Origin of the sequence: Brevundimonas sp. SGAir0440, from assembly GCF_005484585.1 — a bacterium.
Taxonomy (GTDB): domain Bacteria; phylum Pseudomonadota; class Alphaproteobacteria; order Caulobacterales; family Caulobacteraceae; genus Brevundimonas.
In genome coordinates, this window is the sequence record NZ_CP039435.1 from 1,065,663 (window position 1) to 1,121,709 (window position 56,047).

Genomic DNA, 56,047 nt, shown 5'->3' on the forward strand with positions numbered 1-56,047 from the left:
AACCTGCGCGAGACCACGACCCGCGTGCTGGCGTCCCTGACGCCGCGCGAGGAACGCGTCCTGCGCATGCGCTTCGGCATCGGCATGAACACCGACCACACGCTGGAAGAAGTCGGCCAGCAGTTCTCGGTGACCCGCGAACGCATCCGTCAGATCGAGGCTAAGGCGCTGCGCAAGCTGAAGCACCCGTCGCGGTCGCGCAAACTGCGGTCCTTCCTGGATAGCTGATACGATCAAGGGCGGCTCCGACGGGCCGCCCTTTTTCTTGGCAGGGGACATGGCCCGAAAACACGTCAATCTCGGCACGGCGCCGGCCAAGTCCGACCTGCCGCAAAAGCCCTGCGCCGCCTGCGGCCTGCCGTTCGCCTGGCGCAAGAAGTGGGCGCGGGACTGGGATCAGGTGCGGTTCTGCTCGGATCGGTGCCGGGCCAAGGGCGCGTCCGAAGAGCGCCGATAGGCGGCTCTCCGCCTCGTGACCACGGCGGCGGCGGGAATCAGCTAAGCGTCGCGACCATGCCTTCCGTGTCGCGCGTTTCTCACATTCTCATCGGCCTTGGCGTCCTGCTGATCCTCAGCGGCTGCGTGCGGCGTCCCCCTGAGCCGCTGCGGCCGACATCGCCCTATCCGTCACGCACCGAGGCGCCGCTGGTCGGGGGGCTGGTGGATCGGATGATCGACGGCGGGACCCAGGCCCTGGTCGTGCGCGAAGGCGGCGATCTGGGCCGGTGCCTTGCCGAGTTGAATGCTGCGCGCGTGCGGTTCAGTCCCGTGCCGGATCGCCAGAACACCGCGACCTGCGGCCTGCATCAAGGCGGGGTGCTGGGCGCTGACCTGGGCACCGTGGCGCGCATGGCGCCGGGCGATGTGGAGATGACCTGCCAGACCGCGCTGGCGCTGAGCATCTGGCGTCGCCAGTCGCTGGAGCCGGCGGCGCGCGAGATCCTAGGCTCCGATGTCATGCAGATCGATCACATGGGGGCCTACGCCTGTCGCAACGTGAACAACGGCGTGGGCTCCAACCGCATCAGCGCCCATTCCCAAGCGGCGGCGCTGGACTTCGCCGGGGTGCGGCTGAGGGACGGGCGGCGCATCACCGTGACCAGGGACTGGAACGGCGACACGCCCGAGGCGCGCTTTTTGAAGCGCATCCGCGACGACGCCTGCCGCATCTTCGGCACGACGCTGAGCCCCGACTACAACGCCGTCCACTACGACCACCTGCACCTCGAGGCGACCGACACGCGCTTCTGTCGCTGAGGCAACGCTTTGGCGCGGGGCGGATTACGCCCCTATGCGCGGTGAACTGAAGACCTATCAGGCCAAGCGCCGGTTCGGCGAAACGCCCGAGCCGAAGGGCGCCAAGGGCAAGCGCGCGAAGGGCGGCTTCCGCTATTTGATCCAGCGCCACGCGGCGACGCGTCTGCACTATGATTTTCGCATCGAGGCGGACGGGGTGCTGAAATCCTGGGCCGTGACAAAGGCGCCGTCGCGTGACACGGCGGTCAAGCGGCTGGCGGTCGAGGTCGAGGATCATCCGCTGGATTACGGGTCGTTCGAGGGGACGATTCCCGACGGCAACTACGGCGCCGGCACGGTGCAGATGTGGGATGTCGGCACTTGGGAGCCGCAGGAGCCGGACCTGGAGGCGGCCTGGGCCAAGGGTCAGATCAAGATGATCCTTCACGGCGAGCGGCTGAAAGGCAAATGGGCGCTGATCCGGTTGAAGAGCGATCGGGGCAAACCCTTCAAACGCAACAACTGGCTGCTGCTAAAGGAGAAGGACGATTTCGCCGTGGCGGGCGAGGGCGATGCGCTGGCCGAAATCGACGCCTCGGTGACGACCGGGCGGTCGCTGGCCGAGATTGCGGATGGGACGAAGGAGTGGACGGCGGCCAAGCCGACGGGGCGTAAAGGCCCGGCCAAGCCCAAGCCCTCGAAAGCGGCGGCGAAGGCAAGAAAGCCGCCGGCATTCGTGCCGATCCAGCTGTGCAAGGTGACAGACCATCCGCCGGGCGGAACGGGCTGGGCGCACGAGATCAAGTTCGACGGCTATCGCATCCAGATCGGCGTCGGCGGCGGTCGGGCGGTCTTGCGGACGCGCAAGGGTCTGGACTGGAGCGACAAGTTCCCAGACCTCGCGGCGGATGCGGCGACCTGGCCTGACGCCGTGATCGACGGCGAGCTGTGCGCGCTGGACGACGATCACATGCCGGACTTCGGGGCGTTGCAGGCCGCCATTTCGGACGAGAATACGCAAGGCCTGATCTATTTCGCCTTCGACCTGTTGTTCGAGGGGGCGGAGGATCTGCGCAAACTGCCGCTGTCGCATCGCAAGGCGCGGCTGCAGGCCTATGTGGACCGGATTGGAAAGGCGGCCGCTGGGCGGCTGCGCTATGTCGAGCATTTCGCCTCGACCGGTCAGGCGGTGCTGGAGAGCGCCTGCCGGATGGATCTGGAAGGCGTGATCTCCAAGAAGCTGGACGCCCCCTATCATGCCGGGCGGTCATCGACCTGGCTGAAGTCCAAATGCCGGGGTCGCGATGAAGTCGTGATCGGCGGCTGGTCGTCCGAGGGCGGCACGCGGTTCCGCTCCCTGCTGGTCGGGGTCAGGGACAAGGGCGGCCTTCGCTATCTGGGTCGGGTCGGGACCGGCTATGGCGAGGCGGTGACGAAGACGCTTGTTCCGGCGCTGAAGGACGTGGCGGCGGAGAAATCCCCCTTCGCCGGGGCGGGCGCGCCCAAGGCGGCCAAGGACATCCATTGGGTCAAGCCGGTGCTGGTCGCCGAGGTCGAGCATGGCGGTTATACCGAATCCGGATCGCTGCGGCAGGCGGCGTTCAAGGGTTTGCGCGAAGACAAGACCGCCGCCGAGGTCACCCAGGCGCCCCAACCGCCGGCCGATATGGGCGACGCGAAGAAGACCACGACGACGGTGCGATCGGCTGTAAAGCCCGGCAAGGTGGTCGTGGCGGGCGTGACCATCTCCAGCCCCGACAAGGTGTTGTGGCCCGCCGTGGGCGACCGGCCGGCGATCACCAAGGCCGACCTAGCGCGCTACTACGAGGCGGCGGCCGAGCGGATCCTGCGCCATGTGGCGGACCGGCCGACCTCCATTATCCGCGCGCCCGAGGGGATTGGCGGCGAGACCTTCTTCCAGCGGCACGCCATGGCGGGGTCGAACCCGCGGCTGAAGCTGATCGACGTCAAGGCCCGCACCCCTTACGTCGCCGCCGTCGATGTCGGCGGCCTGGTCGCCATCGCCCAGTCGGGCGGGCTGGAACTGCACCCCTGGGGCTGCGCGCCCGGCCAGCCGGAAATCCCTGAGCAGATCACCTTCGACCTGGATCCGGACGAGGGGCTGAACTTCGCCGACGTCATCGCCGCGTCCAAGGTCGTGAAGGCGAAGATCGAGGCGCTGGGTCTGGCCGCCTTCGTCAAGACGACCGGGGGCAAGGGTTTGCACGTCGTCGTGCCGATCAAGACCGACGCCCGCTCGCGCGTGACCTGGGATCAGAACAAGGCCTTCGCCAAGGCGGTGGCCGAGGCCATCCGCGCCGAGGCGCCAGACCGGTTCACCACGACCCTGGCCAAGAAGGCGCGGGGCGGAAAGATCTTCATCGACTATCTGCGCAACGGGCGGATGGCGACGGCGGTCGCGCCCTGGTCGCCGCGCGCACGGCCGGGGGCGGGGATCGCTTTTCCGCTGTCGTGGGGGCAGGTCAAGGCCGGGCTGGATCCCGCCGCATTCAACCTTTGGACCTATGCGGCCTTGCTGAAGAAGCCCGATCCCTGGGCCGATTTCCGCGCCTCGGCGGTCAGTTTGAAATCGGCGTTGAAGAAGATGGGCGTCTAGGCCGCTGTCTTCTTCTTTGCCGCAGTCTTCTTGGGCGCCGCCTTCTTTGGCGCCGCCTTCTTCGCCGGGGTCTTCTTGGCGGCCGGCGTCTTCGTCCCCGTCGCCGATCCTTTCAGGCTGTTTCGCAATGCGGCCATCAGGTCGATGACATTGGTGTCGTCGGGTTCGGCGACATCGACCACGCCCTTGCCGCCCTTGGACTTGGCCTTGATCATCGCGCGCAGGGCGTCGTCGTAGCCGTCCTTGAAATCGGTCGGGTCGAAGTCCGCCTCCTTCTGCCCGATGATGCGAGCGGCGATTTCGACCATGTCGGGATCGGCCTTCACCGTCGGAATGTCGTCGAAATAGTCGTCGGAATCGCGCACCTCGTCATGGGCGCGCAGGGTGTAGGCGATCAGCCCCTTGCCCCGAACCTCCAGCGCCAGCTGACGCTCCTTGCCGCGCAGGACCAACTGGCCCAGCGCCACCTTGCCCTGTTTCTGCATGGCGTCGCGAATGACGGCAAAGGCCTCGACGCCCGCGCCTTTCTCAGGCACCACGAAGAAGGGATCGTCCCAATACAGCCTGTCGATGTCGTCCTCGTCGACGAATTTGTCGATCGAGATGGTCTTGGTGCTCTCCAGCTTCACCTTGTCGAAGTCGGCGTCGTCGAACAGGACGTATTCGTCCTTGGACACCTCATAGCCGCGCACCAGATCGCTGCGCTCGACCGGCCCGGCGTCCGGGTCGGTCGGCACCATGCGGATGCGATTGTTGGTGTCGGGATTGATCAGGTGAAACCGCACGTCGTTCGTGCTGGTCGTCGCCGTGTAGAGGGCCACCGGACAGGTGACCAGCGACAGCTTCAGATGTCCTTGCCAGGTGGGGCGGGCGGCCATGTCGGTTCTCCTCGATCCCTGACAATGCGTCAGGGCGATTTGCGTTCGAACCGGGCCGCCGCCGGCCTCAGACCTTGCCTTCGAAGGCGACGCTGAAACCGCCCCACATCATGCGCTTGCCGTCGAAGGGCATGTCCATGTTCGCAAAGTCGGGGTCGTCCTGCATCTTGCCGAAACAGGCGTCGGCGGTGGCGCGGTCGGGCCAGGTCACCCACGAGAAGACGACGACCTCGCCCTCTTGCAGCTTCACCGCCATGGGAAAGCTGGTCAGCGTGCCGTCGGGCACGTCCTCGCCCCAGGTCTCGACCTGCGACAGGGCGCCGTATTTCTGAAACAGGGGCCAGGACGCCTCGGCGGACTTGACGTAGCGCGCCTTGTCCTCGGTTTTCACGGGGGTCAAAAAGCCGGTCACATAGGTCATCGGTCGTCTCTCCACGGGTGATCGTTCTTTGTCGTTCAGGCGTCGGCGGCGTCGAAGGCGGCTTTTTGAGCGTCGAAGGCGCGTCGAAACGCAGGTCTCTGCTCGGCGCGCGTCAGATAGGGCCGCAGATTGGCCCGTTCGTCCAGAAGGCTCGTCGCTTTGAGCCGCAGCAGAACCGACGCCATCAGCAGGTCGCCGACGCTGAAGTCGCCTTCCAGCCAGTCAGCTTCGCCCAGGTGATCCGACAGTTGCGCCAGACGAACGCGGATGCGCGCCTCCAGCATCTGAATTCGCTCGTCGAACCAAGGACGGTCGCGCTCCAGCACCTGGGTCAGGCTGTGGTCGAACACAGGCGGTTCGACGGTGTTCAGGGCGGCGAACATCCAGGCGATCGTCCGCGCCCTCGCCTCGGGATCGGTGGGCAGAAGCCGACCGTGACGTTCAGCGAGGTGAAGAACGATGGCCCCGGATTCGAACAGGGTCAGGTCGCCGTCCTCATAGGTCGGGATCTGGCCGAACGGGTTGCGCGCCCGGTGCGCCGGTTGCTTCATCGTCTCGAACGAGAGAGGCAGCACGCGATAGGGTTGGCCGATCTCCTCCAGCATCCAGCGCACCCGCATGTCTCGCGCCAGACCTCGTCCCCGATCAGGCGAGCGTTCAAAGGCGGTGATGACCGGCGACATCTCAGCCTGCCGATGCGACAGCGCGGTCCAGCGCCGCGATGTTGATCTTGATCATGCCCATCATGGCCTGCATGGCGGCCTTGGCGCGCGCGGGGTTCGGATCGGTGGTCAGCTCCATCAGGCGACGCGGCGTGATCTGCCACGACAGGCCCCAGCGGTCCTTCAGCCAGCCGCAGGCGTTCTCGCTGCCGCCGTCGGCGAGCAGGGCGTCCCACAGCCGGTCCGTCTCGGCCTGATCCTCGGTCATCACCATGAAGGAGACGGCCTCGGTGAAACGGAAGTTCGGGCCGCCGTTCAGCGCCAGATACTCTCGACCCGCCAGCACGAACTGCACCGTCAGCACCGATCCTTCAGGGCCGGAGGGCGTATCGACCGGCGAGCGGTTGACGGCGGTGATGCGGCTGTCGGGCAGCAGGCTGACGTAGAAGGCGGTCGCGGCCTCGGCGTCGCCGTCAAACCACAGGCAGGGAATGATCTTGTCGGTCATGTCGCATCGCCTTCCGCCAACGCCGCCAGTTGATCGGCGACCGCGCCCCAGCCCTGTTCGAAGCCCATGGCCTTGTGGGTTTCGGCGGCTTTTCCGTCCCAGTGCCGGGCCGTGGCGGTGTAGCGAGTTCCGCCGGCCTCGGGTTCGAAGGTGTCGATGCGCACGAAGTTCATGTCGCCGGCCTGCGGAACCCAGCCCTCGGTGAAGGCCCCGGTCGAGACCAGTTTGCGGCCCGGAACCACCTCCAGAAACACGCCGGAATAGGGATGCCGCTCGCCCTCCGGCGAAGCCATTTCGACGTTGGCCCGCCCGCCGACGCGCAGGTCCCAGTCCACGACCGGCGTGGTCCACGGGCGAGGGCAGAACCACTCGCCGGTGCGCTCGGTGTAGATGTTCCACACCGTTTCCGGCGAGGCCTTGATCAGCCGGCTGATGCTCAGTTCGCGAATGTCCCCCATCACGACACCATGGCGTCAGCGGCGAAGGCTTCGGGACCGGCGGCGACGGCGGCCGCGTCCATCCACATGACTTCCCAGATATGGCCGTCCGGATCGGCATAGCTGCGCCCGTACATGAAGCCGTAGTCCTGGGTCGCATTGGGATCGATCTTGCCGCCGGCGGCCCCCGCTTGGGCGACGACGGCGTCAACCGCCTCGCGGCTGTCCCGGGACAGGCACAGCAGAACCTGGGCCGAGGCGTGGGCGTCGGGGATCGCCCGATTGGTAAAGGTGCGCCATTTGTCGTGGGTCAGCAGCATGACGTGGATCACGTCCGACACCACCATACAGGCGGCCGTGTCGTCGCTGAACATGGGGTTCCTGGTCGCGCCGACGGCCTCATAGAAGGCGATCGATCGGGGCAGGTCGGCGACCGGCAGGTTAATGAAAATCAGCTGAGCCACGGCGTTTCCTCTCCTTGTTATTTGCGAAACCTGACTCCGATGATTACGATAGTCAACTATGAAGTTAGAAAAGATAACCGATAGGGCTGGTCGCCGATATCACGACGCCTGCGGGGCCGCGCACGGGCTGGACCTGATCGGCGAGCGCTGGGCCCTGCTGGTGATCCGCGAACTGATGATGGGCCCGCGCCGGTTCGGCGATCTGCGAAAGGATCTGCACGGCATTTCCGCGAATGTGCTGACCCAGCGACTGGAGGGGCTGGAGGCTTCGGGCATCGTGACCCGCCGCAAACTGCCGCCGCCCGCCTCGGTCCAGGTCTATGAGCTGACGCCCTGGGGATACGAGATCAAGCCGGTCTTCATGGTGCTGGGCGGCTGGGCGGCGCGCTCGCCTCGTCACGACCCGACCCTGCCGATCAGCGCGGTGTCGATCATGCAGTCGTTCGAGACGATGTTCGATCCGGCCCTGGCCGGAGACGCCGCGATGACCGTCGGCTTCGTCTTCGGTGACGAACCCTTCGTCGTTCAGATCGAAAAGGGGACGATCACGACCCGCCGCGGCCCCACGGACGCCGCCGACGTCGTCCTGACGACCCAACCGCCGCTGGTCGCCGCCTGCGTCTACGGCAAGGTCCCGCCCGCCGCCTTCGAGGCCGACGGCCTGATGACCCTGACCGGCGACCGTGCCGTCTTCGACCGCTTCGTCGGCTTCTTCAACCTGCCGGAGAAGGCGCCGGTCTGAGGTTTCAGGCCAGCATGTCCAGCAGGGTTCCGGTCATGTCGTCGGCGGTGCGCAGAACGGCGGCGTTGGCGCTGAAGGCGGTCTTGGCCTGGATCCGCTCCACGGTTTCCTCGGCGAGATTGTCCAGCGGCGCGGCGGCGGTGCGGCGTGCGCTGGTGTCGAACCGGTTCTGCGCGGTCGTCATTCCGGCGGCGGCGATAGAAAGCGCTTGCATGGCGAAGCTCCGGACGCGGTGGGTTCGATCGCCAGACTGCGTCTTTCAGGTCAACGTCGCCTGAAGGAACAGGGTGAACGGCGTTTTCCGCCCCGCTTGCGCCCTTATTGATGTATAGAGCGCCATCATTCGCCCGGCCTGAGGTCTGACCTCGGCCGGGCGCGGTCGTTTCGGCGACCGCCCTTGTCCGTTGTCCCAGGTTTCCTATGCCCTTTCCCGCCGTCCATCCCGCGCTCGACCGCGCCCTGATCAACAAGGGCTACGCCGAACCCACTCCGGTACAGGCCGCCGTGCTGGAGGCGGAGCATGCGGATCGCGACCTGCTGGTTTCGGCCCAGACGGGTTCGGGCAAGACCGTCGCCTTCGGTCTGGCCGCTGCGCCGACCCTGCTGGGCGACAAGCCGATCTTCGGCCCCGGCGGCGCGCCGCTGTGCCTGGCCATCGCGCCGACGCGGGAACTGGCCATGCAGGTCGCCGCCGAGCTGCAATGGCTGTACGCCGACGCCGGCGCCAAGATCGCCACCTGCGTCGGCGGCATGGATGCGCGCCGTGAAGCCCGCGCGCTCGGCTTCGGCGTCCACATCGTCGTCGGAACGCCCGGCCGTCTGAAGGACCATATCGACCGGGGCAATCTGGACCTGTCCGAGCTGAAGGTCGCCGTCCTCGATGAGGCCGACGAGATGCTGGACATGGGCTTCCGCGAAGACCTGGAGCACATCCTGGATCAGGCGCCGGCCGAACGCCGCACCCTGCTGTTCTCGGCGACCATCGCGCGCGACATCGCCACCCTGGCCAAACGCTATCAGAAGGACGCGGTCCGCATCGACGCGACCGACAAGACGCGCCAGCACGCCGACATCGAATACCGCGCCTATCGCATCGCGCCCAACGAGATCGAGCACGCGGTGGTCAACACCCTGCGCTGGTTCGAGGCGCCGCGCGCCATGGTCTTCTGCTCGACCCGCGACAGCGTGCGTCACCTGCAGTCGTCGCTGCTGGAGCGCGGCTTCTCTTCCGTCAGTCTGTCGGGCGAAATGGGTCAGCGCGAGCGTACCGATGCGCTTCAGTCGCTGCGTGACGGCCGCGCCCGCGTCTGCGTCGCCACCGACGTGGCCGCGCGCGGTCTGGACCTGCCGGACCTGGGTCTGGTCATTCACGCCGAATTGCCGATGAACCGCGCCGGCCTGCTGCACCGCTCGGGCCGAACGGGCCGGGCGGGCAAGAAGGGCATCTCGGTCATGCTGGTCCCGCATTCGCGTCGTCGCAAGGCCGAGCGGCTGATGGACGAGGCCGGCATCGACGCCGTCTGGACCGGCGCCCCGACCTTCGACGAAATCCGCAAGGCCGACGAGGACCGTCTGCTGTCGCCGTCGCACTTCGAGGCCGAGGTCTCCGACGAGGACATGGTCGTCGCCAAGCGGATGATCGCCGAACGCACGCCCGACGAGATCGCCGCCGCACTGGTGCGTCTGCTGCGCAAGGAGCAGCCGGCGCCGGAAGAACTGTCCGATCCGGGTTCGGATCGCGGTCCGGCCAAGCGCGACCGCATGGTCCGCAACGATGACGGCACGACGGCCCAACCCTGGCCTGGCGAGCGTCTGGGCGCCGACGACGTGGTCTGGTTCCGTCTGGACGTGGGCCGCAACAAGAACGCCGACCCGAAATGGCTGATCCCGCTGATCTGCCGTATCGGCGGCATTTCAAAGCCTCAGATTGGCGCCATCCGCACCTTCCCCGAAGAGACGCGGTTCGAGGTCGCCAAGACCCACGAGAAGACCTTCCGCGAAGCCGTCGCCGCCTCCAAGGACGAGGTGAAGATCACCCCGTCGGAAGCCCCGACGCCCGGCTCGATGAAGGCCAGCCGCTTCGCCGGCAAGCCGCGCGAGGATGGCGATCGCCCCTTCAAGAAGACCCCCTACAAGCGCGCCGACGGCGGCGAGGGCGACGCCCGCCCGCCGTTCAAGAAGAAGCCCTGGGCGCCGAAGAACGATGGCGGCGCCAACCCGCGCTCGAACGCCTCGGGCGACAAGCCCTATGCCAAGAAGTCCTTCAAGGCCAAGCCGGGCTTCAAGAAGGACGGCTTCAAGGGCAAGCCCAAGGGCTGATCTTGCGGGCACTTGCCTGATCGTGGGCGGAGGCGCACCCTCCGCCCATGAGCACGCCGTCCGCACCTGAGGGCCGTTACGCCTCGTTCGAGGCCTTCTATCCCTATTACATCCACGAGCATTCCAACCGGACGTGCCGGCGCATCCACGTCGTCGGCACCTTTCTGGTGATCTCGGCCTTCGTCGCCTTCGTGGCGACGCGGAACGCCTGGTGGCTGCTGGCCATGCCGCTGCTGGGCTACGGCTTCGCCTGGGTGGGGCATTTCTTCTTCGAAAAGAACCGGCCCGCGACCTTCAAATATCCGCTGTGGAGCCTGATGGGCGACTTTCGCCTGTTCTTCGAGACGGTGACGGGCAAGCGTCGCTTCTAAGCCCCCTTTTCAAGCTGCACGGTTCGGCGAAACGGATTAACCTCCGCCTGCGGCATGGCGCCGCTGCTGCTGGAGGGAGCACCATGAAATCCATCGCCGTCATCGCCGCTGCGTCCGTGCTACTCGCCCCTGGCGTCAGCCTGGCCCAGAAGAGCGCGGCCAAGCCTGACTTCACCCTGGACCCCAATTACGGTTCGGTGCGGCTGGAGACCGGCTTCACGCCCGATCCCTGGACCAAATCCATCCTCGCGGGCGGCTCGATCGCCGCCTCGGCCGCGCAGTCGGGCTGCGAGGGCAAGGTCAGCGCCGCGCCTGACCTGCAACTGAACTTCGAAGCCGGGGATCTGGACCTGACCATCAAGGCGGTCGCCAGCGAGGACACGACGCTGCTGGTCAACAGCCCCGGCGGCCGCTGGTATTGCGACGACGACAGCGGCGGCGACCTGGACCCGATGGTGACCATCTCCAATCCCGAGAGCGGTCGCTACGATATCTGGCTGGGCACCTATAACGACAACATGGTCCAGTCGACGCTGCAGATCAGCGAACTGGGCGGCACCGACACGACGGCGGGCGCGGCGCCCAACATCGACCTTGAGCCCAACTACGGCACGGCCAATCTGCGCGGCGGCTTCACGCCCGACCCCTGGACCAAGTCGATCCTGGCCGGCGGCTCCTCGCCCGCCTCGGCCGCCAAGTCAGGCTGCGAAGGCTCGGTCAGCTCGGCCCCCGACCTCCAGATCTTCTTCGAGCCGGGCGACGCCGATCTGACCTTCCGCGTGCGCGCATCGGAAGACACGACCCTGCTGATCAATACGCCGAACGGCCGCTTCTATTGCGACGACGACGGCGCCGGCGGCGTCGATCCCAAGGTGACGATCACCAATCCGCAGAGCGGCCGCTACGACATCTGGGTCGGCACCTATAACGGCTCGATGGTGCAGTCGACGCTGGAAGTGTCCGAACTGGACTGATCGGCGCAAGGCTGCAGACACGAAAACGCCGGCTGACCTTCGCGGTCAGCCGGCGTTTTTCATGATCGGCCGGATCAGTTGGAAGCGGTGGTCCAGGCCGGGGGGCAACCGTCGAAATCGCCGGCGTCCACGATGGTCAGGGTGCGCATGTTCAGGCGCTGCGCCTGGTTCATCGAGCCGCGACCGGTGCCGGTATACAGGTCGATCTTCTGGCCCTTGATCGCGCCGCCGGTGTCGGAGGCGTACCAGTAGCCGTCGTGGATGGAACCGTCGGCCAGACGCATGCCGACCGTTTCGCGGATGAACAGCTTGGTGCGGCGCGGGATCACGCGGGGATCGACCGCGACGGTGCGCATGGCGATTGGACGGCAACCCAGCGAATCGTTGCCCGTCGCGCCGCCGCCGCCTGCGTGATAGAGGCGCGCCGACGCGCGCCAGTCGGGATCGGAGGCCATCAGCTCGGCCTGTTCGGCGTTCAGGGCGGTCTCGACTTCATCGGAACCGACGATGGCGGCAGGGGTTTCAGTCCTGACTTGATCCGCCGCTACGACGTCATTGTAGGGGACAGGCCCGCTCGTCACAGACGATACGGCAGCCCAAAGCATGGCGATAGCAGCGGAGGCGCCGATCATGAGTTTCGCTCAGGAGACACCGGCTCCCAACGCCGCCGGCGCTGGCCTTGTCGCGTTAACCTGTGGCGGAAAAGTGGCGAAACCCGCCTTGGCGCCGGCTGTTACGATTTGTTTCTAGGTTAACGCCCTGTTTTGCATAATCTATTTATCCCCAGCCTTCGCGCTCAGGGACGACGCCTTTGGGCGTCAGAACTTGAAGTTCAGGCCCGCCTGAAGCACCGGCAGGACCTTGTAATCATCGGCCTCGGCCTGAATTTCACGCTCTTCCTGATCCAGACGCGCACGGAAGGTGGGATCGTTCGACAAGGTCCCGCCGCGGGCGTCCAGATTCACTTGCGGCGCATCGCCAAAGGCCGCGCCGGCCAGAAGGCGGAAGCCCAGCCGTCCGCCCCGCGTGAAGGTGTTGTCATAGCCCAGGCCGACGAAGGGCGTGGTGCTTTCCAGGTCGATGCGGCCGGTCAACGTCCCGACCTGGGCCGGAGTGAAGGTCGCGCCGCCGACATTGACGTTTCCGGTGGGCGTCGCATCCAGATCGACCTTGCGATCGCCGAAATAGGCCCCGCCCGAGATCAGGAAGCCGTTGCGGAACGGGTGAACGTCCACGAAGGCGCCCGGCGACTTGAAGTCGATCTTGGCGTCGTAATCGATGCCCTTGTAGGTCTGGTCCCGATCCCATTTCAGCACGTCATAGCCGCCGCGCAGCACCACGACCGGGCTGAGCGCAAACTGGGCCTGAAGGCCGGCGCCCGGCGTGCCGACCTGGGCGCCGACGGCGAAACGGCCGTCGGCCTGCGCCAGGGCCGAAGTGGCGGGCAGGGCGGTCGCGATGACGGCGGCGATCAGCAGGGTCTTCATGGCGTACAGGTCCGAAACGGAAGGGTTCTCTTAACCTTGCCGGCCAGCTCTGAAGATTGGGTTACGCCGCCCAGTCTCCGGGCGCCGTGTCGCGCCTCGCCTCGGCCTCACGCACAGCCTCTACCGCTCGGTCCAGCACCTCGAGCCCGGCGCCCGGCTTGATCGCCTCGACCGTCAGAATGCGACGGAACGCCCGCGCGCCTGGCCGGCCGTGCATCAGGCCCAGCATATGCCGCGCCATGGCAGGCAGGGCGACGCCCTCTTCCAGGCGCGCGGCCATATAGGGCCGATAGCGCTCCAGCGCGACGAAGGCGTCGGTGTCCTCGACCGGCTCGCCATACAGGCGACGATCCGCCTGACCCAGAATCGCCGGCTCGTGATAGGCGGCGCGGCCCAGCATGACCCCGTCCAGCTTCACGCCGTCGATCTCGGCCAGATGCGCCTCGGCCGCGTCCATCGACGCGATGCCGCCATTGATCGAGATGTTCAGATGCGGTCGCTCACGCTTCAGCCGGCGCACCAGATCATAGTCCAGCGGCGGCACGTCGCGGTTCTCCTTGGGCGACAACCCCTTCAGCCAGGCCTTGCGCGCATGGACGACGAAGACCTCGATCCCGACGGCGGCGCAGGCGTCCACCGTGGCGAACAGACTGACGACCGGATCCTGATCGTCCACGCCGATGCGGCATTTGACCGTCGCGGGCACGCTGACGGCCCCCTTGATCGCCGCCATACAGTCGGCCACCAACTCGGGCTCGCGCATCAGGCAGGCGCCGAACCGACCCGACTGCACCCGGTCCGACGGGCAGCCGACGTTCAGATTGATCTCGTCATAGCCGAACGCCTCTCCGACCTTGGCGGCCTCGGCCAACTGCGCCGGGTCCGATCCGCCCAGCTGCAAGGCCACCGGATGCTCCAGCGCATCGAACCCCAGCAGCCGCTCACGATCCCCATGCAACACCGCCGGCGCCGTCACCATCTCGGTATAAAGCAGCGCCTTGGTCGTCAACGCCCTGTGGAACGCCCGGCAATGCCGATCGGTCCAGTCCATCATCGGGGCGATGGACAACGTGCGGGAGACGTTCAACGACATGGATACGGTTTGACCGGCGATGCAGGGCGACTGCGGCTGCCCATACGCGATTTCGGCCCCTGCGTGAAATCAGCGAGGTCCCTCGTGTGAAAAGCGGGACGCCAATTCGGCCGGATAGGCGCCCCGCCCCGGATCGCGCGGGATGTCCTCGCCTAGGCCTAGCGACGGACGCGCAGTTCCAGTTCGCCGATGCGGCGGCTCAGATAGGCCGTGTCCTCGGAGGAGGGGCTGGTGCGGGTGTAGGCGGCGTCCAGGCGGGCGAGGTCGCCGGCCTCGACGCGGATGTCGGCGGCCTCGGTGCGGCTGACGGCGCCCGAGCGTTCGGCGGCGGTCAGGGCGGTTTCCAGGTTCGCCAGACGGGTGCGGGCGGGCAGGTTGGCGGGCGGCGTCTGTCCGGCCGGGCCGTCGCCGACGCGCAGATCCAGAGCGTCCAGACGCGCGTCCAGATCGGCGCGCTCGCTGGCGCTGATGGAGCCGTCGGCGCTGTAGCGGCTCTCGAGCTGGATCAGGGCCTGATAGTCCGACTTCAGGCGTGTCGCCTCGGTGCGGGTGATGCGGCGCGCGGTCACGGCGGCGTTGACCCGGGTCTCGAAGTCCGCACGGCCTTGGGCGACGGTGTCCATGTCGGCATAGCCCGAGGCGCCGGCTTCCAGCGTCTGGGTCAGGGCGGTGTAGCGGGCGTTCAGATCGGCGCGCTCCTGGGCCGAGATGCCGCCGACGGCATATTGGTTCTCCAGATCGACCAGGGCCGAATAGTCGGCGCGCAGCCGGGTCGCCGCCGAGGCGGAGACGCTTCCGGCGCGCACGCTGGCGTCCACGCGGGTCGAGAACTGGCTTTGGCCGTCACGTAGCGGACGGCCGCCGCGCAGCCAGGCCTGATCCATGGCCGACAGACCCAGACGATCGCCGAACAGGGCGCCCACGACCGCACCCAGCCGATCCTGGGTCGTCGAAGGATATTGCGTCTGAGCGACGGCCGCGCCGCCCGCGAGGGTCAGGGCGGTGGTGGCGATCAGGGCGAGGCGGGCGTTGCGCATGGGGAGGCTTCTTGTCGGTTGATGTCAGCCGACAAAACGGCGGTCGTCCGGCTTGGTTGCCTGCCGGCGTCTCAGTCGCGGATGAAGTGCGGCACGAAGCGCGAGGTGTTCCGGGTGATGCGGCCCGTATCCTCGCGCAGGCTGATGCCTGCCGGCTCCGTTCCCACCACCCACGACCCGACGATCACGTGGTTGCCGTCGAACAGGGGCGGGTCGCACAACGCCTGGCGGATGTGACGCCCTGCGCCATAGCCGCCGTCCACCACCTCTGCGGCGCTGACGCCCTGGTCGATCAGTTCGACGTTGTCGCCCTCGCGCGAGAACAACGGTTTGCGCACATAGGACGAGCCCAGCGCCGCCTCGGCCGGATCGCCCTCGAAATAGCTCTCCAGCAGATTGGGGTGGCCCGCGTGTCGCTCCCACAACAGCGGCAGTATGGCCTTGTTGGACAGGATGCTCTTCCACGCCGGCTCCAGCACGGTCACGTCCGCCGTCGGCAGGGGCGCGGCGTAGTCGTCGCGCAGCATCTGCTCCCACGGATAGAGCTTGAACATCGCCTGGATGATCCAGTTCTCGTGGTCCACGAACCGGCCGTCGGCGTTCAGCCCGATCTGGTCGATGGCGACGAACTGGGGCTCCAACCCGGCCTGCTGGGCCAGGTCTTCCAGGAAGCGCACCGTCTGGCGGTCCTCGACGAAATCGGCGTCGGAGGCGAAATGCACGAAGCCGCCGTTCGGGAAGATGACGCGGAAGCGATCGACCAGCTTTTCATGCAGGCTGTTGAACTGATCCGCATCGGCGGGCAGGGCGCCGGCCTTGATCTGGTCCTCCAGCCACAGCCACTGGAACACCGCCGTCTCATAGATGCTGGTCGGGGTGTCGGCGTTGTATTCATACAGCTTGGCCGGACCTGTCCCATCAAAGGCGAAGTCGAACCGGCCATAGAGGGACGGGTCGCCCCGCTTCCAGCTGTCGGCCACATAGTCCCGCATGGTCTCGGGAATATCGAGCTGCTCCATCAGCCGCTCGGACTGAACGGCCTCGTTGACCAACTCCAGGCACAGGCCGTGCAGTTCCTCGGTCGGCGCCTCGATCCCATCCTCGATCTCGGCCAGCGAAAAGGCATAGGCCGCCGTCTCGTCCCAATAGGGTTTGCCGTCGGTATGGCGCCAGGTGAAGCCGAGTTCCTCGGCCTTGGCGTCCCAGTCGGTGCGGGGATCGAAGCGCAGACGCTCCATGGATCAGGCCGGGTCCTTGTCGGGCGTCGATTGGCCGATGCGCGGCGTGACCACGGTCACCTCCGGCTGGCTGAGGCGGGCCAGGACGTCGTCGGCCGAGGAGTGACCGGGCAGGATGCCGGCCTCGCGCAGCTTGGCGTCCAGGTCCGCGCCGGTGCGGCGATCCTCCAGCGCCTGGCTGGCGTTCAGCTTCTCTTCCTGGATCGCTTGGCGCTGCTTGATGCGTTGCAGGCTGTCCGCCGCCGAGCCGATGCGCGACTGGGCGCCGGCCGAGTTCAGGGCGACCGACGTCTGGGCCTTCTGGACGGAATCGTTGACCTTGACGATGTCGATCTCGCGACGAAGCGTCTCGATCTTCTGATCGGTCGAGGCGATGGCGGTGCGCAGGCGCGTCTCGGCCGTCTTCATGTCCTCGATCAGCGGACCGCGGCTGGTGATTTCGACCTCCAGCTCGGCGATACGGCCGGCGACTTCGCGCGCCAGATCGGTCTTGCCCTGACCCAGGGCGGTGCGGGCCGAGCTTTCGTACTTGGCGATCTGGTCCCTGAACGATGCAAGTTCGTTTTCGGCCATGCGGCGGCGCGCCACCAGGCCGGCCAGGTCATCGCGGGCCTTGCCTTGGGCGTTGTCGGCGTCGCGGATTTCCTGGTCGAGGATTTTCAGCGCATTGGCGTCGACGACGCCCTGGGCCGCATCGTGGGCCGTGCCGCGGAACAGGGCGGACAGTTTTCTGAGCATGGACATGGTCGGTCTTCCGGGATCAGGCGGCGTCGGCGCCGAAGGTTTCACGCAGTTCGGTGGCGTCGATCGCATTCTCGGCCAGGGTGCGCAGTTCGATCAGGATGGTCTGAAGCGTCGTCTTGCAAGAGAGTTCGCCCATCAGCTCATACACGTCTTCGCCACCGACGTTGGTGATGGCGAAGTTGGACAGGGGCACCACGCGCTGGGCCTTCAGCAGGAACTCGTTGAAGGCGTGGCGGTCCTTCTGCTCCGACACCGGCCACAGCAGGACCGAGCAGACGATCTGGGCGCCGCCGACGCTCAGATAGACCGGCAGGTCGCCGTATTCGTGCATGGTCGCCAGCAGCACCGGCTCGGCGCCCTCGACCACGCGCAGGGTCATTTCGCCGTCACGCAGCAGGGTTGAGCCGTCCAGCGCCGCCTTGATGGCGGGCACGGTCCAGGGGGTCTCGATCACGGCGTCCATTTGATGGTCGTCTCCAGGGGTGATGGAATCGGAAGTGGGGCGGCGCGGGCGCCCCGCAAGCTGCGGCCCGCGTGTTGAATCGGTGACGATGGCGCGAACGGCCGCCTTGACGTCGTCGCGGGCGGCGGCCGGCACCCAAAGCTCCAGCTTGACCAAGCCGGCCTCACGACGCGCCTGTCGCCACGCACGGATGCGGTCGTTGGCGGTGGAAGAGGGCGATCCGTCGTTCGGCATATCGTTACATGAAACGCGTAACATGAACGCTTGACTTGACGCAAGATCGGACGGAATGTCGCGCCATGAACCGCCTCATTCGGTCGCATCGCTTCTGTTCGCTCGCCGTCGGCGCGCATCGGGCCTAGATAGTCGCCCATGTTCAAGAAGCTTTTCGGATCGTCGGAGAAGGTCGCGCCTGCCAATCGACTGGCGACGGTGCGCAACATCACCGTGGGCCGCACCGTGTCGCTGGACCCGCTGGCCTGGCGCAGGCTGGGCGACGAGACCCAGTTCGCTTTGGATCGCGACGTGCTGGACATCTCGGCCCAGGGGTTGGTCAGCCTGGACAGTGGCCAGTTCGTCCATCGCTTCTACACCGACGACCACGTCATGCTTCAGGCCATGAGCGACGATGAGGCGGGCCTGGAATCCTACGACTTCAGCCTGTTTGTGCCCTGGACTTCGGCCTATCCGCCGGGCGAGCGCGAACGCCGCATCTGGCGCGACCGGCTGTCGGCGCCGGTCTTTCACGGCGCGGCCGAAGAACTGCCCGACTATCCCCGCTTCTGGTTCGCCGAGAGCGACGCCATCCAGCCGCCCGTCACCCTGTGGGAGACGATCTGGGACGACCGCGCCGCGACCGCGCCCTATGCCAAGATCTTCCAGACCTGCATGCTGTACGCGCGCGAGCTGGGCGGCGGGCGCGAACTGATGCTGGCGCTTGAGCAGCAGCCCGAGGGCGGCGACACCACGCACGAAATCATGATCGGCATTCCGCTGGAAATGGCCGAGTTCCGCGCCTGAGCGCGCAATCCGAGGGGGCAAGACCGATGTTCGACTGGTTCATTTTTCAGCAGGGGGCCATCGCCTTCCTGATCGCCTTCGCCATGGCGGGCGCCTTCACCCTGGCCTTTAAACTGATCTACCAGTGGGTCACGCCCTATCACGAACATACGCTGATCCGTGAGGGGAACACGGCCGCCGCCATTGCGCTCGGGGGCGCCCTGATCGGCTATGTGCTGCCTCTGGCCTCGGCCCTGTCGCACACCGTCAGCCTGATGGAGTTCGCAGCCTGGGCGCTATTGGCCGGCGTGATCCAGATCGTCGTCTTCGTCGCCATCAGCCGCATGGCCTTCCGCAATCTGGTCGTCCGCATTGAGGCGGGCGAGATCGCCGCGGCCGTTTATCTGGCCTCCATCTCCATCTGCGTCGGCCTGCTCAACGCCGCCTGCATGACGTCGTGACCGCCATGACCGATCCCAAAGACCTGCCCCAGAACCTGGCCAAGACCGACACCATGCGCCGGCTGAAGCGCTCGCGCGTCCTTCACGTCAGCAGCCTGATGGCGACCGCCAGCTTCTCGCTGGCCGCCTGCGGCTCGCCCCAGCGCGTGCCGGCGCCCGAGCCCGAGCCGACCCTGGCCTATCAGTCGCTGGACGAATGCAAGGCCGCCAACGACATTCCCGACAATGAATGCGACGCCGCCCTGGCCAAGGCCCAGCAGGAGGCCGCCAAGACCGCGCCGCGCTACGCCACCCGCGAGGAGTGCGAGGGCCAGTGGGGACCCTCGCAGTGCCAACCGAACACCAACGGCGGCTCCTTCTTCAGCCCGCTGCTGACCGGCTTCATCGTCGGCCAGCTGCTGAACGGCGGCGGCTATCGCGGCGGGGGACCGCTGTATCGCGACCGCGAGGGACGGCTGTCGAACGGCTATGGCAGCGGCTACGCCTACCGCGACTATCGCACCGGCAAGACCCTGACGAATGCCCGCGAGCACGGCGACGTGGCCCGTCAGGCCCCGACGCGGGTGCAGAGCCGCACCACCGTCGTCTCGCGCGGCGGCTTTGGCGGCGGCGGCCGAGGTTACGGCGGCTGATACAGTTCTGGCGCCGGGCGCCGGTCTTCCCCTAATAGGGATCGCCTCACGCTTCACGACAGACTGGACCGCCCCGCCTCATGACCGCATCGCCGCCCCCGCACGGAGGCCTGGACGTCGAAAGCTGGGGCGACCCCGAGGATCCGATCGTCCTGCTGATCGGCGCGCCCGAGCGTCTGTCCGGCGACTGGCGCCGGTCGGTGCGCGCGTTGGTCGAGGCCGGCCGGCATGTCATGCTGACCGCCGACTTCGACGAGGCGGACGACAGCTCCGCCGCCTTGCGCCGACTGCTGACCGAGCTTCCCTCTCGCCCGGCCATCGTCTGTTCCGAAACGACGCTGCCAACCGTCATCCCTGCGCTTGCAGTCACCGGCCCGGCCCTGGCCAGCTGTCTGGTGGTCATCGTCGAAGGGCAGGGGGCCGTCTCGCCCGAGGCTGAGGCGCAGTTGGCCGGCGTTCCGATCCAGACGATCGCGCGCGCCGAGGCGCCGGACGCGGTGGAGGCCGAGAACGCCGCCCTCCTGGGCTTCCTCGAACGCCACGCCCCGCGCGACGCCCTATATTATCAGGCCGGCTCGGACCCCCGCACCCTGCGCGACGCCCTGGGCTGTTTCGCCACCGGGGTCACGGTGGTCACGACCCTCGACGAGGCCGGACAGCCCGTCGGCCTGACCGCCAACTCCTTCTCCTCGGTGTCGCTGGACCCGCCGCTGATCCTGTTCTGCCTGGCCCGTTCGTCCACCAACGTCGACCGCTTCCGCCGGGCCGAACATTTTGCCATCAACGTCCTGCATATCGGCCAGCAGCCCACTTCCGGCGTCTTCGCCCGGTCCCAGGCCGACCGGTTCCACGACGTGGCGTGGGAGACGTGGGACACCGGCGCGCCCATCCTGTCGGGCGCCCTGGCCAGTTTCGAATGCGGAACCGAACAGATCGTCGAGGCCGGCGATCACCTGGTCATCATCGGCCGGGTCAGGCGCGCCCGGTTCGAGCCGCGTCGCGATCCGCTGCTCTATTTCCGGGGCAAGTATCGGCGGCTGCACTTTTCCTGACCGGCCGGGATCGCTATCTCTCGCCCGAAATAGAGGAAGCCGTCCCCATGTCCGCGACCCCATCCGCCGATCCCGTCGTCATCGTCTCCTACGCCCGCACCCCGATGGGCGGTTTCCAGGGCGCGCTGTCCGACGCCAAGTCCACCGACCTGGGCGCCGTCGCGGTGAAGGCGGCGCTGGACCGCGCGGGCCTGGATCCGCAAAAGGTCGAGCAGATCATCATGGGCTGCGTCCTGCCTGCGGGCCTGGGCCAGGCGCCGGCGCGTCAGGCGGGCATGGGCGCGGGCCTGCCCACCTCCACCGAGGCGACCACCATCAACAAGATGTGCGGTTCGGGCATGCAGGCGGCCATGATGGCGCACGATGCCCTGGCCGCTGGTTCGGCCGATGTGATCGTGGCGGGCGGCATGGAGTCGATGACCAACGCCCCGTATCTGATGCACAAGCACCGGGGCGGCGCGCGCATCGGCCACGACGTCATCTCCGACAGCATGTATCTGGACGGGCTGGAGGACGCCTACACCCCCGGCAAGCTGATGGGCCAGTTCGCCGAGGACACGGCCAAGGCCTATCAGTTCACCCGCGAGCAGCAGGACGCCTACGCCATCGAGAGCGCCGGCCGGGCCAAGCGCGCCCAGGAAACGGGCGCTTTCGACGCCGAGATCGCCTCGGTCGAGGTCAAGACCCGCAAGGGCCCCGTCACCGTCGACCGTGACGAACAGCCGACCCGGTCCGACCCGTCCAAGATCCCCAATCTGAAGCCCGCCTTCGGCAAGGACGGCACCATCACCGCGGCCTCCGCCGCCTCGATCTCGGACGGCGCCGCCGCCCTGGTCATGATGCGCCAATCGACGGCCGAGGCGCTGGGTCTGACGCCGATCGCCCGCGTCGTCAGCCAGGCCGCCCACGCCCACGAACCGCACCTGTTCACCACCGCTCCGGTCTTCGCCCTGCAGAAGGCGTTGAAGAAGGCGGGCTGGAGCGCTGACGACGTGGATCTGTGGGAGGTCAACGAGGCCTTCGCCATCGTGCCGATGATCGCCATGCAGGAACTCGGCATCCCCCACGACAAGATCAACGTCAATGGCGGCGCCTGCGCCCTGGGCCACCCGCTTGGGGCTTCAGGAGCACGCGTCTTGACCACTCTCCTGTCCGCCCTCAAAGCCCACGGCAAGACCCGCGGCATGGCCGCCCTCTGCATCGGCGGCGGCGAAGCGACGGCGATGGGCGTGGAGTTGGTTTAGGTTTTCGCTGTTGGTTTGGCGAAGCTTCGAGAACCAAGCTTAAAAACACAGAGATCTAAAGCAGGGCCGTAAGCCAGCGCCAAAAACTGGCGCTGGCGAACAAAGCTTATGCAATCTTGAGCGTTGTCTTCGTGAGCAGGGAAATCGAAGCATCGATGCGTCGCAGTTCCCGACGAAGAGGCACCGAGTCCAGATAGGCTTTTTGAAGTTTCTCTCTCAACTCGCCGAGCAGTTTGGCGACGTCTTGCGGCGAAGCCACCCGATGGGCCAAGGGGTCTTCATCGTCCAAGTCATGATAGTAGACATCAAAGAAGTCTATGTTGGCGAACTCGGAGTCAGCCACCTCCCGATCCATCCAGTCTTCAAGCGTTGAGCGAAGGGCATTCATGCGACGATATACGCCGTATGGCCGGTGGCTCGACCAGATGACTGCCTTGATCATCCGGCCGGCTTCTATGTGGCCCTCAAGGTTCAATGCTCCTTTTGGACGACGACGTGTCGAACCAAGACTGTAGTTCAGCGGCACTGATGTGGCGCTGTCTGTTGGATAGACTGTGCCCCTGCAACGTGCTCGCCTAACATCCTGTGGCGTTGTGGCCATGGGGCTGGTGAAGGTCGCCCAAGACGACTCGGATTCACCGGCCCAATCAGCTGCCATGAGGGGGGGCGGCATGGCATTGATCTTTGCGATGAGGCTTGCGAGATCGAAGTCGGTAGCGCTGGTCGCAACGTAGAGGTCGCATTTGTACGGGCTGTACATGCCAGACCAGCCAGTTTTCTCCACAAGCCAGCCGTGCTCAACTGCCCAGTCTGCGCGTTCGGCCTCGTTGGGCACGCCTTTGTAAGGTTCATCGACGAGAATGAACTGACCCGTGACCGCATCGAACCAGTTTGTGGCGTGATCCTTGCCCGGCAGCTTGTTGCGTGCCGAGCCGCCCGGATAAGCCTTGCTGTGATCTCTTGAGGGGCGAAGACCGGTGTGCTCCATGAAGCGAATGGAGCGCTCCGCCGTCGATAGTCGCTCTCGGGCATATATTTGGGTCGGTGCCACAGCGTCGCAAACGAAATGGTCGTCGGCGACCATCCTTAGATTTCCAAAACCACGCACTCGCTTAAGATCGGTTTTACTGCAGATATCAAGGATGGGCTGCGAAAGGGACACACGCAGCGTTTCTCGACCGACACGATAGCCTTCGTCCTTGTTGCACCAGTAGAGGGTCAAAAGCACATAAGGCTGCGCGGATGTACCTTTGCGCAGAGGTAAGACGCTCTGAGCATTACGGAAGTTGGTGCAGTTTGCGGCTTGAGCCGCGATGTCTAGGGCATTGGAATGCTTGAGGCCTCGTTCCTTTCGGAGCTGCACCGCAAGACGTTTCACGCCATTGAGCGTCGTTGGACGCACGTCACCAATCAACATAGCCATTCTCCTGGCCTGGATAGCAAGCGTCACTCGCCGACCGCTTTCCCAGACCGAATGTCTGTCGAAAGGTTCAATATGGGAAACAAGGGTAGTGCTGCCAGCAGCTTAGGAACGGCGAGTGCCATGCTCCTACCAAAGAGCTCGACGAGCCTATTCTAAAATCAGGCTTGTTTCAAGTCCGCTCTACACTGATGGCCAGTTCTAAAACCTACCTTCTGATGTCGCAACGAGTCAGCGGAGGCTGCATCAGCGCTCGCGGGCCTGCGGAATGAGTTCATCTTTTAGGCCTGTCGGCTTCCCTTCATCGTATGCGGCAGCCGAAGTTATCGGAAAACCCTAAGCCGCGAACGCCGCCCGGATCGGCTGCACCGTTTGATCCGGTCGTTTGACCGGCAGGTCGAAACTGACCACCGTGCCGACACCTGGCTGGCTTTCCATGCTCAGCTGGCCGCCGTGCATCTCGATCAGGGACTTGGTCAGGGCCAGGCCCAGGCCGGTGCCCTGGGTGGTCTTGGAATGCTGGCCCTCGACCTGTTCGAACGGGCGGGCCAGGCGCACTAGGTCTTCGGGCGCGATGCCGATGCCGGTGTCGGCGCAGGCGACGCGGACGCGGTCCTCGCCCTCGGCCCCGACGAAGGGTTTCAGCGACACGACGATGGAGCCGCCCTCGGGCGTGAACTTCACGGCGTTGGAGATCAGGTTCAGCATCACCTGTTTGACGCCGCGCTGATCGGCCTCGATGTCGGGCAGGTCGCCGGCCTCGACCGCGATCTTCAGGCCCGCTTCCTGCACCTTGCCGCGCATCAGCCGCACCGCGTCCTCGCACACCTCGCGCAAGGACACCGGCTCATAGTGCAGGGTCATCTTGCCGGCCTCGATCTTGGCCATGTCCAAGACGTCATTGATCAGGCTGAGCAGATGCTGGCCGGACTTCAGGATGTCACCGGCGTAGCCCTTGTATTTCTCGTTCAGCGGCCCGAACAGCTCGCTGGCCATGATCTCCGAGAAGCCGTTGATGGCGTTCAACGGCGTGCGCAGTTCGTGGCTCATATTGGCCAGGAACTCGGACTTGGCCTGGTTGGCGGCCTCGGCGCGGGTCATGGCGACCTCGTATTTACGCGCCAGCAGCGACAGCTTCTCTTGGCTGGATTCCAGCTGATCGACGGTGGCCCGCAGATCGTCGGCGGCGCGGCGGCGCTCGGCCTCCTGGCGTTTGATGGCGGTGATGTCGGCGGCGGTGACGACCGAGCCGCCCTCGGAGGTGAACCGCTCCGACAGTTGCAGCCAGCGCCCGTCATTCAGCTCGACTTCGCGCAGGCCCGCACGACCGCTGGCCGGACGATGCTCGGCCTTGATGGCCAGGCCGGCGATCCGGTTCAGCTCGTCCTTCATCGCGCCGCGCCGCACCACCCCGTGGTCGAAGTTGAAGGCGTCCTCGAACGCCTGGTTCCACAGGATTAGACGCCCCTGACGATCGAACAGCACAAAGGCCTCGGAGATGCTCTCCACCCCGTCGCGCAGCCGGCTTTCGGCGGCCTGGGCGGCGGCGCGGGCGCGGCGGGCCTCGGTGATGTCCAACGCCACGCCCAGGATGGCGGAAAAGCCCGTGTCGCCGCGCTCGCCGCGCGCCTGGCCGCGCGCGTCGATCCAGCGCGCCCGCCCATCCGGTCCCGCCACCGGAAAGGTGATCTCAAAGGCGCCATAGGCCGCCGCCTGGCGCAGGGCGTGGCGGAAATCTTCCTGAAAGCGCGGATGGACGCGGCTGATCACATCCTCGGCGTCGGTCACTCCGCCGCGCGAAAAGCCCAGCAGGGCGGCCATATAGTCCGACAGCGACACCTCGCCCTTGGCCAAATCCCACTCCCACACCCCGCACCGCGCAGCTTCGACGGCGATGCGGAACCGCTTTTCGGTCGCCACCCGTTCGCGATGCTGGCGCGTCTGGCGCAGGCCGTACAGGACGAACAGAACCACGACCCCGACCCCCAGCAGCAGCGGCGCGAGCACCACCCAGGCGTCGTCGAAGACCGAGGCGGTCGTCCCTTGCGAGATCGCGACCACATAGGGGCCGCCCGCGACGGTTCGAGCGGCGGCGGCGAGGCCGGCCTGGCCGCCCAGCGTCACGGCGCGCGGTTCGGCCTGGTCGACCAGGGCGGAAGGATCGACGCCGATCAGAGTGCGGATGGGTTGGCCGATCTCGGCGGCGCGCGTGGAGGCCAGCACCACGCCGCCGGACGACACGATCCGCGTCTCGCCGCCTTCCGGCAGGACAGGGGCGATCCGCGCGTCCAGTCTCAGGCCGTCGACATTGGTCTGGCCGGCGACGACCGATCCTTCGCCCTTGGCGGCCTGCACCGTCTCGCCGGGACCGACCAGGGTGAAGGCGACCTGGGGCGCAACTGCCTGGGCGGCCTCGACGACCTCTATGGGGGCACTTTTGGCGGCGATGGCGGTGCTGCCGGCGGCGAGGCCCGCTTCGGCCGACTGGATCAACGCTGCTGTCTGGCTGGCGACCAGTTCAGCGTTCAGCTTGAGGTTTTCGGCTTCCAGGCGGCTGATTTCGCGGGTCGGCCGGCTGAACTCGCGCGACGCCATCAAGGCGTAGGCGGCCGCGATCAGCGCCAGGACAAGGACGGTGATCCGCAACCAGGCGGGCGCGCCGGCGGCGCGGTCGGAGGCGCGACGCCCCGACCGATTTTCCCGCCGCTCCTCGTCCCGCAAGCCCCGACCCTCCGACAAACACTTCGTCGTGGGAATCTAGGCTGCGTCGCGGATTCGTGTCGAGGCTCGGCGCGCGCTTTTAACGGGTTTTTAAGCGGCCGCGACCGGCGACAGCAGGCGGTCGGGCGCGGGCTCCAGCACCCGCGTCACCCCATGCAGCGTATCGCGCGCCTGTCGGGCCAGGGTCAGGACGGCCGGCGGCGCATCGTCGGGCGTCTCGGCGACCAGATCCACCAGATCCTGGGCCAGGCGCATCAGTTGGGGCGCGGCGGCGATCAGCCGGGCCTGAAACTCGATATGCTGGGGATCGCGGTCGTATTCGGCGCCCGGCACACGCCAACCGCCCCAGTCCGCCCGATCGGTCACGACGACCGGATAGGTGCCGGGGTGGGGGTGGTGCAGGCAATCCTCGGGCAGTTGCCACTTGTTGCGCGCGCGCAGCAGCCGCCAGTCGCCCAATCCCTGATCCGAGGCCGGATCGTCGGTCGCCAGCAACAATTCGTTGGCGGTGAATTCGCGCCCCAGACCGACGTCATAGGTGACGCGCACGGGCTCTTCGAACCCCTTGGCCCAGACGGGCTGGACCTGTTCGATAAAGGCCCAGGCGCCGACGCATTCGACCCAGACCTTCTGACCCTTCTGGAACTGTGCGCGCGCCATGCCATCCTCCGATATTCGAAGGAACAGCATGAACGACGATCCTTGACGCCCGGTGTCGGGGCGCGGTTACGCAGGTCTTAACGCGAGATGCTTTCCAGCGTCTCGCCGGCGTATTTCTCTTTCACGCGCGTCGACAGGTCGCCCAGCGACACGACGCCGACCACGCGGCCATGCTTGTCCACGACCGGGGCGCGGCGGATCTGCTTGGCGCCCATCAGATCCAGCACGACCTTCAGGTCGTCGGTGTCCAGCACCGTCTGCGGATCGCGGGTGATGAACTCCACGACAGAGGCGCTTGAGGCGGCGCCCGTCGCCAAGGCGCGCACCACGATGTCGCGGTCCGTGATCGTGCCGATCAGCTGATCGCCGTCCGCCACGGGCACGAAGCCGAATCCGCCCTTGGCCATGCGGCTGGCCACGTCCTGGATGGTGTCGGCGGGGCGGGCCAGATGCACGTCCCTGGTCATCACGTCGCGGATCTTCATGGCGGGTTTCCTTGGTTGAAGCGTTGCGCTGGAAAACCCGCCGCGAGCGTGGCGGTTCCGGTCAGGGCGTCCGCATCGGGGCAAGGCCCTGGGCCGCCCGCACCACCTGAACGAACTCGGCCCGGTCGCCATAGGGGTCTTCGCCTCTGGCCCCTTGCGCCTGATCGATGATCCGGTCCCAACCATAGTCGGCCGTCATCCACGGATCGCCCCGCAGCTTCTGACCGAAGCCGGCGACCGCGATGGCCCAGCGCGTGGCCTCGGGCGGCTGGGCGCTGACCGGCCCGCCCGCGCGGTTGGTCAGCGGCTGCTGGATCAGGTTCGAGCGTCTCTGCCCCGGCTGTTTGTAGCGCACCTGAATAAAGCCGATCTCGCCGTTCGGATCGCCGCCGCCGACCCCGATACGATTATCGGGATAGCGCCGATCGGGAATCTGCGTCGGGCCGCCGACGGGGGTGATTTCGTACAGGGCCGTGACGCTGGCGCCGGATCCGACCTCGCCCGCATCGACCTGGTCGTTGTTGAAGTCTTCCTCGTTCAGCAGCCGGGTCTCATAGCCGATCAGCCGCCATTCGGCGACGCGGGCGGGATTGAACTCAACCTGGATCTTGACGTCGTCAGCGATAGGGAAGGCGCCCTTGTCGAAGGCCGGTCCGAACAGCCGGCGCGCGTCCCTCAGGTCCCCGACATAGGCCGCGACCCCATTGCCCGCCTGGGCGATGGTCTGCATCCGTTCGTCCTGATAGTTGCCGCGCCCGAAGCCGTAGACCGACAGGTAGATCCCGGTCCCGCGCTTTTCGGCGACATAGTCTTCCAGCCGCTTGTTGTCGGTCACCCCGACGTTGAAGTCGCCATCGGTGAACATCAGGATGCGATTGACCTTGTCGCGGGCGAAGTTCGCCTGGGCTTGGTCATAGGCGTTGGTCATGCCGGCCGCCCCGGCCGTGCCGCCCGACGCTTTCAGGCTGGCGACGGCGCAGCGCATCTTCAGCTTTTCGTCGCCCTTCGTGGGCTGCAGGGTCGTGCCGGCGCCTTCTGCGTAATAGGTGACGGCCAGAGTGTCCTGCGGCCTCAGCCGGTCGATGGCCAGGTTCATCGCCTTCTTGGCCAGGTCCAGCTTGTCGGGGCTGCCCATCGAGCCGGAGACGTCGACCAGGAAGGTCAGGTTCAGCGGCCGCTGCTCGCCCGCCGGCAGTTCGTAGCCCTGCAGGCCGATGTGCACGATCTGACGCCCGTCCGCCCAGGGCGAGGCCGCGACCGCCGTCGTGATGGCGAAGGGCCGGGTCTGGCTGGTCGGCCGGGCATAGTCATAGTCGAAGGCGTTGATCAGTTCCTCGACCCGCACCGCATCCCTGGGAGGCGCACGACCCTCGTCGATGAAGCGCCTTACGTTCGAATAGGACGCCGTGTCCACGTCGATGGAAAAGGTCGACACCGGCTGATCGCTGGTCCGCTTCACCGGATTGGGCGTCGCATCCGGATAGCGTTCGGTGTCGACAGGGGGCGGCGTCATCATGCCGGGCGACGTCGGGGCGCCTGGTGATCGCGTGATCCGGGAGGCTGTGACGACGATATCTTGGGCCGCCGTCGATGACGGCGCGGGAGCAGGCGATGGAGGGGGCGGCGGCGGCGGCGGCGGAGGAGGCGGAGGCGGAGGCGGAGGAGGTGGTGGCGGGGGGGCGCCGTAGGGGACACGATCTTCCTTGCGTGTCGGCGTGATCCTCACCGGCGGCGTCGGCGGACCGGCGCGCGGCGCGGGTGGTGCGACGACAGGCTCAGGCGATCCCAACTCAAAGCCAAGAGGCCGGCACGCCGCTGGCGTCGGCTCGCCATCCAGCGGCTTGGCCAGGGCGACGCTCGGCACGGCGACCGGCGGCGCGGCGAACGACAGGCTCAGAACGGACAGGGCCGCGATCCTGATGACGCGTGACATGGCTTCCTCCGGTTGTTTTCTTGACGCCAGTCGCGGGTCGTCATGGGGCGAAACTGTGGCGCCAAATCCCACTCGACGCACGATGATCTTTCAGCGTGTCTTTCGTGTCCTCTCGCAATCGCCGCTCAGGACCTCCACAATAGAGGCCAAGCTTGGGGGAATGCGATGGCTGAGGCGACGACGGGACTGGATCTGGGCGCGGCGGCCGCTCTGCTGGCCGCGGGCGTGCTCGCCGTGCCGGTGTTCAAGCGCATCGGCCTGGGATCGGTGCTTGGCTATCTGGCGGCGGGCCTGGCCATCGGTCCCTTCGGTCTGAAGCTGTTCCGCGAGCCCGAGACCATCCTGCACGTCGCCGAGTTCGGCGTGGTCATCTTCCTGTTCATCATCGGGCTGGAGATGCGGCCCAAACGGCTTTGGGGACTGAGGAAGGAAATCTTCGGCCTCGGCGCGGCTCAGGTGCTGTTCTGCGGCCTGATCCTGACCCTGACCGCCATGCTGGTCGGCTTCTCCGCACCCGTCGCCTTCGTCGGCGCCATGGGCTTTGTCCTGTCGTCCACCGCGGTCATCATGCAGATGCTGGAAGAGCGCGGCGAGATCGCGGGCGGGCCGGGCCAGCGCGCGGTCTCCATCCTGTTGCTGGAAGACCTGGCCATCGTGCCGCTGCTGGCCATCGTCGCCGTCCTGGCCTCGGTGCTGGGCGTGGCGAACGAACAGGCGCCGCCCCTGTGGCAGACCGTCGGCTTCGCGGTCGCGGCGGTCGGCGGGGTGCTGCTGGCCGGCAAATATTTGGTCAATCCGGTCTTCCGCCTGCTGGCCCAATATGGCGGACGCGAGGTGATGACGGCCGCCGCCCTGCTGGTCGTGGTCGGCGCCGCCTGGGCCATGTCCCTGGGCGGCCTGTCCATGGCCATGGGCGCCTTCCTGGCCGGGGTCCTGCTGTCGGAATCCACCTTCCGTCACCAGCTTGAGGCGGACGTCGAGCCGTTCCGCGCCATCCTGCTGGGCCTGTTCTTCCTCAGCGTCGGCATGTCGCTGGACGTGTCGGTCGTGGTCGCCGACTGGCGTCTGGTGCTGGGCGGGGTCGTGGCCTTCATGCTGGTCAAGGGCGTGGGCATCTATGCCGTCGCGCGACTGTTCAAGGCCTCGCACCATGAGGCCGTCGAGCGCGCGGGCCTGTTCGCGCAAGGCGGCGAGTTCGCCTTCGTCCTGTACGGCGCCGCCGTCGCCGCCGGCCTGTTCGACGCCCGCATCGGGGCGATGATGTCGGCGGTGGTGATCCTGTCGATGGCCCTGACGCCCCTGACCTCGCTGCTGATCGCGCGGCTGTCGCCCAAGCCGGTCCAGGACGCTGAAAGCGCCGAGGGCGTCGACTTCGCCAAGGACCTGCGCGGCCAGGTGCTGATCATCGGCTTCGGCCGTTTCGCCCAGGTCGTGTCCCAACCCCTGCTGGCCCGCGACGTCGACGTGTCGATCATCGAGAACGACGTGGAGATGATCCAGGCCGCCTCCCAGTTCGGGTTCAAGGTCTATTATGGCGACGGCACTCAGCTGCACACCCTGCGCGCGTCAGGCGCGGAGGAGGCGGAGATGGTCCTGGTCTGCGTGGACAAGCCCGAGGCCGCCGACCGCATCGTCGAACTGGTCAAGTCCGAGTTCCCGACCACCCGGATCATGGCCCGCGCCTTCGACCGAGGGCATTCGATGCGCCTGATCCAGGCCGGCGTGGACTACCAGATCCGCGAGACCTTCGAGTCGGCGCTCAAGTTCGGCGAGCGCGCCCTGGTCGAACTGGGGCTGGACGAGCATGAGGCGGCCGAGACTATCGGCGACGTACGCCGTCGCGACGAGGCCCGACTGGACTTGCAGCTGACCGGCGGGCTCAAGGCCGGCCGCCAGCTGATGCGCGGCAATATGCCGACGCCCCAGCCCGCTCCTTACATCAAACCCCGTCGCGAAGGCCGTCTGCTGAACGAGGACGAGGCGGGCCCGGCCGCGCCGGACACCCGGCGCGAGCCCGCCGACACCTGATCCCTACTGACTGACGCCCTTTTCCAGACGCGCGCCGGCCAGCTGCGCCTTGGCCTGAAGATAGGGCGTTGCGGACACCAGCTGCGAGATGGCGTTGAAGCGCTCGGTCGTCAGGCCGGACGCCTCGACCGCCGCCGTCAGCTTGGCGCTCTGTTCGGGCGTCGCCTGGTTGTTCTGCACCTCGGCCGTGACGGCGCGGATCTGCGTCATGGCGGTGACGAAGCGGTTCAGTTCGTCATCCGTCACGGCGGCGGCCGGGGTGCCGGGCGCTGGCGGCGTGGCGTTGACCACCCGGATGCGCGCCGCCAGGGCCGGATCGGCGGCGACGGCGTTGGACAGGGTGTTGAAGCGCGTTACCTCCAGCCCCGAATCCTGCACTGCGGCGGCCATCTGCGCCTGCTGTTCCGGCGTCGGCTGGGCGCCGTTCAGCGTGTCGCTGACGGCTCTCACCTTGGCCATGGCGTCGTCGAACTTCTTCAGCTCGTCGTCGGTGAAGGTGGTCGAGCCGGCCGTCGGCGCGGCCGTCGGCGTCTGCGCCGTCGTCGATGCGTCCTGGGCGTAAGCGATCGCGGCGGTCGCGAGAAGGGCGACGGAAGCAAGAAGGGCGATGCGGGGCGTGCGCATGGGGAATGTCCTTTCGGTCTGGCGTCCACTTGAAGTGCCGTCCGACGACGGCGACGACGCAATCACGTCATCGCTCCCCAGGGGCGTGGAGCCTGAAACAGACGAAAGGGGAGCCTTCATAACCTAGGCGCCGATGCGCCTCGCACCACCCCTTGGACGCTGGAGGCGCGATCAAGGATGCGTTAGACGGGCGTGATCCTTGTTGAGGTTTGTCCATGAAACGTCTCGCCATCGCCGCCCTGGCCCTCGTCGCGGTCGCCGCGCCGGCTGTCACCGTCACCGCCTGGGGCAACACCGGCCACCGCCTGATCGGCGTGGCGGCGATGCGGGCCCTGCCGGACGATCTGCCGGCCTTCCTGCGCACCCCGGCCGCCATCGCCGACGTGGGCGAACTGGCGCGCGAGCCCGACCGCTGGAAGGGCGCCGGCCAGCCGCACGACCGCGAGCGCGACACCGCCCACTTCGTCGATCTGGACGACCAGGGTCGCGTCTACGACCAGCGCGGCATGAGCCTCAATGACCTGCCGCGCCTGAAGTCCGAATATGACGCCGCCCTGACCAAGGCCGGTCTGGACGTCAACGACGCCGGCTATCTGCCTTACGCCATGATGGACGCCTGGCAGCAGTTGGGTCGCGACTTCGCCTATTGGCGCGTGCTGAACGCGGCCGAGAAGCGCGAGACCAATATGGAGCGCCAGGCCTGGTATCGCGCCGACCGCATCCGCCGCGAGGCCCTGATCCTGCGCGACATCGGCGTGATGGGCCACTACGTCGGCGACGGCTCGCAACCGCATCACACCAGCATTCACTACAACGGCTGGGGCGACTTCCCGAACCCGGAAGGCTTCACCAACTCGCGCCAGACCCACGCCGTGTTCGAAGGCGAGTTCACCAATCGCGTCGCCCGTCTGGACGCCGTCGAGGCCGCCATGCCGGCCGCCAAACTGGACGGGTTCGACGTCAAGGCGCGCACCGTCTCCTATCTGACCACGACGCTCGGCACGGTGATCCCCTTCTATCGGCTGGAAAAGGCAGGCGGCTTCAAGGACGCCGACCCGCGCGGCGCGGCCTTCGTCAACGAACGTCTGGCGGCGGGCGCCGGCGAACTGCGCGACTTCATCGTCGCCGCCTGGACCGCATCCGGCAGCGCCTCCATCGGCTGGCCCGCCGTCAAGGTCGCCGAGGTCGAGGCCGGAACCGCCGACCCCTGGACCGCCATGGTGGGCGAGGACTGATTGCGTTGTCCGAGCTGACACCCCCCGCCGTCATCCTCGACAAGTCGCAGATGGCCGAGAACATCGGCGCCGTGGCGCGGGTGATGGCCAACTTCGGCCTGTCGGACCTGCGCCTGGTCAGCCCCCGCGACGGCTGGCCCCAGGAGCGGGCCTGGGCCACGGCCTCGGGCGCGGACTGGGTGCTGGACGGGGTGCGGGTGTTCGACAGCGTCGCCGAGGCCATCGCCGACCTGAACACCGTCTTCGCCACCACCGCCCGCCCGCGCGAGACGCGCCAGCCCGTGCGCACCCCGCGCGAGGCCAGCCGCGTCCTCTATGACGACACCGCATCCGGCCTGAAGACCGGCCTCTTGTTCGGCGGCGAGCGCGCCGGGCTGGAGACGACCGACATCGCCCTGTGCGCCGGCATCGTCACCATTCCGATCGACCCGAAGCACCACTCGCTGAACCTGGCCCAGGCCGTGGCGATCAACGCCTATGAATGGCGCACCCTGATCCTGGACGCCCCGCCGCCGCGGTTCCGCGACGGCGAACCGCCGGCGTCGAACGACCTTCTGATCGGCATGTACGAGCACCTGGAGGAGGAGCTGGAGAACGGCGGCTTCTTCTATCCGCCCGAGAAGAAGCGCTCGATGAGCCAGAACCTGCGCGTCATGCTGGGCCGCGCCGCCTTCTCCGAACAAGAGGTCGCCACCATGCGCGGCGCCATCCATGCCCTGTCGCGCGGCCGCGGCCGGGTCCTGGCCAAGCTGGCGGCCGAACGGGCGGCGAAGGAAAAATAATCGTCATTCCGGGGCTTCGCGCAGCGAAGAACCCGGAACCCAGGACCGCATCATCCAGCGGGGGACCGCCCTGGGCTCCGGGTTCCGCTGCGCGGCCCCGGAGTGACGCCCATTGCGGGATCATCGCCATAGTGGTCCTCTTGCTGTCATGAGAGCGGACGCCGTCATCGCCGTGTATATCATGGCGAACTTTCGCAACGGCACGATCTACACCGGCGTCACCAGCGATCTCATGCAGCGGGCATGGCAGCATCGCACCGGCGCCACGCCGGGCTTCTCTTCGGAACACGGTTGCAAGACCCTGGTCTGGTACGAGCAGCATGAGACCATGATCGAGGCGATCGTGCGTGAAAAGGCGCTGAAGAAGTGGCGGCGATCTTGGAAGCTGGCGTTGATCGAAGCCGAGAATCCGCAATGGCTCGATCTGGCCGCCGACTGGTATGGCGCCCGCTCATGATATCCATCCTCATATACCCCTTCGCAGCCCTGGCGGAGATCGGCGGCTGTTTCGCCTTCTGGGCCTGGCTGAAGCTGGATCGTTCACCCCTGTGGCTGGCGCCCGGCGTCGCCTGCCTGACCGCCTTCGCCTGGCTCCTGACCCTGGTCCCCAGCGACGCAGCAGGCCGCGCCTTCGCGGCCTACGGCGGCGTCTATATCTGCGCCTCCCTGATCTGGATGGCGCTGGTCGAAAAGACTCCGCCGGATCGCTGGGACATTCTGGGCGGCCTCGTCTGTCTGGTCGGCGCCGGGCTCATCCTGTTCGGCCCGAGGGGCTAACCTGCATCGGCTTGGCTTGGCCGCCCTGATCCTCTATTCTGGCCCCAGCCATCAGGTCGCCCCGTGCGGCCAGGCCGGCGCGCCGATTTTGGTTTGCGAATCCGGTCCGACGCCCGTCGATAACCTGGCGTCACGACGAAACTTCCGTTCGCTAGGAGGCCGCCGTGGCGCGCAAACTGACACTCGATTTCCTCAAGACCGAGGCCGCATCCGGCTCGGCCCTGGCCCTGGCGGCCATCGCCGCCGTCTTGGTGGCCAACTCGCCTTGGTCGGCCGACTATTTCGCCTGGCTGAAGAGCTATCACGTGCTTCAGATCGGCCCGATCCGGCTCGAGGAGACCATCTCCGACTGGATCAAGGAAGGGCTGATGGCGATCTTCTTCCTCGTCGTGGGGTTGGAGATCAAATACGAGATCGTGCGCGGCGAACTGAGCGACCCGCGCAAACTGGCCACGCCGGTGCTGGCGGCGCTCGGCGGCATGGCGGGGCCGGCGGCGGTCTATCTGCTGTTGTCCGGCGCCATCGGGGCGCCGCACGCCGGCTGGCCCATCCCGCTGGCGACCGACATCGCCTTTGCCCTGGCCATCTTCGGCTTCGTCGGCAAGGGCTTGCCGTCATCGTTGCGGGTCTTCCTGCTGACCCTGGCCATCGTCGATGACCTCGGGGCCATCGCGCTGATCGCCGTGCTGTTCAGCGAGGGCGCGAACTGGACGCCGCTGTTCTGGGCGCTGGGCGCGCTGGCCGTCGGCGCGGTCGCGGCGCACCGCATCCGCATCCCTGCGCCCTTCTGGGTGCTGGGGTTCGCCCTGGTCTGGTATCTGACGGTGCTGTCGGGGCTCAGCACCTCGCTCACCGCCGTGGCCTTCGCCATGATCGTGCCGATCAAGGGCCGCGCCGAAGACGGCCAGAGCCCGCTGAAGGAGGCGATGCACGATCTGCACCCTTGGAACGCCTTCCTGGTCCTGCCGCTGTTCGCCTTCGCCAAGGCGGGCGTCTCCTTCGCCGGTCTGTCGATGGAGCAGGCGTTCGCGCCCCTGGTCATCGCCATCGCCCTGGGCCTGCTCGTCGGCAAGCAGATCGGCGTCCTGGGCGCCGCCTGGCTGGCTTCGGCGCTGAAGATCGGCGCGCGGCCGACGGGCGCCAGCTGGCTGCAAGTCTATGGCGTTTCCCTGCTGTGCGGGGTCGGCTTCACCATGAGCCTGTTCATCGGCGTTCTGGCCTTCCCCGGCGCGGTCGATTCGCCCGAACAGGTCGAGGTCAAACTGGGCGTCATCGGCGGCTCGATCCTGTCGGCGATCGCGGCGGCCCTGGTGCTGGGTTTCGCCGGTCGGGGCCGCCAGATGGATCCCGCCGCCCTGCACCCTGAAGTGGAGCCGCTGGGGCCGAAAGACGGGCAAAAACTGACCTAGCGTCAGGGTTTTCTGTCGCTTCCTCGACACACAAAGGCGAATCCACGGCGAAAAATGGTCGCGGGTAACAACGCTCGCTTGTCGGTCGGCCCGAACCGCGCTTAGCCTGTCCCCAACGAATGATCCCCCGCGTAGGGGACGTCGAGGGAACAGGAAACGCTGCGATCGCCAATGGCGTCGCAACTTCAGCCGGGAGGACGCCGATGCGCCGCAATCTTCAACTCAGGACAACCGTGTCCGCCGCCGTCATCGGCGCCGCCGTCATGGGCTTCGCCAGCGTCGCCGCCGCGCAGGAAGCGCCCGCCAGCGTCGACGACATCATCGTCACCGCCCAGAAGCGCGAACAGAGCCTGCAGGACGTGCCGATCGTGGTCACGACCCTGTCGCAGGAAGTCCTGGACGGCGCGGGCGTGCAGGACATCAAGGATCTGCAGATCCTGACGCCCGGCATGACCGTCACCTCGACCCAGTCGGAAGCCTCGACCACCGTCCGTATTCGCGGCGCCGGCACCGTCGGCGACAACCCCGGCCTGGAAAGCTCGGTCGGCGTGGTGATCGACGGCGTCTATCGCTCGCGCAACTCGGTCGGCTTCGGCGATCTGGGCGAACTGAGCCGCATCGAGGTCCTGAAGGGCCCGCAGGGCACCCTGTTCGGCAAGAACACCTCGGCCGGCGTCATCAACATCATCACCGAGCGTCCGTCGTTCGATCCGTCGATCTCGGGCGAACTGACCGGCGGCAACTTCGGCGCCATCGGCGGTTCGGTCTCGGTCACGGGCGGCCTGACCGACCAGATCGCGGGTCGCCTGTTCGTCGCGCACCGCGAGCGTGACGGCTTCTACGACGTCAACAACGGCGACGGCCCCAACACCCGCAAGGACGACCAGAACCAGGACTACTGGACCACGCGCGGTCAGTTGCTGATCCTGCCCAGCGACGACGTCTCGGTGCGCCTGATCGCCGACTACACCAAGCGCGAGGAATACTGCTGCGTCGCCGTGCAGACGCGCGTCGGCCCGACCCAGGCCTTCATCGCCGCCCTGACCGCGCCGAACGGCCCGGGCCAGCGTCCGCCGGTCGCCGGCTTCGGCACGGTGCCCTTCTCGCGCCTGGCCTATTCGAACCGCGAGACGCCGCAAGAGATCGAGGACATGGGTCTGTCGGCGGAAGCGACCATCGACTTCCCCAGCATCAACGCCACCCTGACGTCGCAGACCTCGTGGCGCGACTGGTCGTTCCAGCAGGGGATGGACACGGACTACACCGGCGCCGACATCCTGTACCGCGCCAACGACGGCTCGAACGGCTACGGCGTCGACAACCTGACGCAGGAGTTCCGCCTGGCCGGCACGTCCGACAAGCTGGACTGGCTGGTCGGTCTGTTCGCCACCAAGGAAGGCGTCTATCGCGACGACAGCTATGTCTATGGCTCGGACTACAACGCCTTCGCCTCCCTGCTGCTGACGGCGTCCCTGCCGGCGGCCGTGGGCGGCCCCAGCCCGTCGCGCCTGGGCTGCTTCACCAATCCGAACGGCTTCCTGGTCGGCACCGCCGGCGCGGCCGCGGGTCAGCCGCTGTGCGTGATCGGCGCGGTGCCGCCCAGCGCGGCCGCCCCGACCTTCGGCGTCGGCAAGGCCTATGAAGACCACTATTCGCAGCGTTCGGAATCGGTCGCTGTCTTCACCAACAACACCTACCGGGTGACCGAGGCCTTCGATATCAACCTGGGTCTGCGCTACACTTATGACAGCAAGCGCCTGCTGGGCATCCAGGACAACCTGGGCACCAACGGCGCGGCCTGCGGCGGCGCCCTGGCTAATCAGAACCCGGCCAACCGCACCGTGTCGCCGATCCCCGGCACCGCCAACGTCGCCACGCCGGCCGCTGCGCTCGGTCTGTTGTGCCTGCCCTGGTCCAACCCGCAGTACGACGGTCGCCGGATCCAGGAGAAATTCAGCGACACCGACCTGTCGGGCACAATCAAGGCGTCCTACCGCTTCAATCCGTCGATCATGGTCTATGGCTCGTATGCGCGCGGCTACAAGGGCGCGGGCTACAATATGGACCGGGTGCAGACGGGCGTGACGCCGGACGCCTCGCTGTTCTTCAAGGCCGAAACCGTCGACAGCTATGAAGCGGGCGTCAAGACGACCCTGTTCGACCGCACCATGCTGCTGAACGTCACCTACTTCGACCAGAAGTTCGAGAACTTCCAGCTGAACACCTTCCTGGGCACCGCCTTCGTGGTGGAATCGATCCCGGAACTGACCTCGCGCGGCGTCGACGCCGACATGGTCTGGTTCACCCCGGTGGAGGGCCTAAGCTTCCAGGGCGGCGTGACCTACACCGACGCCAAATACGGCCAGTTCGGCGCCGGCGACCTGTCCAGCCCCGGCCGCTTCCCGCAGCTGTCGCTGCTGCCGGGCGCGCGTGCGTCCTTCGCTCCGGAATGGTCGCTGACCGGCGCCCTGGCGTTCGACCGCGAACTGGGCGGCGGCCTGCGCGGCGGCTTCAACCTGTCGGCCAAGTATTCGACCGAATACAACACCGGCTCGGACCTGCTGCCGTACAAGAACCAGGACGCCTTCACCGTCGTCAACGGCCGGGTCTCGATCGGGTCGGCGGACGAACGCTGGACGCTGGAAGTCTGGGGCCAGAACCTGCTGGAAGAAGAATACACCCAGGTCGGCTTCTCGGCTCCGCTGCAGGGAACTGCCATCGCAACGAACCCGGCCGTAATCACGCCTTCGGGCCCTTATGCTGGCACCTATTACAATCCCGCCACCGACACGGCGACCTACAACGCCTACCTCGGCGCCCCGCGCACCTACGGCGTGACGCTGAAGGTCAAATACTGATCGCTTAGCCTCAAGGCTGACCGACGAAGGGCCGACCGGGCGACCGGCCGGCCCTTTTTCTTTGCAATCAGGCCTGACAGCGGGCGCGACCCGGCGCTGTCGAGACGGGGAGTGGGCCTAAGTTTTGGTCGATCAACGGGTTCCGGGCCCCGAACTGTTCTAGACGCGGACGTTAGACTGCCCGATACACGATTTTACCGACGCTCTGCGTCCACAGAGGAAGCGAATGCGTCACCAGAAGTTTCGAAATCCAGCCTGGCGCGGATACGCCTTGGCCGTCGTCGCCTTTCTGGTTGCGTTTGGCCTGCGCTATGGCCTGGCGCACTGGTTTCCGCCGGGCTTTCCTTATCTGACTTTCTTTCCGGCCGTCGTCCTGGTCGCCTTCTATGCCGGTCTGCGGCCTGCCATTCTGACAGCGACCTTGTCGGGTCTGTCGGCCTGGTGGTTCTGGATCGGCCCGCCGGGCTTCGACCTGGGCGTCGCGACCTTCGTCGCCATCGGCTTTTACGCCTTCGTCGTCGCCGTCGACATCTTCTTCATCGTCGGCATGGACAAGGCGTCGGCCAAGCTGGCGCGCGAGGTCGAGCGCAGCACCGCCCTGGCGGAAAGCCGCGACATCCTGCTCCGGGAAGTGCAGCACCGGGTGTCGAACAACATCCAGATGGTCAGCGCCTTGCTTAAGCTGGAGGCGCGCACGACCGTCGATCCGGGCGCGAAAAAGGCCTTGACCGACGCCTCGGCCCGAACCGGTCTGGTCGCCCGCATCCAGCGCAGTCTGGCCGACGCCGATCAGAAGAAGACGGCCTTCCACGATGTGGCGCGATCGATCGTCGACGATGCGCTGACGGCGGCCGCGCGTGACGACGTGGCCGTCTCCATCTCCGGCGGGGATGTGGTCCTGTCGGCCGAGGAGGCCACGCCCGTGGTCCTCGTCATGCTGGAGTGCGTCAACAACGCGCTGGAGCATGGCTTTCCCGATCGGCCCGGCCGGATCAAGATCGACCTGTGCGACGACGGCGCGGTGCGCACCCTGACCGTGGCCGATGACGGCGTGGGCGTCGCCGAGGATACGGCCGCCGAACCGACCAGCCTGGGCCTGCGGATCATCACCGCCCTGGCCCGCCAGCTGGGCGGAGACTGGTCTCTGCAGCCCTCATCGCCTGGCGCGATCGCCCGCCTGTCCTGGCCCAGCGCCCCCGTCGCGCCTTAGCGCCGACTCACGCCACACCGCCAAGAGAAAGGCCCGGTCGGATCGCTCCGCCGGGCCTCGGTCGTTTCGGTCTTGGGCCGATCAGGCCGGACGATCTTCCGTCGTCGCCGGCTCTTCGTGCCCGTGTTGGCCGTGGAACATCTTGTCCAGTCGGCCTTCCAGGCGGCGCTTGACCCCGTCGATCAGGCTGAACACCACCGGCACGAACAGCAGCGACAGGGCGGTCGAGGTGATCAGCCCGCCGATGACCGCGATCGCCATGGGCGAGCGGAAGGCGGTGCCTTCGCCGAACGCCGCCGCGATGGGCAGCATCCCCAGGCCCATCGCCATGGTCGTCATGATGATCGGCCGCGCCCGCTTGTGGGCCGCGTCCATCAGGGCGTCGTGGCGGTTCATCCCCTTGTCGATCGCCATGATGGCGTAGTCGACCAGCAGGATGGAGTTCTTCGCCGCGATCCCGGTCAGCATGATGATGCCGATCAGGGCCGGCATGGACAGCGACTTGCCCGTCACCAGCAGCAGGAAGAAGGCGCCGCCGAACGACACGGGAAGCGCCGCCAGGATGGTGATCGGGTGGAAGAAGCTTTTGAACAGCAGCACCAGCACGACATACATCAGCAGAATGCCGGTGATGATGGCGAAGGCGAAGCCCATGCCCAGCTCCTGGAAGCTTTCGGCGTCGCCGGATGGTTTCTGGCTGACGCCTTGCGGCAGAGACTTGATCGCGGGCAGGGCGTTCACCGCCTGGGTGCCCTGGCTCAGGGTCAAACCGCTCAGTTCGGCGGTGATATTGGCCACCCGCAGTCGGTCCAGACGATTGATCTGGTTCGGTCCTGCGCCGAAGCTGATGTCCGCCACCGCCGACAGGGGCACCGTCGCGCCCGACGCCGTCGGCACCTGAAGGTTCTCCAGCACGCCCAGATCCGAGCGCGCCTGCTCCGTCAGCATGACCCGGATCGGCACCTGACGGTCGCCCAGATTGAACTTGGGCAACAGCTGATCGGCGTCGCCCAGGGTGGCGACGCGCGCCACCTGGCTGATGTCCTGGGTCGACACCCCTTGCAGGGCGGCGACGTCGGCGCGCGGCGTGACCAGGATTTCCGGCCGCACCAGAGAGGCCGACGACACCACATTGGACAGGCCCGGAATGCTGCGCATCTCGCGCTCGACCTTGGCGGCCGCGGGCTCAAGCACATTGGGATCGTCGCCGACCAGGGCGATGGTCAGAAGGCTGGACCCGCCGCCGCCGCCCGCGGCGCCGAACTGGATCCGCGCGCCGGGGATTTGGCGCAATACCGGTCCCATGTCGCGCTCGAATTCCTGCTGGCTCAGCTTGCGGTCCCAACGCCCGACCAGATTGACGGTCAGGTTGGCGCTGCGCACCTCGCCGGCCGAACCGCCTCCACCGGGGCCGAAGCTGGTTGTCGCCGAACCGACGGACGAATAGACCGACTCGACCTCGGGCCGCTTCATCAGTTCGCGGTTGATGCGCTGCACGGCCGAATCCGTCTCGGCCAAGGTCGCGCCCGGCGGCAACTGCACCGTCACGGTGGAGCGCGAGATGTCCTCGACCGGGATGAACTCGCCCGGCAGCTTCGTCGCCATGAAGATCGACAGGAAGAAGAACAGCACGCCCATCCCCAGCACCCACAGCCGGTGATCGAACATCCGGTCCGCGACCTTGCGGCGGAACCAGCTCGCGCGCGGGTGGTGGTCGGCCCTGCGCTTGCGCCAGTCATCGCCCAGCGCCCAGTTCAGGGCCTTCAGATAGGGCCCCATCCAGAAGGGCTCCTTGTGCTCCTTGCCCTGGTCGCGCTTCAGCAGATAGGCGCCCATCAGGGGCGTCAGGGTCCGCGCCACGAGCAGCGAGAACAGAACGCTGACGCAGGTGGCGATGGCGAAGCTCTTGAAGAACTGGCCCACGACGCCGGGCATGAAACCGGTGGGGGCGAACACCGCCACCAGGGTCGCCGTCGTCGCCATGACCGCCAGGCCGATCTCGTCGGCCGCCTCGATGGCGGCGGGGTAGGGGGCCTTGCCGTCGCGGATGTGGCGGACGATGTTCTCGATCTCCACGATGGCGTCGTCCACCAGGATGCCGATGGTCAGCGACAGGGCCAGCAGCGTCACGACGTTCAGCGACTGGTTCGTCAGGTCCATCACCCAGAAGGTCGGGATCAGCGACAGCGGCATGGCCACCGCCGCAATCAGGGTCGCGCGCCAGTCCCGCAGGAAGATGAAGACGACCGCGATCGCCAGCAGGGCGCCCAGCACCAGCGTCTCGACCGAGGCGTGGAAGTTGTTGACGACGTCCTCGGTGGTGTTGGCCACCTCCTCGATGGCGACGTCGCCGCGCTCCTGGTCCAGCTTCTCGATCTCGGTCTTGACCCGGTCATAGACGTCCACCTCGGACGAGCCGATGGCGCGCGAGACGCCGAAGCCGACGACTTCCTGACCGTTGAAGCGGGCGCGGCCGCGCGGCTCGGACCATTCGTCGGTGATCTGGCCCAGGTCGCCCAGGCGCACGCTGCGGCTGCCGATGGGGATCAGGGTCTCGCGCAGCTGTTCGACCGACTTGGCCGAACCGACGGTGCGGATGGCCTGCTCCTCGCCCGCGATCTCGCCGCGGCCGCCCGGCAGGTTGATGTTGGAGGCGCGCAGCTGGTTCGAAACCTGGGCCGCCGTCACGCCCGAGGCGGCAAGCCGGGCGGGGTCCAGCTTGATGCGGATTTCACGGCTGACGCCGCCGTCACGGCTGATCTGGCTGACGCCGCGCACCGACAGCAGGCGTTTGGCAACGGTGTTGTCGACGAACCAGCTCAGCTCCTCGGGGCTCATGCCCGGCGCCCGCACCACATAGTTGGCGAAGGGTATGGCCGTGAACTCGATGCGCTGGACGATCGGTTCCTGAACGTCGGCGGGCAGGTTCTGGCGGATGCCGCTCACGGCGTTGCGCACGTCGTTGGTGACCTTCTCCAGGTTCACGCCCAGCTGGAACTCGATGGAGGTGGTGGACACGCCCTCGTTGACGACCGAGGTGATGTGCTTGACCGACCCCAGGCCCGCCACCGCATCCTCGACCAGGCGGGTGACCTGGGTCTCCATCTCGGTCGGGGCGGCGCCGGCCTGAACCACCGTCACGGCGACGACCGGCAGGTCCACGTCGGGGAAGTTGTTCGTTCTGAGCTTGAAATAGCTCATCGTCCCCGCGATCGTCAGGACGACGAACAGCAGGACGATGGGGATCGGGTTCCTGATCGACCAGGACGAGATGTTCTGAAAGCCCATCGGTCCGGTTCCTTAGCGCGCGGCGGCAGGCGCGGGGGCAGGGGCGGCAGGCGTCGCCGGCTGGGGCGCCGCGGTCGCCGGGGCCACCGTCACATGGTCGCCTTCGCCCAGGAAGCCTGCGCCCTGCACGACGACGCGCTGACCGGCCTGGACGCCCGTGACCGCGACGCGGTCGCCGCTGCGAACCCCGGTCGTGACCGGAACAAAGCGGACGACATCGCCCTGGCCCACGACATAGACCCCGGCCTTGGCCTCGCGATAGACGACCGCCGAGGCCGGCACGACCAGGGCGGGCTGATCGCCGACGGCGATCTCGGCGCGGGCGAACATACCGGGCCGCAGCTGGGCGCCGGGCGCCAGGGAAATACGGGCCAGGCCCAGGCGGGTCTGCGCATTGACCTCGGGCGTGACGATGCGGACCGAGCCGGTGGTCTGGCTGGCCTCGCTGGAAGTCACGATCGCGGACTGACCGGCGCGCACCAGCGACAGTTCGGTCTCCGGCACCTGGGCGTCCAGTTCCAGCCGGCCGTCGCGCACCATGCGGAACAGCTCGGTCCCGGCGGCGATGATCTGGCCCTTGGTGACGCTGCGGCTGATGATCAGGCCGCCGACGGGCGCGCGGATGGTCGCCTGCGACAGCTGGGTCTGGGTCTGGCTGAGGGCCGCGCGGGCGGCGGCCAGATTGGCGTTCGAGCTGCGCTGGTTCGCCAGGGCCGTGTCCAGCGACGCCTGGCTGAGGAAGCCGCGTTCCTTCAACTGCTGCGCGCGATCGAGCGCGGCGTTGTCACGCGCCACATTGGCCTCGGCCAGCTGCACTTGGGCCTGCTGCTGGCGCAGCTGGGCGCGCAGCAGGACGTCGTTCATCTGCACCAGCGGCTGGCCCTGACGCACGTAGGAGCCTTCGTCCACATAGACGGCGACGGCGGTCAGGCCGCCGGTCTCGGCCGCCACCGGCACCTCTTCCCAGGCGGAGACGGAGCCCGAGGCGCTGACCGTGCGGGCCAGATTGATCTGGCTCACGGTCGCGGCGGTCACGGTCTGGCGCGCGCCGGCCGCCTCCTTGCCGTCGGCCTTCTTGTCCTCTCCGCCGCCGCAGCCGGCCAGCAGCAGGACGGCCAGAACGGCCGCACCGGCCAGAAGTGTGGGTCGGGTCGTCTGGAGCACGGAAAAACGTCCTTGAAGAGCGATCAGGCGATGGCTGTCTCCTTATCGCGTCACAGGGCCGCGCTCAAAGACAAACGCCATCATTGCAAAGCTGTAATACGCCCGTTGATCGGGGCCGGATCGCGCCGCGTCTGGTCCCCGGCGCCCGCGCGTGATAGGGGCGCGCGGATGACGACTCCCCCGATCTCGAACATTCGCAACTTCAGCGTGGTCGCGCACATCGACCATGGCAAGTCGACCCTGTCCGACCGCCTGATCCAGCACACCGGCGGCCTGACCGCGCGCGAGATGTCCGAGCAGGTGCTCGACAATATGGAGATCGAGAAGGAACGGGGCATCACCATCAAGGCCCAGACCGTGCGCCTGACCTATCGGGCCAGGGACGGCGAGGAGTACATCCTGAACCTGATGGACACGCCGGGCCACGTGGACTTCGCCTATGAGGTCAGCCGGTCCTTGGCTGCGTGCGAAGGCTCGCTGCTGGTCGTTGACGCCTCGCAAGGGGTCGAGGCCCAGACCCTGGCCAATGTCTATCAGGCCATCGACAACAACCACGAGATCGTCCCGGTCCTGAACAAGGTCGATCTGCCGGCCGCCGAGCCGGACCGTGTCCGCGCCCAGATCGAGGACGTGATCGGCATCGACGCCTCCGAAGCCGTCCTGGCCAGCGCCAAGTCCGGCATCGGCATCGAGGAGGTGCTTGAGGCCATCGTCACCAAGCTGCCGGCGCCCAAGGGGGATGTGAACGCTCCGCTGAAGGCCATGCTGGTCGACGCCTGGTACGACCCCTACCTCGGCGTCGTCGTGCTGGTGCGAGTCTTCGACGGCGTGCTGAAGACCGGCATGCGGGTCAAGATGATGCGCAACGGCTCGACCCACCTGATCGACCGGGTCGGCGTCTTCCTGCCCAAGAACACCCCGGTCGAGCAGCTGGGCCCCGGCGAGGTCGGCTTCATCACCGCCCAGATCAAGGAAGTGGCCCACGCCGCCGTCGGCGACACCATCACCGACGAGAAGAAGCCGACCGCCGAGCCGCTGAAGGGGTTCAAGGAAGTCCAGTCGGTGGTCTTCTGCGGCCTGTTCCCGGTGGACGCCGCCGACTTCGAGGACCTGCGCGCCGCGATCGGCAAGCTGCGTCTGAACGACGCGTCCTTCACCTATGAGATGGAAAGCTCGGCGGCGCTGGGATTCGGCTTCCGCTGCGGCTTCCTGGGCTTGCTGCACCTGGAGATCATCCAGGAGCGCCTGAGCCGCGAGTTCAACCTCGATCTGATCGCCACGGCGCCGTCCGTCGTCTACAAGATCGGCCTGCGCGACGGCTCCGAAATCGACCTGCACAACCCGGCCGATCTGCCCGACGTGATGCAGATCGAGACCATCGCCGAGCCCTGGATCAAGGCCACCATCCTGACGCCGGACGAATACCTCGGCGGCGTTATCAAGTTGTGTCAGGACCGTCGCGGCCAGCAGATCGAACTGTCCTACGTCGGCAACCGGGCGATGGTGGTCTATGAGCTGCCGCTGAACGAGGTGGTGTTCGACTTCTACGACCGGCTGAAGTCGATCTCGAAGGGCTATGCCTCGTTCGACTACGAGATCACCGAATACAAGGTCGGCGATCTGGTGAAGATGTCCATCCTGGTCAACGCCGAGCCGGTCGACGCCCTGTCCATGCTGGTCCACCGCGCCCGCGCCGAGACGCGCGGCCGGGGCATGGTCGAGAAGATGAAGGAACTGATCCCGCCTCACCTGTTCCAGATCCCGATCCAGGCGGCCATCGGCGGCAAGATCATCGCCCGCGAGACCGTCCGCGCCCTGCGCAAGGACGTGACCTCGAAATGCTACGGCGGCGACGCCACCCGCAAGAAGAAGCTGCTAGAAAAGCAGAAGGCCGGCAAGAAGCGCATGCGCCAGTTCGGCAAGGTCGAGATTCCGCAGGAAGCCTTCATCGCCGCCCTGAAGATGGACGAGGATTGATCAGCTAGCGACGACCTATCCCTCCCCGGCACGGGGGAGGGATAGCCGTTTACGCCGCCTCAGAGCGTGTCGTTCAATTGCTCGAACACCGCGTCGTAGCCGTTCGCTTCCGCGAACCGCAGCGGCTTTACGCGTTCGACCAGGATTTCGCCGCGCGGGGTCTCGCCGCGTACGATCAGGCCGATCACCTCGGCCGTATAATCGGCCAGCGGCATGGAGGCGGGGTTTTCAGCATGGCCCGGCATCAGGTCGGTGGCCACGCCGGGCGGTGCCAGTTCAGCACCTCGACCGCAGTGTCCGACAGCTGACTCAAAACGCCGTTCGTCGTTTATTTCTGTCATGACAGAAACGAATGACCGATCGTTGCCGCTTGCCGTTGAGCAGATCGTGCTGCGCTGGGGCGACCTTGGCGGTCAGTGGGGGGTGAATCGTTCCGTGGCTCAGATCCAGGCGCTTCTGTACCTTAGCGAGAAGCCTCTCACTGCCGAAGACATCGCCACGACCCTGGGTTTGGCGCGGTCGAATGTGTCCAACAGCCTCAAAGAACTTCTGACGTGGAAGCTCATCCACCGTGTTCCGGTCTTGGGTGACCGCCGTGATCACTACGAGGCTGAAACCGACCTCTGGCAGATGGCCACCAAGGTGGCGCAGGGTCGCAAGGCCCGTGAGATCGACCCGATGGTCGCGGCGATCAACGATGCTGTCGCCAGCGTCGACGGCCAGGGGGCAAGCATAAGTCCCGAGGTGCGTGCGCGGCTGGAACGGCTTCAAGGGTTCGTCAACACGGTCGACGGCTGGTATCAACAGATACTCGCCGTCCCTCCCGAAACACTGATGCGACTGATCCGAATGGGGTCGAAAGTCGTGAGCCTTCTGAAGTTTGTTGGGCCGAAAGATCGCGGATCTTGAATCATTTGGCCTGTAATTTCTCTTTCTACAGAAACAAAAGACGGAGCTGGTCGTGGTCGACGACAACGTGACGACGCAGAAGCGTAGGCTGCATAAACGCCTTCTGTCTGGCTTCGGCCTTGCGCTGGCGATCGCGCTGAGCGCCTTTCTGCTGCTATCTGCATCGAAATCAGGCTCGATCTGGTTCGCCAGCATCTGGTTTCTGGCGCTGCTTCCGGCCGTCCTGTGCGCCTTGATCTGCTACATCGGCGATCCGGATCGAACCCGAACGACCAGCTTTTACTGGCTGGTCCCCTGTCTGCTGGGGGTCTTAGTCTGCCTGGCTTCCTATTTCGTTCTGCAAGAAGGCGTCATCTGCATCGTCATGCTGTCGCCCGTCTGGCTCGTCAGCGGCTGGGCGGGGGCCTTCATCATGCGCTCTCAACGCCATCGTAAGGGCAAGACGCTGCAATCCAGCTTTCTGATCATTCCCTTGGCGGCGGCTATGGTGGAGGCGCAGCTTCCGACGCCCCATGAGGCTGTCGCCGTCAGCCGCACGGTTATCGTGCGCGCCGCGCCAGAGGACATCTGGCCCTACGCCGTCGCCAGCCATGACATTCGACCAGACGAGGGACGCTGGACCATCAGCCACGACGTGATCGGCATTCCACGCCCGACGGAGTCCCGCGTTGTCGGCTCCGGCATCGGCGCGGTCAGAACGGCCTATTGGGGCGACCACGTCAACTTCGAGGAGCGGATCGTCGCCTGGGCGCCGGGCCGTAAACTGGGCTGGGATTTCAACTTCACCAATAGTTCGGTTCAGGACTACACCGACAAGCACATCTCGCCGGACGGTGAGTTTCTGACGATCAAATCCGGAGACTATGTGCTGCGCCGCATTTCGCCCCATCAGACCGAGTTGACCCTCACGACTCGCTATGTCGCCAAAACGCACGTGAATCCGTACGCGAGAATTTGGGGCGAACTGATGATGGGCGACATCCATGACAATGTGCTCAGCATCATCAAGGCAAGGGCGGAGCGCGATGCGGCTCTAGGTTAGAGCGAGACGGCGTGGCGGTCTCTTGAGCCACCTACCCCTGCACCGTCTCCGTGATGAAGTGCCGCCCCTGCCGGTCCTCGATCTCCACCACCCACAGGTCCGGGTCGTACCCCCTCTGCCGGGCGATATAGGCGTCCAGCTCCCTTTCGCTGTCGGAGGTGACAGGCTGGATCCACAGGCGGTCGCCGTCGGTGCCGAAGGCTTCGGTGAACAGGCGGGCGGTGCGGGTGGAGGTGTCGTAGGCCTTGACGATGACCGAGCCGGCGCGAGCGTCGCCCTTTTTGACCACGGTCGCATAGGCGCCCTCGATCTGGGCGCGGCGGATCAGGGCGCTGACCCACAGGTCGCTGGAAAGAAGCAATTCGCTAACCCTGCTCGAACACGGAACCCCAACCCTGGCGCGCTAGGGTCGGGGGATGAGGATAGGCCTTTCCCCCCGGCAAGCCAGAGGTTTCCTGTCGGCCGTGCTGATCGCCGCGACGCCCGTCGCCGCCTTCGCCGCGCCGCAGGACCGCTTCTATGAGCGCAGCTTCGTGCTGGCCGCCAACGACCGCTGCGGCCTGTTCGAGCCGCAGCTGACCGCCGCCCTTACGGCCGCCGCCTGGCAGGCGCGGGGCGCGGCCCTGCGCGCGGGATCCAGCGACCGGCAACTGGCCGAGACGGCGCAGCGGGCGCGGGCGCGGGCGAACACGACGCCGTGCGGCTCGACCGATCTGAAGACGGTTCAGGGCCGGGTCCAGACCGCCTTTTCCGGCTGGTCGCGCACGACGCGGATGGAGTTTCCCGGCGATCGCCGAAAGTGGAGCGCGGATCGCGCGGCCTATGCGCGCCCGACCTGGCGGTTGATGCAGGCGACCGTGACCGGCGCCTCGCCCGTGCGGTTCGGCGTGGTGGGCGGCATGGATCGGCCCGATCAACTGGCCGCCGTCGTGTCCTGGCAGGGGCGCTCGCGGCCGACCGGGGTGCGGGTGGTGATGCGCGACCACACGGTGGCGCCGCGTCCGTGGCTGTCGCACGACCTGCCGCCCGCCGCGCAGCGCCGCGCCTTCTGGGCCGCCGGCGTGACCAGCGCCGAACCGATGCTGCTGCCCGAAGGTCGCCCGGCCGGTCAGGCCTGGCTGTTCCCCGCCGCCGCCGCCGACGCCCTGTCGGCGCTGGACCCGCGTGAAGTCTTCACCGTCGAATTCCTGTTCCGCGACGGCAGCATCGCCCGCTCCACCTTCGAGGCCGGCGACTTCGCGGCGGGCCGGGCCTTCCTGGCGATGGGGCAGGTTTAGGTTTCGGTTGTCGGCATTCCTCTGACGTGCATCCATCGGGCTATGCGCAATGTCTTGTCAGTCGTCGTCGTTGCAGCTCTGATCACAGCCTGTTCAGGAGACGAGCCGTCGCGACCGCCCGTGATGGTGTTCGCCCAACACGACTTCGACCGCCTCTATGTCTGGGACCGCGCACCCGCGATATGGGCGAACACGCCGACATTGGTGATCGCCGAGAGAGACAGCCTGTACCCGTCAGTCCCTGACGTCAAAGTTCTGCTTTCATGCAAGGCAGACAGGAGCCTGACGGTCTGGGGAAAAGTCTACGAGTTCGGCACCGATCTCGGCGGGCCGCCGCGTTTGATGCCGATGTTCGGTCTTCGAAGCCGAGACGTGTCGCTGTTGGCCGAGCCGATATGGGAATATGGGGGCTTCAGCAAATCGGCGCATTATGTCCTGCATCCCTCGCAGGCCGAGCTCAATCAACTGCTACGCGGGCCATGGTTTGAGGTGAGCGAAGTCTATGCTGATGGCGATGGAGCGACGCGATATCCGCCTCCGCCAAGAGAGCTGGCGGACACCTTCATCCGACAATGCCAAACAGCAGCCGAGATTAAACAAATCGATTGATGGAGAGGTCTAGGCTTCGACCGTGACCGGCGTCTCGTCGACAGCCGTCTCCCCCGCCACCATCACCGGCAACCGGATCATCACCGCCGCGCCTTCGCCCAGGGTGCTGTCGATGGTCATGCGGCCGCCGTGCAGTTCGGTCAGGCTGCGGACCAGGGACAGGCCCAGGCCGGTCCCTTGCGCCTTCTGGTCGGCGCCGCCGGCCTGTTCGAAGGGGCGGCCCAGGCGTTGCAGGTCCTGCGGCGCGATGCCGACGCCGGTGTCGGACACCGCCAGATCCAGGTCCGGCCCATCGGCGTCCAGGGTGATGGTGACGGATCCGCCGGCCGGGGTGAACTTAACCGCATTGGACAGCAGGTTCAGCGCCATCTGCTTCAGGGCGCGGGCGTCGGCGCGGACCGTGATCGGCTCGGACGGCAGGACGGCGGCCAGCTCGACCCCCTTGTCGTCCGCCTGAAGCCGGACCAGGGCGACGGCGGCGGACACGGCGTCGCGAGCGTCGAACGTCTCCATCGCCAGCTGGTAGCGCTCGGCCTCGATCTTGGACAGGTCCAGCACGTCGTTGATCAGATCCAGCAGGTGGCCGCCCGCCTGATGAATGGCGTCGGCGTAGCCGGCGTAGCGTTCGGGCAGGGGGCCGAACAGCTTCTGGCGCATGATGTCGGCGAAACCGAGCACGGCGTTCAGGGGGGTGCGCAGCTCGTGGCTCATATTGGCCAGGAAACGGGTCTTGCCGGCCGACTGGGCCTCGGCCTCGACGCGGGCGGTCTCCAGCCCTAGCTCGCGGGCGAACTGGGCCGTGCCGTCGAACGCCTGGGCGATCAGGCGCGGGCGGTCCGTCTCGTGCTGGAACGGGCCCAGGATCATGACGACCCGGCGGTCCAGGGCGATGCGCGGCGTGAACTGGACCTCGACCGACTGGCCCGACAGGGCGCGGGCCAGGGCCGCGGACACGGCCGGGCGGTCGGGCGCATGGACGGCCGAGATCAGGCCCTGTTCGGTCAGGGCCAGCACCGACAGGGCGGGCGGCGGCGTGCCCCAGGTCGCGACGGCGCGGCCCGACGGATCGAGCAGCAGGGTCAGGGCCGGCTGATCCTCCAGCAAAGCGGCGATCCGGGCCGCCTGTTCTTCCGCTTCGGCCAGACGACGCTGGCGCGCGCTCCAGGTCAGGCGCATGGCGGCGATGACCGCGCCCATGGCCAGCAGGCCCGATACGGCGGCCAGCAGAGGGCCTTGCGCCTCCGCTCCGTTCAGCCAGGTCGAGATCAGCCCCGCCAGCAGCGGCAGGGTCACCGCAAAGGCGCCCATCCGGGTCAGGCGATCGGCGCCGACGCGGGCATGATGCACGCCGTGATCCAGGGCGATCCCCGCCGCCAGCGGCGTCAGGATCAGGCCGGGCAGGGCGCCGGTCACGCCGCCGGTCAGGCCCGCCGAGGCGGTGGCGGCCAGGATCCAGCCGCCCATGACGGCCAGCCTCAGCCCCACGCTGTCGCGCACCATCAGCACGACGCCGAACACGCCGGGGAAGGCCATCAGCAGCAGGGCGGCCAGCGGCGCGTCCTTCAGCCCGTCCATCATCTGGGCCGCCAGCGCCGTCAGGGCCACCGCCACCGCCCAGATGGCATGCCACAAGGCGACCAGCGGGGCGCCCAGCGCCGCGTCGTGCGTCGGGTCGTCCTCGAATCTGGCGTGGGCGTCGGGTTTCAAGAAGGGCGGGCCATGGGTTTCGTCTGCGCCCAGACTAGGGCTGCGGCTGAGTCGGTGCGAGGCCGCTCCCCCCTGAGGCGAACCCCATTGCGGCGTTCACCATGAATATCAGGGGACAAAACGGCCGGTTGTCGTTAACGGCCGCGCGGCCTATCTGGCGGCGCATGACCAACCGCACGCCGCCGACCGACACCCTGGACCAGACCCTGGCCGAACTGGCCGAGGATTTTGACCTGCTGGGCGATTGGGAGCAGCGGATCGAATACGTCATCGAACTGGGCAAGGGGCTGGCCCCGCTGGACGAGGCCGACCGGATCGAGGCCAACAAGGTGCCGGGCTGTGCGGCCCAGGTCTGGCTGGCGACGACCCAGGACGACGGGCGGCTGTGGTTCGCAGCCGACAGCGACAGCGCCCTGTCCAAGGGCAATATCGCCCTGCTGCTGAAACTCTATTCCGGCCGCACGCCGCGGGAGATCGTCGCCTTCGACGCCCGCGCGGCGCTGGATCGGCTGGGCCTGCCCTCGGCCCTGACGCGCCAGCGCGCCAACGGCCTGAACAGCATGGTCGGCCGCATCCGCGAGGCGGCGCTGGCGGTTCAGTAGTCGGGGGTTGCAACCGCCGGCCCGGCGACCCACGATCGCGGGGTCGTAACCGGGGGCGCGAATGGACCTGCTGAAGATCCTGCGCAGTTTCGAGGAGTTTCTCTTCGAGGCGGTCAGCTGGCTGGTCTTCTATCCCCTGACCCTGTGCCGCATCCTGCGCGGGCCGCTGGCGGCGATGGACTATTCGGACCGCGAGCAAAGCGACAGCGAGGAGCGTCGCTACGACGATGCGCTCAGCCCGCCGCTGTTCCTGTTGGCCACCATCGTCCTGACCAATCTGCTGTCGATGGCGCTGCATGTGCCACAGCCGCCCGAGGCGACCGACCTCAGCCGCATGGTTTATGCGTCCCAGCAGAACCTGATCCTGTTCCGCTCGCTGGCCTTCAGCCTGATCCCGCTGGTCGCCGCCGTCACCCTGCTGCGCCATGAGAAGAAGCGTATCGCCCGAGAGGCCCTGCGCGCCCCCTTCTATGCGCAATGCTATCTCGCCGCCGTCTGCGCCGCCTTCGTCTCGGCGGGCGGGACTATCTTCCAACGGCCCGAACTGCCCAATGCGATCGGCGCGGCGATCATGATCGTCGGCGCGGCCTGGTTCGTTGTCGTGCAGTCCCGCTGGTTCGCCCGGCGGCTGAACGTGTCAAAGGCGCGCGGCGCCGTCACCGCCGTTCTGGCCCTGATCCGGGCGCTGATCTACCTGCTGACCATCCTGATCCCCATCGCCCTGATCTGAGCGGGAGAAAACTGGGTGCAATGAGAGCGCCTTTTTGTCGGTGTGGCGAGAAGTCCAAGCGAAGGGCGGCACCATGGCCATTTTGGATTTCTACCTTGTTGCGGACTTTTGAGCCGTAAGGTGCGCGCTCAGTTTAGGAAGCCCGAGGGGCGAGCAGAATTCCGGCTGCGCCGATTGCGATGGCGACACCACGGCCCCCCAACGCAGGAGGGATCGCTGAGAAGGCGTGTAGGCCATCAGGTCTCTACACTCTTCGAAATACTTTCGCAGCTGCCCTGTTCGAGCTCTCTCTATCTGCGCACACGAGTCGCTTCCGAGCGCACCGCGAAGGCGTTAAGGGCGAACGTCCGTCTGGTGCGCCAGCCTTGCCGGCCGTGATCTCTCCATTTCAGAACCGCGACTATCGCGTCGTGCAACGACATTCTGCCAGCGGATTTAACGTGACTCGGCTTCAATCCTTCGGGCTAGCCCGCGCGCAATAAGGCGATTGTCCCCGGCACCCTTGAAGTTCCGTTGGCGCGTTCCATAAAGCGCCTCCAGAAAGCTGCGGTCCCAGCGAGTTAACGTTTCTTCCTGAGGGACACCTTGTTCAAACAGGGTCAAAATAGATGGAACTGATGGGGTCGCCGAGGGACTGATCTGAGCCAATGCAATCATCGCCACATAGTCCGACAGTTGAAAGAAGCTAACCTCTTCGAATGCCACGGCATCAATGACAATTACGAGCGACTGCATGTGATCTAGGCTGTCGTCATACAGCCTAGAGGCCGAGACGATCTGGCCATAAGCGCCCAAGTCGACGGTGCTCTAATGATGCCATCAGTAGCGGCAATTGAGAACGGCTGTTGCCCCCTTTGGCGGACAAGAGCATCGCCGGTGTCAGGGTCGACAGGTATGCTGACATGCCACCACCTCACGGGGCGATCCGACTGTTCAAACTCACGAAGCGCAGCGCGGCCGCGGTGACTGCTCTCCACCCGCGCGTCGAAATCAAGTGGACGCGCGCGAACGAGCGCTTGCGCTGTCCGGTCTGCGTCATCAGTGGAAACGATCAGTATGTTCGGGTTGCAACCGGGTCCTGATGTCCTGATGCCGACATGGTTAGCCCAATCGAGAACCCGGTCGATCATGTAGCCGGCTGGCTCGGCGGCCATTCCAATCGAACCGACGCAGATCGACCGCGACCAGACAGCCATTTTGCGTCCAGAGGGGGGCGCGCCGATATTGGAGACGAACGCCTCCGCTTGTTCGACTGTCTGTTTTCCAGTGACGTTCAGGTCTTCGAGTTGGGTTATCAGAGGATGTGGCTGGCCAGGGTTCACCTGGGCGTCCACCTCGTTGGCGATGCCGAGAATGAAAAGCAAACAGAGGCGAACCATGAGGCAGGTCTTCACCGGGCTTCTCCGTGCTGAAGCCAAAGTATAACTCATTATTTCATGCCTGCCACCCTAGAGTGCGGGCCTTTGTCCGCATCATCACCGGTGTCCTTTGCTCAGCTGACTGGCTGGTATCGGTACGAACCAAATATCGGCTTCACTCGAAGCCGTCGTCCAATTTGAAATCTAGGGCTAAATGCGACCATTCCGCTTTCCACTGACAGCTGCGCCGCGTCCGGATCGCGCATCGGAAACGCAGTGCAATCTGTGCCCTTCACCCGATCCCATAGTGATCCGCCAGGGCCTGCAACGCCTGTTTCAGCACGGTCTTGCCCTGGCGACGGCGTAAGCCCAGGCCCGTTTCGGCCAGTTTCAGGCTGTCGCCGTGGATGCAGATGCGGGTCAGGATGGGGCGAAGGCGCGGGCCGACGGCGGTCAGGGCCTGTTCGACGCGGCGGGCGGCGGACAGGGCGCGGTCGGTCGGCTCCATCCGCGCGGCGGTTCCCGAGCCGGAGGTCGGCAGGGCGTCCCAGCGCATGGTGACCGAGGCGCCCTTCGTCGCCTGTTCCGCCTCGCGCCGCAGTCGTTCGCCGGCGGCGGTCTCGGCCGGGGTCAGCCAGGGGCGGCCGGACGCATCCTTGCGTCGCGCCAGCCAGGCGATGGGGCTTTCACCCAGATTGGCCCGCGCCCGCACCATGCAGCCGTCCGGCTGCATCAGGTCGCGCTCGCCCGCCACGAAGCCGGGACGGCCGGGAGCAGGGGACGGCGTCGGGTCCGGGTGAACCCGCCCCGACCAGCCGCCGCCGGGCCGCACGCGCAGGCCGGGCTGGTCGATCAGGGCGCGAAACTCGGTCTCGGTCAGGGTCAGGCTGATGCGGCTGCGGCGATCCGGCGACAGGCGCAGGGCATAGGCCCCGCCCTCGGCCGACAGCCAGGCGCCGGGCTTGGCTATCAGATCGCGCGCGCGTTCCAGAAGCCGGCTCATTGCGGCAGCTCCAGGCGGGGCGATTGATACAGGCCCTGGATGCAGCCTTCGAGGTCGTTCATCAGGTCGTCGATGCTGCGCCGTTCGCGCTCGTCCTCGACCCAGCGGCAGGCGGCGCCGACGCTGGCGCGATTGACGCCGAAGACGTGTCCGACCCGCT

Annotated in this window: 57 protein-coding genes (2 of these 57 only partly in view); 28 read left to right on the forward strand and 29 right to left on the reverse strand. The window is 66.8% G+C overall.

The features are described from left to right. The 4 genes in view from rpoD to ligD are tightly spaced (at most 56 nt apart) and all read left to right on the forward strand, a layout consistent with a single transcriptional unit that may run on beyond the window. Positions 1-228, forward strand: partial view of an RNA polymerase sigma factor RpoD gene (gene rpoD, locus E7T10_RS05150; protein ID WP_137720979.1) — the end only. The gene continues 1,719 nt to the left of window position 1, outside the view; the window shows 228 of its 1,947 coding nt (coding positions 1,720-1,947); its start codon lies off the left edge, out of view; its stop codon occupies positions 226-228. Between the two features lie 49 nt (positions 229-277). Beyond that, positions 278-457: a DUF2256 domain-containing protein gene (locus E7T10_RS05155; RefSeq protein ID WP_137720980.1), complete on the forward strand. Its 180-nt coding sequence runs from the start codon at positions 278-280 to the stop codon at positions 455-457. Between the two features lie 56 nt (positions 458-513). After that, positions 514-1,257: an extensin family protein gene (locus E7T10_RS05160; protein WP_137720981.1), complete on the forward strand. Its 744-nt coding sequence runs from the start codon at positions 514-516 to the stop codon at positions 1,255-1,257. 34 nt (positions 1,258-1,291) lie between these two features. Next, complete coding sequence (gene ligD / locus E7T10_RS05165) at positions 1,292-3,853, forward strand: DNA ligase D (protein ID WP_137720982.1); 2,562 nt, start codon at positions 1,292-1,294, stop codon at positions 3,851-3,853. On the opposite strand, the gene E7T10_RS05170 is transcribed toward ligD, so the two are convergent. The 6 genes from E7T10_RS05170 to E7T10_RS05195 form a co-directional block, all read right to left on the reverse strand. Continuing rightward, positions 3,850-4,731, reverse strand: a complete 882-nt coding sequence (locus E7T10_RS05170) for a Ku protein (RefSeq protein ID WP_137720983.1) — start codon at positions 4,729-4,731, stop codon at positions 3,850-3,852. The two genes, ligD and E7T10_RS05170, sit on opposite strands and share 4 nt — an antisense overlap. 67 nt (positions 4,732-4,798) lie before the next feature. Beyond that, a complete protein-coding gene (locus E7T10_RS05175) occupies positions 4,799-5,152 on the reverse strand; it encodes a DUF1428 domain-containing protein (protein WP_137720984.1) in 354 nt (117 codons plus the stop codon). A 35-nt stretch (positions 5,153-5,187) separates the two neighbouring features. Next, positions 5,188-5,835, reverse strand: a complete 648-nt coding sequence (locus E7T10_RS05180; protein WP_039244224.1) for a glutathione S-transferase family protein — start codon at positions 5,833-5,835, stop codon at positions 5,188-5,190. 1 nt (position 5,836) lies between these two features. After that, positions 5,837-6,322: a VOC family protein gene (locus tag E7T10_RS05185; protein WP_137720985.1), complete on the reverse strand. Its 486-nt coding sequence runs from the start codon at positions 6,320-6,322 to the stop codon at positions 5,837-5,839. Beyond that, a complete protein-coding gene (locus E7T10_RS05190) occupies positions 6,319-6,780 on the reverse strand; it encodes an SRPBCC family protein (RefSeq protein ID WP_137720986.1) in 462 nt (153 codons plus the stop codon). Before E7T10_RS05190 ends, E7T10_RS05185 begins: the two co-directional genes overlap by 4 nt. Further along, entirely contained in the window at positions 6,780-7,223 is a 444-nt protein-coding gene (locus E7T10_RS05195) for a VOC family protein (RefSeq protein WP_137720987.1), read from the reverse strand. The genes E7T10_RS05190 and E7T10_RS05195 overlap by 1 nt, the downstream gene beginning before the upstream one ends. 58 nt (positions 7,224-7,281) lie before the next feature. On the opposite strand from E7T10_RS05195, the gene E7T10_RS05200 reads away from it, so the two are divergent. Beyond that, positions 7,282-7,965: a helix-turn-helix domain-containing protein gene (locus E7T10_RS05200; RefSeq protein ID WP_137720988.1), complete on the forward strand. Its 684-nt coding sequence runs from the start codon at positions 7,282-7,284 to the stop codon at positions 7,963-7,965. 4 nt (positions 7,966-7,969) lie between these two features. On the opposite strand, the gene E7T10_RS05205 is transcribed toward E7T10_RS05200, so the two are convergent. Then, positions 7,970-8,179, reverse strand: coding sequence for a flagellar basal body rod C-terminal domain-containing protein (locus tag E7T10_RS05205; RefSeq protein WP_137720989.1), 210 nt, complete (start codon positions 8,177-8,179; stop codon positions 7,970-7,972). Between the two features lie 206 nt (positions 8,180-8,385). Between E7T10_RS05205 and E7T10_RS05210 the strand changes: the two genes are divergently transcribed. From E7T10_RS05210 to E7T10_RS05220, 3 genes are all read left to right on the forward strand, one after another. Then, entirely contained in the window at positions 8,386-10,284 is a 1,899-nt protein-coding gene (locus E7T10_RS05210) for a DEAD/DEAH box helicase (RefSeq protein WP_137720990.1), read from the forward strand. Positions 10,285-10,331: 47 nt separating this feature from the next. Further along, the gene (locus tag E7T10_RS05215; RefSeq protein WP_026108600.1) at positions 10,332-10,655 is read left to right on the forward strand and encodes an Mpo1-like protein; all 324 of its coding nucleotides are present in this window, start codon (positions 10,332-10,334) and stop codon (positions 10,653-10,655) included. An 83-nt stretch (positions 10,656-10,738) separates the two neighbouring features. Next, positions 10,739-11,629: a hypothetical protein gene (locus E7T10_RS05220; protein ID WP_137720991.1), complete on the forward strand. Its 891-nt coding sequence runs from the start codon at positions 10,739-10,741 to the stop codon at positions 11,627-11,629. 74 nt (positions 11,630-11,703) lie between these two features. Here E7T10_RS05220 and E7T10_RS05225 read toward each other — a convergent pair whose 3' ends face one another. From E7T10_RS05225 to E7T10_RS05255, 7 genes are all read right to left on the reverse strand, one after another. Continuing rightward, the gene (locus E7T10_RS05225) at positions 11,704-12,261 is read right to left on the reverse strand and encodes a 3D domain-containing protein (RefSeq protein ID WP_039244236.1); all 558 of its coding nucleotides are present in this window, start codon (positions 12,259-12,261) and stop codon (positions 11,704-11,706) included. 186 nt (positions 12,262-12,447) lie between these two features. After that, positions 12,448-13,116, reverse strand: a complete 669-nt coding sequence (locus E7T10_RS05230) for a hypothetical protein (RefSeq protein WP_137720992.1) — start codon at positions 13,114-13,116, stop codon at positions 12,448-12,450. Between the two features lie 61 nt (positions 13,117-13,177). After that, complete coding sequence (dusA, locus tag E7T10_RS05235; RefSeq protein WP_137720993.1) at positions 13,178-14,209, reverse strand: tRNA dihydrouridine(20/20a) synthase DusA; 1,032 nt, start codon at positions 14,207-14,209, stop codon at positions 13,178-13,180. Positions 14,210-14,367: 158 nt separating this feature from the next. Further along, positions 14,368-15,246, reverse strand: coding sequence for a hypothetical protein (locus E7T10_RS05240; RefSeq protein WP_137720994.1), 879 nt, complete (start codon positions 15,244-15,246; stop codon positions 14,368-14,370). A 71-nt stretch (positions 15,247-15,317) separates the two neighbouring features. Further along, positions 15,318-16,484, reverse strand: a complete 1,167-nt coding sequence (locus tag E7T10_RS05245) for a glutathionylspermidine synthase family protein (RefSeq protein WP_137720995.1) — start codon at positions 16,482-16,484, stop codon at positions 15,318-15,320. Between the two features lie 3 nt (positions 16,485-16,487). After that, positions 16,488-17,228, reverse strand: a complete 741-nt coding sequence (locus E7T10_RS05250) for a PspA/IM30 family protein (protein WP_045811908.1) — start codon at positions 17,226-17,228, stop codon at positions 16,488-16,490. 16 nt (positions 17,229-17,244) lie between these two features. Beyond that, entirely contained in the window at positions 17,245-17,925 is a 681-nt protein-coding gene (locus tag E7T10_RS05255; RefSeq protein WP_137720996.1) for a DUF2170 family protein, read from the reverse strand. A 138-nt stretch (positions 17,926-18,063) separates the two neighbouring features. On the opposite strand from E7T10_RS05255, the gene E7T10_RS05260 reads away from it, so the two are divergent. The 5 genes from E7T10_RS05260 to E7T10_RS05280 all read left to right on the forward strand — a co-directional run bounded on the left by E7T10_RS05260 (position 18,064) and on the right by E7T10_RS05280 (position 22,079). Further along, positions 18,064-18,711 (forward strand): YjfK family protein, encoded by a 648-nt coding sequence (locus E7T10_RS05260; protein WP_066552480.1) that lies wholly within the window; start codon positions 18,064-18,066, stop codon positions 18,709-18,711. Between the two features lie 26 nt (positions 18,712-18,737). Beyond that, positions 18,738-19,151 carry a DUF350 domain-containing protein gene (locus tag E7T10_RS05265; RefSeq protein ID WP_017506364.1) on the forward strand — a complete coding sequence of 138 codons (414 nt, stop codon included), beginning with the start codon at positions 18,738-18,740 and terminating at the stop codon, positions 19,149-19,151. Positions 19,152-19,156: 5 nt separating this feature from the next. After that, the gene (locus E7T10_RS05270) at positions 19,157-19,783 is read left to right on the forward strand and encodes a DUF1190 domain-containing protein (protein ID WP_210416154.1); all 627 of its coding nucleotides are present in this window, start codon (positions 19,157-19,159) and stop codon (positions 19,781-19,783) included. Between the two features lie 80 nt (positions 19,784-19,863). Further along, entirely contained in the window at positions 19,864-20,835 is a 972-nt protein-coding gene (locus E7T10_RS15835) for a flavin reductase family protein (RefSeq protein WP_137720998.1), read from the forward strand. Positions 20,836-20,882: 47 nt separating this feature from the next. Continuing rightward, positions 20,883-22,079: an acetyl-CoA C-acyltransferase gene (locus tag E7T10_RS05280; RefSeq protein WP_137720999.1), complete on the forward strand. Its 1,197-nt coding sequence runs from the start codon at positions 20,883-20,885 to the stop codon at positions 22,077-22,079. A gap of 106 nt (positions 22,080-22,185) precedes the next feature. On the opposite strand, the gene E7T10_RS05285 is transcribed toward E7T10_RS05280, so the two are convergent. From E7T10_RS05285 to E7T10_RS05305, 5 genes are all read right to left on the reverse strand, one after another. Beyond that, entirely contained in the window at positions 22,186-23,496 is a 1,311-nt protein-coding gene (locus tag E7T10_RS05285; RefSeq protein ID WP_137721000.1) for a DUF5623 domain-containing protein, read from the reverse strand. A gap of 339 nt (positions 23,497-23,835) precedes the next feature. After that, entirely contained in the window at positions 23,836-26,220 is a 2,385-nt protein-coding gene (locus E7T10_RS05290; RefSeq protein ID WP_137721001.1) for an ATP-binding protein, read from the reverse strand. A gap of 90 nt (positions 26,221-26,310) precedes the next feature. Beyond that, positions 26,311-26,880 carry a hypothetical protein gene (locus E7T10_RS05295; RefSeq protein WP_066624111.1) on the reverse strand — a complete coding sequence of 190 codons (570 nt, stop codon included), beginning with the start codon at positions 26,878-26,880 and terminating at the stop codon, positions 26,311-26,313. A gap of 77 nt (positions 26,881-26,957) precedes the next feature. Continuing rightward, complete coding sequence (locus E7T10_RS05300; RefSeq protein WP_039244248.1) at positions 26,958-27,365, reverse strand: CBS domain-containing protein; 408 nt, start codon at positions 27,363-27,365, stop codon at positions 26,958-26,960. 61 nt (positions 27,366-27,426) lie between these two features. Then, positions 27,427-28,881: a von Willebrand factor type A domain-containing protein gene (locus E7T10_RS05305; RefSeq protein ID WP_246846141.1), complete on the reverse strand. Its 1,455-nt coding sequence runs from the start codon at positions 28,879-28,881 to the stop codon at positions 27,427-27,429. 582 nt (positions 28,882-29,463) lie between these two features. Between E7T10_RS05305 and E7T10_RS05310 the strand changes: the two genes are divergently transcribed. Next, positions 29,464-31,326 (forward strand): monovalent cation:proton antiporter-2 (CPA2) family protein, encoded by a 1,863-nt coding sequence (locus E7T10_RS05310; protein ID WP_137721003.1) that lies wholly within the window; start codon positions 29,464-29,466, stop codon positions 31,324-31,326. Between the two features lie 3 nt (positions 31,327-31,329). On the opposite strand, the gene E7T10_RS05315 is transcribed toward E7T10_RS05310, so the two are convergent. Further along, entirely contained in the window at positions 31,330-31,950 is a 621-nt protein-coding gene (locus E7T10_RS05315; protein ID WP_137721004.1) for a DUF4168 domain-containing protein, read from the reverse strand. 215 nt (positions 31,951-32,165) lie between these two features. Between E7T10_RS05315 and E7T10_RS05320 the strand changes: the two genes are divergently transcribed. The 7 genes from E7T10_RS05320 to E7T10_RS05350 all read left to right on the forward strand — a co-directional run bounded on the left by E7T10_RS05320 (position 32,166) and on the right by E7T10_RS05350 (position 40,221). Continuing rightward, positions 32,166-33,185 (forward strand): S1/P1 Nuclease, encoded by a 1,020-nt coding sequence (locus E7T10_RS05320; protein WP_137721005.1) that lies wholly within the window; start codon positions 32,166-32,168, stop codon positions 33,183-33,185. Positions 33,186-33,190: 5 nt separating this feature from the next. Further along, the gene (locus E7T10_RS05325) at positions 33,191-33,967 is read left to right on the forward strand and encodes an RNA methyltransferase (protein ID WP_137721006.1); all 777 of its coding nucleotides are present in this window, start codon (positions 33,191-33,193) and stop codon (positions 33,965-33,967) included. A gap of 181 nt (positions 33,968-34,148) precedes the next feature. Then, on the forward strand, positions 34,149-34,424 hold the full coding sequence (locus E7T10_RS05330; RefSeq protein ID WP_210416155.1) for a GIY-YIG nuclease family protein: 276 nt from the start codon (positions 34,149-34,151) through the stop codon (positions 34,422-34,424). Beyond that, complete coding sequence (locus tag E7T10_RS05335) at positions 34,421-34,744, forward strand: YnfA family protein (RefSeq protein ID WP_137721008.1); 324 nt, start codon at positions 34,421-34,423, stop codon at positions 34,742-34,744. The genes E7T10_RS05330 and E7T10_RS05335 overlap by 4 nt, the downstream gene beginning before the upstream one ends. A 164-nt stretch (positions 34,745-34,908) precedes the next feature. Further along, positions 34,909-36,153: a Na+/H+ antiporter NhaA gene (gene nhaA / locus E7T10_RS05340; RefSeq protein WP_137721009.1), complete on the forward strand. Its 1,245-nt coding sequence runs from the start codon at positions 34,909-34,911 to the stop codon at positions 36,151-36,153. A 203-nt stretch (positions 36,154-36,356) separates the two neighbouring features. Further along, positions 36,357-39,011: a TonB-dependent receptor gene (locus E7T10_RS05345; protein ID WP_137721010.1), complete on the forward strand. Its 2,655-nt coding sequence runs from the start codon at positions 36,357-36,359 to the stop codon at positions 39,009-39,011. A 226-nt stretch (positions 39,012-39,237) separates the two neighbouring features. Further along, positions 39,238-40,221: a sensor histidine kinase gene (locus E7T10_RS05350; protein WP_137721011.1), complete on the forward strand. Its 984-nt coding sequence runs from the start codon at positions 39,238-39,240 to the stop codon at positions 40,219-40,221. Between the two features lie 81 nt (positions 40,222-40,302). Here E7T10_RS05350 and E7T10_RS05355 read toward each other — a convergent pair whose 3' ends face one another. Next, positions 40,303-43,509, reverse strand: a complete 3,207-nt coding sequence (locus E7T10_RS05355) for an efflux RND transporter permease subunit (RefSeq protein ID WP_137721012.1) — start codon at positions 43,507-43,509, stop codon at positions 40,303-40,305. Between the two features lie 12 nt (positions 43,510-43,521). Beyond that, the gene (locus E7T10_RS05360) at positions 43,522-44,673 is read right to left on the reverse strand and encodes an efflux RND transporter periplasmic adaptor subunit (protein WP_168189890.1); all 1,152 of its coding nucleotides are present in this window, start codon (positions 44,671-44,673) and stop codon (positions 43,522-43,524) included. Between the two features lie 168 nt (positions 44,674-44,841). On the opposite strand from E7T10_RS05360, the gene lepA reads away from it, so the two are divergent. Further along, positions 44,842-46,650, forward strand: coding sequence for a translation elongation factor 4 (gene lepA / locus E7T10_RS05365; protein WP_137721014.1), 1,809 nt, complete (start codon positions 44,842-44,844; stop codon positions 46,648-46,650). A 59-nt stretch (positions 46,651-46,709) separates the two neighbouring features. On the opposite strand, the gene E7T10_RS05370 is transcribed toward lepA, so the two are convergent. Then, complete coding sequence (locus E7T10_RS05370; protein ID WP_246846111.1) at positions 46,710-46,910, reverse strand: hypothetical protein; 201 nt, start codon at positions 46,908-46,910, stop codon at positions 46,710-46,712. A gap of 79 nt (positions 46,911-46,989) precedes the next feature. Between E7T10_RS05370 and E7T10_RS05375 the strand changes: the two genes are divergently transcribed. Next, positions 46,990-47,559, forward strand: coding sequence for a GbsR/MarR family transcriptional regulator (locus E7T10_RS05375; RefSeq protein ID WP_137721015.1), 570 nt, complete (start codon positions 46,990-46,992; stop codon positions 47,557-47,559). A gap of 52 nt (positions 47,560-47,611) precedes the next feature. After that, the gene (locus E7T10_RS05380; protein WP_210416156.1) at positions 47,612-48,601 is read left to right on the forward strand and encodes an SRPBCC family protein; all 990 of its coding nucleotides are present in this window, start codon (positions 47,612-47,614) and stop codon (positions 48,599-48,601) included. Between the two features lie 31 nt (positions 48,602-48,632). On the opposite strand, the gene E7T10_RS05385 is transcribed toward E7T10_RS05380, so the two are convergent. After that, entirely contained in the window at positions 48,633-48,962 is a 330-nt protein-coding gene (locus E7T10_RS05385; protein WP_137721016.1) for a DUF1491 family protein, read from the reverse strand. Between the two features lie 55 nt (positions 48,963-49,017). On the opposite strand from E7T10_RS05385, the gene E7T10_RS05390 reads away from it, so the two are divergent. Continuing rightward, on the forward strand, positions 49,018-49,878 hold the full coding sequence (locus E7T10_RS05390) for a hypothetical protein (RefSeq protein ID WP_168189891.1): 861 nt from the start codon (positions 49,018-49,020) through the stop codon (positions 49,876-49,878). Positions 49,879-49,998: 120 nt separating this feature from the next. After that, a complete protein-coding gene (locus E7T10_RS05395; protein ID WP_137721017.1) occupies positions 49,999-50,487 on the forward strand; it encodes a hypothetical protein in 489 nt (162 codons plus the stop codon). 9 nt (positions 50,488-50,496) lie between these two features. Here E7T10_RS05395 and E7T10_RS05400 read toward each other — a convergent pair whose 3' ends face one another. Next, entirely contained in the window at positions 50,497-52,194 is a 1,698-nt protein-coding gene (locus E7T10_RS05400; protein ID WP_137721018.1) for a HAMP domain-containing sensor histidine kinase, read from the reverse strand. A 164-nt stretch (positions 52,195-52,358) separates the two neighbouring features. Here E7T10_RS05400 and E7T10_RS05405 point away from each other — a divergent pair, with 164 nt between their 5' ends. Then, a complete protein-coding gene (locus E7T10_RS05405; protein WP_137721019.1) occupies positions 52,359-52,796 on the forward strand; it encodes a SufE family protein in 438 nt (145 codons plus the stop codon). 61 nt (positions 52,797-52,857) lie between these two features. Next, positions 52,858-53,526: a hypothetical protein gene (locus E7T10_RS05410; protein ID WP_137721020.1), complete on the forward strand. Its 669-nt coding sequence runs from the start codon at positions 52,858-52,860 to the stop codon at positions 53,524-53,526. A gap of 435 nt (positions 53,527-53,961) precedes the next feature. Here the strand turns inward: E7T10_RS05410 and E7T10_RS05415 are convergent, their stop codons facing one another. From E7T10_RS05415 to E7T10_RS05430, 4 genes are all read right to left on the reverse strand, one after another. Then, positions 53,962-54,261 (reverse strand): hypothetical protein, encoded by a 300-nt coding sequence (locus E7T10_RS05415; RefSeq protein ID WP_137721021.1) that lies wholly within the window; start codon positions 54,259-54,261, stop codon positions 53,962-53,964. Positions 54,262-54,266: 5 nt separating this feature from the next. Next, a complete protein-coding gene (locus E7T10_RS05420; RefSeq protein WP_137721022.1) occupies positions 54,267-54,920 on the reverse strand; it encodes a hypothetical protein in 654 nt (217 codons plus the stop codon). A 256-nt stretch (positions 54,921-55,176) separates the two neighbouring features. Continuing rightward, on the reverse strand, positions 55,177-55,887 hold the full coding sequence (locus tag E7T10_RS05425) for a DUF6456 domain-containing protein (RefSeq protein WP_137721023.1): 711 nt from the start codon (positions 55,885-55,887) through the stop codon (positions 55,177-55,179). After that, a protein-coding gene (locus tag E7T10_RS05430; protein ID WP_017505853.1) for a hypothetical protein crosses the window boundary here: on the reverse strand, positions 55,884-56,047 show its final stretch. 193 nt of this gene lie beyond the right edge of the window; only the last 164 of its 357 coding nucleotides appear in the window; its start codon lies off the right edge, out of view; its stop codon occupies positions 55,884-55,886. The genes E7T10_RS05425 and E7T10_RS05430 overlap by 4 nt, the downstream gene beginning before the upstream one ends.

Bases quoted from the DNA above. Each gene is read 5' to 3' on its own strand.
- E7T10_RS05155 (WP_137720980.1), top strand. From the start codon at position 278: ATGGCCCGAAAACACGTCAATCTCGGCACGGCGCCGGCCAAGTCCGAC.
- E7T10_RS05160 (WP_137720981.1), top strand. From the start codon at position 514: ATGCCTTCCGTGTCGCGCGTTTCTCACATTCTCATCGGCCTTGGCGTC.
- ligD (WP_137720982.1), top strand. From the start codon at position 1,292: ATGCGCGGTGAACTGAAGACCTATCAGGCCAAGCGCCGGTTCGGCGAA.
- E7T10_RS05170 (WP_137720983.1), bottom strand. From the start codon at position 4,731: ATGGCCGCCCGCCCCACCTGGCAAGGACATCTGAAGCTGTCGCTGGTC.
- E7T10_RS05175 (WP_137720984.1), bottom strand. From the start codon at position 5,152: ATGACCTATGTGACCGGCTTTTTGACCCCCGTGAAAACCGAGGACAAG.
- E7T10_RS05180 (WP_039244224.1), bottom strand. From the start codon at position 5,835: ATGTCGCCGGTCATCACCGCCTTTGAACGCTCGCCTGATCGGGGACGA.
- E7T10_RS05185 (WP_137720985.1), bottom strand. From the start codon at position 6,322: ATGACCGACAAGATCATTCCCTGCCTGTGGTTTGACGGCGACGCCGAG.
- E7T10_RS05190 (WP_137720986.1), bottom strand. From the start codon at position 6,780: ATGGGGGACATTCGCGAACTGAGCATCAGCCGGCTGATCAAGGCCTCG.
- E7T10_RS05200 (WP_137720988.1), top strand. From the start codon at position 7,282: ATGAAGTTAGAAAAGATAACCGATAGGGCTGGTCGCCGATATCACGAC.
- E7T10_RS05205 (WP_137720989.1), bottom strand. From the start codon at position 8,179: ATGCAAGCGCTTTCTATCGCCGCCGCCGGAATGACGACCGCGCAGAAC.
- E7T10_RS05210 (WP_137720990.1), top strand. From the start codon at position 8,386: ATGCCCTTTCCCGCCGTCCATCCCGCGCTCGACCGCGCCCTGATCAAC.
- E7T10_RS05215 (WP_026108600.1), top strand. From the start codon at position 10,332: ATGAGCACGCCGTCCGCACCTGAGGGCCGTTACGCCTCGTTCGAGGCC.
- E7T10_RS05220 (WP_137720991.1), top strand. From the start codon at position 10,739: ATGAAATCCATCGCCGTCATCGCCGCTGCGTCCGTGCTACTCGCCCCT.
- E7T10_RS05225 (WP_039244236.1), bottom strand. From the start codon at position 12,261: ATGATCGGCGCCTCCGCTGCTATCGCCATGCTTTGGGCTGCCGTATCG.
- E7T10_RS05230 (WP_137720992.1), bottom strand. From the start codon at position 13,116: ATGAAGACCCTGCTGATCGCCGCCGTCATCGCGACCGCCCTGCCCGCC.
- dusA (WP_137720993.1), bottom strand. From the start codon at position 14,209: ATGTCGTTGAACGTCTCCCGCACGTTGTCCATCGCCCCGATGATGGAC.
- E7T10_RS05240 (WP_137720994.1), bottom strand. From the start codon at position 15,246: ATGCGCAACGCCCGCCTCGCCCTGATCGCCACCACCGCCCTGACCCTC.
- E7T10_RS05245 (WP_137720995.1), bottom strand. From the start codon at position 16,484: ATGGAGCGTCTGCGCTTCGATCCCCGCACCGACTGGGACGCCAAGGCC.
- E7T10_RS05250 (WP_045811908.1), bottom strand. From the start codon at position 17,228: ATGTCCATGCTCAGAAAACTGTCCGCCCTGTTCCGCGGCACGGCCCAC.
- E7T10_RS05255 (WP_137720996.1), bottom strand. From the start codon at position 17,925: ATGCCGAACGACGGATCGCCCTCTTCCACCGCCAACGACCGCATCCGT.
- E7T10_RS05260 (WP_066552480.1), top strand. From the start codon at position 18,064: ATGTTCAAGAAGCTTTTCGGATCGTCGGAGAAGGTCGCGCCTGCCAAT.
- E7T10_RS05265 (WP_017506364.1), top strand. From the start codon at position 18,738: ATGTTCGACTGGTTCATTTTTCAGCAGGGGGCCATCGCCTTCCTGATC.
- E7T10_RS05270 (WP_210416154.1), top strand. From the start codon at position 19,157: ATGACCGATCCCAAAGACCTGCCCCAGAACCTGGCCAAGACCGACACC.
- E7T10_RS15835 (WP_137720998.1), top strand. From the start codon at position 19,864: ATGACCGCATCGCCGCCCCCGCACGGAGGCCTGGACGTCGAAAGCTGG.
- E7T10_RS05280 (WP_137720999.1), top strand. From the start codon at position 20,883: ATGTCCGCGACCCCATCCGCCGATCCCGTCGTCATCGTCTCCTACGCC.
- E7T10_RS05285 (WP_137721000.1), bottom strand. From the start codon at position 23,496: ATGTTGATTGGTGACGTGCGTCCAACGACGCTCAATGGCGTGAAACGT.
- E7T10_RS05295 (WP_066624111.1), bottom strand. From the start codon at position 26,880: ATGGCGCGCGCACAGTTCCAGAAGGGTCAGAAGGTCTGGGTCGAATGC.
- E7T10_RS05300 (WP_039244248.1), bottom strand. From the start codon at position 27,365: ATGAAGATCCGCGACGTGATGACCAGGGACGTGCATCTGGCCCGCCCC.
- E7T10_RS05305 (WP_246846141.1), bottom strand. From the start codon at position 28,881: ATGATGACGCCGCCCCCTGTCGACACCGAACGCTATCCGGATGCGACG.
- E7T10_RS05310 (WP_137721003.1), top strand. From the start codon at position 29,464: ATGGCTGAGGCGACGACGGGACTGGATCTGGGCGCGGCGGCCGCTCTG.
- E7T10_RS05315 (WP_137721004.1), bottom strand. From the start codon at position 31,950: ATGCGCACGCCCCGCATCGCCCTTCTTGCTTCCGTCGCCCTTCTCGCG.
- E7T10_RS05320 (WP_137721005.1), top strand. From the start codon at position 32,166: ATGAAACGTCTCGCCATCGCCGCCCTGGCCCTCGTCGCGGTCGCCGCG.
- E7T10_RS05330 (WP_210416155.1), top strand. From the start codon at position 34,149: ATGGCGAACTTTCGCAACGGCACGATCTACACCGGCGTCACCAGCGAT.
- E7T10_RS05335 (WP_137721008.1), top strand. From the start codon at position 34,421: ATGATATCCATCCTCATATACCCCTTCGCAGCCCTGGCGGAGATCGGC.
- E7T10_RS05345 (WP_137721010.1), top strand. From the start codon at position 36,357: ATGCGCCGCAATCTTCAACTCAGGACAACCGTGTCCGCCGCCGTCATC.
- E7T10_RS05350 (WP_137721011.1), top strand. From the start codon at position 39,238: ATGCGTCACCAGAAGTTTCGAAATCCAGCCTGGCGCGGATACGCCTTG.
- E7T10_RS05355 (WP_137721012.1), bottom strand. From the start codon at position 43,509: ATGGGCTTTCAGAACATCTCGTCCTGGTCGATCAGGAACCCGATCCCC.
- lepA (WP_137721014.1), top strand. From the start codon at position 44,842: ATGACGACTCCCCCGATCTCGAACATTCGCAACTTCAGCGTGGTCGCG.
- E7T10_RS05375 (WP_137721015.1), top strand. From the start codon at position 46,990: ATGACAGAAACGAATGACCGATCGTTGCCGCTTGCCGTTGAGCAGATC.
- E7T10_RS05390 (WP_168189891.1), top strand. From the start codon at position 49,018: ATGAGGATAGGCCTTTCCCCCCGGCAAGCCAGAGGTTTCCTGTCGGCC.
- E7T10_RS05405 (WP_137721019.1), top strand. From the start codon at position 52,359: ATGACCAACCGCACGCCGCCGACCGACACCCTGGACCAGACCCTGGCC.
- E7T10_RS05410 (WP_137721020.1), top strand. From the start codon at position 52,858: ATGGACCTGCTGAAGATCCTGCGCAGTTTCGAGGAGTTTCTCTTCGAG.
- E7T10_RS05415 (WP_137721021.1), bottom strand. From the start codon at position 54,261: ATGCAGTCGCTCGTAATTGTCATTGATGCCGTGGCATTCGAAGAGGTT.
- E7T10_RS05425 (WP_137721023.1), bottom strand. From the start codon at position 55,887: ATGAGCCGGCTTCTGGAACGCGCGCGCGATCTGATAGCCAAGCCCGGC.